Genomic DNA, 57671 nt, shown 5'->3' on the forward strand with positions numbered 1-57671 from the left:
ACGGGAATGTTTAGTCTTAATCATATTGCATTTTCGAAAAACTATATACTCGATGGTATTTATCCGTCCTTCCAAGCCTTACGTAATTTAGACAAGACCGAAATGTATATTGAAGATCAATCTGGAAATCTCGTAAAAAATCTAGGGGATTTTAGCGAATATACTGGTACTCCATGGAAATTCAGAAAAAATATCATGTCTTATGGGGATACAAAGTATGGCGGATATAAATGGGATATGAAAGACTCATCGGGACAATATGTACCTGATGGTGTTTATCAATATGTTATCAAAACAACATTAGATTATTCAAACGCAAAACCACAGATTGTTAAAATGCCAATTACGGTAGATTCCGTCGCTCCTACTGTTTCTGATATTAAGATAACACCAAAGAACGGAAAATATGAAATTTCCTTCAATGCGGAAGATAATGCAAGTGACTATAATTCTGCTATTGTTTATGTAAATGGTCAATATAATGAAGTGCCGCTTGAAAAAAAATCTCTAACTGTCAATACAGAGCCGAAAGGTATGGTCATTTTAGCTATTGATAATGCAGGAAATATATCTTGGACTACGTGGGGAGATCAAAGCTATAATAAACAAAATATGGCCATTCAAACAATCAGTATTACTCCGACTGCAGGTCTTAACCAAAACAAGCCAGCAAGGATTTCTGCGTGGGCTTATAACAGAGTAGACTGGACGATAAATGTTAAAGATGCAAATGGAAAGATAGTTGATACGTTTGAAGTGAAAAATGAACATTCACTGAAAACACAATGGCTTCCTAACGCGGAGCTTCCAAATGGAGATTACTTTATCTCAGCTGATGTAGTGTCAAAAGACGGCTTTAAAGTGACAACAACACCTAAAAAAGTAACGGTTCTCCAACAATAAACCGATTGCGGCCCAAGTGAGGATAATTCACTTGGGTTTTTTCATGCACGGTGCATGGTGCTATATCTATACGCAAAAGATGAATGATTAAATAAAAAGTCGCGGAGTAGTACTTTTGTTTTATGGAGGTATAGAACTAAAAAATAGTAACAAATACTTCTTATGTTTAATATTCGGAAAAATAAAAATGTGAGATGATAATGACAGATCATCGTTTACTAGTTTTATATAAAAAAATAGTTTTAGAGAAGAAAAACAATTATCAAAAGAGAAGGAGATGCGGTATGAAGAGTAAAAAATTTAGGAAGATCCTTACAGGAACACTAGCAGTTGGTATGTTATTATCTCAAGGCGCTCCATTTAATGTAATGGCGAAAAGCCCGAACGAGCTGAATCCAGTTGATCATGCAGAAGAGATCCTGGCGAGTCTGTCTGCGGAACAAAGAGAGGCTTTAGAGCAATTAGATGCAAGTCCAAACTTTACGATTTCTCCGGATATTGATTCGAATAGCCCGGAATTAGTAAAAGTCATCGTCGAATTCACTCAGGCGCCTGCGAAAATAGAGGTGATGAAACAAGAAGCAAAAGGCAAAAAACTATCAATTGCTGCTGCGAATGAGAAAGTAGAAAAAGCTCATGAAGATTTTAAACAGCATGTGCAATCATTGAAATCACAGAAAAGCATAAGCAACTATAAAGTGGAAGACATAAATATTACAAGAGAGTATAGAAATGCCATCAACGGTGTAGCGATGACGTTACCTGGTGTGGCCGTGCAAGATTTGCTGGAATCAGGTGTAGTTAATCGTATTTTTAAAGATTACGAGGTAAAAGTGGAACCACCGGTAGAAACAGAAGAAGGCATCGATCCGCAAATGGCAGACAGTATACCGCAAATTGGCGTGGACAAACTGCATGCCGAGAATATTACTGGTAAAGGGATTAAGGTCGGCGTTCTTGACACAGGTGTTGATTACAATCATCCTGACTTAAAAGAGGCTTATAAGGGCGGATATGATTTTATTGATGACGATGCTGATCCGATGGAAACCACCTACGAGGATTGGATCAATGCGGGCAAACCTGAATATCCTGGCTTAGTGTACTACACAAACCACGGGACACATGTCGCAGGAACGATTGCAGCCCAAAAGAAAAACGATGTGGATTATGCTGTAAAAGGGGTAGCACCTGAAGTAGATTTATATGCTTATAGAGTATTGGGACCTTGGGGAGGGGGAGATACAGCGGGAATCCTTGCTGGAATCGATCAAGCGATTGAAGATGGCATGGATGTCATCAATATGTCGCTAGGCGCCAGGACTAATGATCCCTTATATGCCACTTCTGTCGCGGTAAATAACGCGATGCTTACAGGCGTGGTGGCCGTTGTTGCCGCGGGCAACAACGGGCCGAACGAAAAAACTCTCGGTTCTCCAGGAACGGCTGCTCTCGGCATTTCAGTAGGAGCAAGCGATGTTTCGATGTCGATTCCGACATTTCATGGAAGCGCTTCCGGCGAAACATTTGAAAACATCCAGCTTCTAGGAAAAGATTTTTCTGATCAATTAGAAGATTTGCAAGGACAATCCTTACCAATTGTTTATGCAGGTCTTGGTAAAGCTGCTGACTTTGCTGGAAAAGATATCAATGGGAAACTTGCGTTGATTCAGCGCGGAGAAATTACGTTTGATGAAAAAATCAAAAATGCTAAAAACGCTGGGGCTAAAGCAGTGATTGTGTACAACGATGTTGACGGGCAAATACCTGCTTACTTAGGTGAAGCCGTCGGTTTAATCCCGTCTTTCCGTCTTTCAAAAGCGGATGGTGAGCGGTTAAAGGGGCTGGGCGAAGGTTCTTTCACATTTGAAACGTTAAGCAACACAAAAACGGAAGGCGATCATTTAGCAGATTTCAGTTCGCGTGGGCCGGTAAATGGAAATTATGATATTAAGCCGGATGTAGTCGCTCCTGGGGTGTCGATTTTCTCTACAGCACCGGAATATATCAATGATCCGCAGGATGGCATTAATTATGGCGATGCCTATGTACGCTTATCGGGCACGTCTATGGCTGCTCCTCATACAGCAGGTACAGCAGCATTGATTCTGCAGGAGCATCCGGAATACACTCCTTTCGATGTAAAATCGGCACTCATGAATACATCGGATGATTTACAAGGAGATTATTCTGTATACGAAGTAGGTGCAGGACGAATCGATGCTTATCAAGCGGTTCATACAGATACCTCCATTAAAGTATTGGACAAAACACAAAATGTAGAGAACGGAAATATTGTCGAAATTGACGAACAAACAGGTTCTATTATGTTCGGCAGACATTTTAAGCAAGATGATAAACCAATTGAAGCGAGCAAAAAAGTAGCTATTCAAAACAACGGTAAGGAAGAAAAATCTTTTAACCTAGAAGTGGAGTATCATGGCGAGCGTAAAGGCATCCAAGATGCAGTGAAGAACGGTGTGAAAGTGGCAGTGCCTTCATCGACTACAGTGGGAAGCGGCCAAGTACAGGAGCTCCAGCCAAAAATCACGATACCAACCAGCGCAGCGACAGGCAGATATGAAGGATATATTCATGTAACGAATGCGAACAATCCCGCTGAAACATATCAAATCCCATTCGCTGTCATGGTGACGGAAAAAGGATTTGAATATGCGAAAACGAGCAGTCCATCCGTGACGAATACGACGCCTTTCTGGCAATATTTATACCCGTTTGTTCATGTCAACATGAAGTTGAATAGCCCGATGAAAACCATTGATGTGCTTGTTAAGGATAGTGCAACAGGGAAAGCTGTAGGTTTTATAGGAACAGCGGACGCTAGCAGATTACTGATAGACGTAGACACGTTTCTTATGAATGCATTTATCGGTACTGTCTATCCATTTACCAATGATCCTTCCAAGCCAATTAGCGATCTTCCTGTAAAGCTTCCAGCAGGGGACTATATACTGGAATTGATTGCGCACGATGAGGAAGGGAATTCATATGTGGTAGGCAATCCGATGATCGTAGATAATACAGCACCGGAAGTGAAAATGGATAAAAAACCAGGTGTAATCGAGGTTAATGACTCCATGTTCACAGTAGAGGATGGACAAAAAGCGGTATGGCTGCATGGAACAGCCAAGGATGCGACAGTGGATCTATTGAAATCAAAAGGCTTAAATTATGATCAATCGTCCAACCAAATGGCTTACTATGCAAACACTGGAATGATAAGTGGGTACTTCCCGATCCAAGCAAATGGAGATGTAAAATTCGGTATTGAGGAAAGTGATATTGCAACGAAACCTCTAAATTTGACTTTGGCTACGTATGATATTGCAACCGCAATGGGTAAACAAAACTATGTTTTCGTAAAAGAAGGTACGGAATATACGACTTCTAGTTTTGATAAGAAAGACGTAAAAGTCGGCGATACAGTTACGATGACAATCAGTCTCAATAATGTGAAGCAGCTTGTATCCGGGGAATTCCAGGTCGACTTCAGAAAAGATTTTCTCAAGTTTGAGAATGTGAAGCTTAACAATGCGGCAGACGAGTACGCGAAGGAGAGAGGTTTGGAAGTATCAATGCAAGAACCTGTGGTGACAGAAGGAACTTACAGTAATACGGTGAAAGTTGGCGCATCTATGAAAGGGAATGCATTTAGTGGTATGGACGGAGATCTGCCTTTCCTTGATGTCACGTTCAAAGTAGTAGATGAATATTACGATATTGTTGTTGGTGCTTACCAGTTTAATGTAAAACAGGCGTCTTATATGAAAGCGGGACAAACAGTAGCTAATGTCATCCCTTATTTCGGTACGGAAAGCTTTAACGTGAATCCAACGCATACGAGAGCGTATGGTAATATCGGACCGGAAGCGTTTTTGAGAAATGACGGTTCTTTGTCGAAAGCGGATTATACAAAAATCGGTGCCCAAGTATATGCGATGTCTCCAAGCGGCAAAAAATATAAAGGAACGATTAATGAACGAGGATTATACGAGATCAAAGGCATCCCAGCTTCTACTGAAGCATACACAGTTGTTATTGATGTTCCAGGACATCTCAAAGCGATGAAAAAATTCATTCCGGGGTATTTTGTAGGAGATGAGCTGCGCGGGCAAAATGTTAGAATAAGTGCGAAAAATCTTGCGGGCGACGTAAATGGTGACAGCATGATTGATATTCTTGATATTCAAAGTATAGCAGAGGCCTATGGTACGAATGATCCATCGATCGTGCCGCAAGATATCAATCAAGATGGCGTGGTGGACGAAACAGATATTCGTTTTGTCGAGAAAAACTTCTTAACGAAGGGACCGGATGCACCTGCTAAAAAGCAGCCAAAAGAATCACTCGGCAATGGAAAGAAAGATTTGGCATACTTCCTGCGTCTTGTCGGTCTAGAGCCGAAGCAATAATAAGGGATTTTGGTCAAAAAGGGAGAAATGCGAAGCATTTCTCCCTTTTTAATAAAGTTTGAATTAGAAAGGTTCATTTAGAATTGAACCAGCCTTCTACCGATTTGCTATCGGCTAGTTTTTACAAAAGGAGTATGCTTTTTAGTACAACTCAGCCCTTTTCAACAGGTACTTGTATTTCAAATGTAGTTTCATTTGGTTTGTCTGTGATTGTAATATCAACATGCATGATTTGCAGTGCATCGCCTGTCATTCGGTATCCCATTTTATTTATATACTCTAATACTTTACTCAAACTTTCGCTTCGATTCCACAATAATTCTCCGTTATAACGGATACACGCAAACAACCCGGCGGGAACCGTCTTTAGGTACTGTTTTGGTATTTTTTCTTTCTTTTTTGCCACGACAAAAATAACTGATGGTTCTTCAAAACGTTTCGCTCTAAGATCCGCTTCCGAGATAATAATGCCCAGTCTGTTACTGGCCAGAATCGGAGTCTTCTCAGCGAGCATATTCTCTAACCTTATTACACCATAACTGAGTTCCAAATTATTATTTATTTTTTCATGTAAGGTGATTAACTTTCTTCTTCCTATTTCACGGAAAAGCACCGTCTGAAGTTCTTTTTCACTTGCTACGTGTTCCAAGTATTCGATTTTCCCCTAAATCAATCCGGATTTGATTTGGTTGAAGTAGCTCCTCCATATGATCCAACCGGAATGACCGGACAAGTAGCTGCCCGTATATTACTGGACCTGCTCAGCTATGTTTTAAAGGAAAAAGAGATAATCAGGAAGAAAGAATACAGCAAGGAAAAGGAAGAAATAATTTCTTAACAAACCAGATTGAAATAATTTCAGAAAAACGATAGTGTCTTAAAACTCCCATTTAAAAAGGGCTAGAATAGATCTTTGGTTTTATGTTGGTTTAGAACCAATAGCTATAAAAGTTACATCCTATGTTTAATTTTCAGAAAAATATAAATATACGATAATAAAAAGAGAATTGCAATTTACTATTTTTATTTGTGATTCGTTAAAATTATCGATTAGGAGGGGATGTAATGAGGAGCAGAAAAAATAAGGAAGATCCTTACAGGAATGCTGTGGGCATGTAAACAGTATGTGCAATCATTGAATCATAGAAAAATGTGGCCAAATACAAAGCAGAAGATTTAAACATCACAAGAGAGTATAAAACGCCATCGACGGTGTAGCGATAAACAGTGAATTCCCAGCATCAAGTCATTATCTCATTAGATGCTCTTATTCTATTAATCGGTTTTTTAGGAGGAAGTATGGTTAAAAATATGAACATGAAAAGGATTATAGCAACCTCTTTATCTACGATTTTGCTTGCATCAACCTTTCATAGTGTAAAAGCAATCGATAAAACAACAAATGAAAAGACACCACTTGAGCATTCTGCCATTGTAAACAGTATTGATGGTGCTGATGAACAAAAAATCACGCTTATCACAGGTGATGTCGTTACCATTAAAAAGCTTGAAGGCGGAAAGAGTGTTATTAACGTAGAGATTGTTGACCAAAATGGTGCAGGTGCTCAAATACTAGATATTGGTGAAGAGACGTATGTTATTCCAAATTCAGCTATGCCATACTTAGCGGCTGATAAGTTGGATATGGATTTGTTTAATGTAACGGAATTGATTAAAAATGGCTATGATGACAATAGCCTTTCTTCTTTACCCATAATCGTTGAGTACACGGAATCAAATGGTAAAGCTGTTCAACCAATAGTTGAGCCAAAAGGCGCTAAAACGGTTCGAGTGTTAGAGAGTATTAACGCTGCTGCCCTCTCTGCTTCCAAAAAGGAAGCGGATACATTCTGGGAAGATATTACACTTGAGGATACAGCAAAAAACAAATCAAACAATGCTTTGTTCGACAAGGGCATTGAAAAGATCTGGCTGGATGGCCGAGTGGAAGCCACATTAGATCAAAGTGTACCTCAGATTGGTGCGCCAACCGCTTGGGAATCAGGTTACACAGGTAAGGGCGTTAAGGTAGCCGTACTTGACACAGGAATCGACCCCAATCATCCTGATCTTGCGGATCAAATAGACGAGGCAAAAAGTTTTGTACCGGAAGAAACAGTTGATGATGCTAATGGTCACGGTACTCATGTCGCTTCAACAGTACTAGGAACAGGGGCTGCCTCTGAGGGCAAGAATAAAGGAGTTGCTCCTGAGGCCCGATTGCTCGTAGGTAAAGTATTAAATAACGAAGGAAGCGGATTGGAGTCTTGGATCATAGACGGTATGGAATGGGCTGCAGACAACGCTCAGATTGTAAGCATGAGTTTGGGAGGCGGGCCAAGTGACGGAACAGACCCGATGGCTCAAGCCGTAAATAGACTAAGTGAAGAAACAGGTGCACTATTTGTTATTGCTGCCGGTAACGCAAGTGCTGAAGGAGCCGTCGGTACACCAGGAACTGCTGATGCTGCTTTAACGATCGGTGCTGTGGATAAGACAGACAAGATTGCTTCCTTCACATCAAAAGGACCTCGTTATGGAGATAAGGGCATGAAACCTGACCTGTCTGCACCAGGTGTTGGGATTGTTGCTGCTCGCTCTGGACTAACATCAGGAAGTGGATCTTACAAGAGTTTGAATGGTACATCCATGGCAACCCCGCATGTAGCAGGAGCAGCTGCGATCCTTCTGCAGAAGAATCCTAATTGGAATGGTACACAGCTAAAAGAAGCGTTGATGAGTACATCCAAGAAATTAAATTATTCGCCTTATCATATTGGATCAGGTCGATTAGATGTACCAGCAGCGGCATTTAGTACAGTGAGAGCAACTGGTTCATTATCGTTTGGGTTCTTCAAATGGCCAAATGATAATGCGGAATCTGTACAAAAAACAGTCACTTACACAAACGACAGCGACTCTGCTGTAACTTTAGATCTACATGCTGACTTCAAGAATGGAAAAGGTAATGCTGCACCAAATGGAATGCTAACGGTTTCTGAGAGTCAAATTACCATTCCGGCTAACGGGGCTAAAGACGTAACCGTTACATTGAATCCACAACATGGAGACTTAGGTACGCGTTATGAAGGACATCTAACAGCAACCGATTCTGAAGGCAATCAAGTGGCTCACACTTCAATGGGCATGGTGAAAGAAGAAGAAAGTTATCCGCTAACGTTTAACGCTACGGACCGTAATGGAAATCCTGCTTTTACGAATGTCTTACTCCTTGACAAAAACATGGTCCCTGAATTTATTGCCGTAAACGGAACAACGGAAGTTCGCTTACCCTCTGACACGTATTCAGCCATGGCTTATATGGAAGTGGATTCTGAAACAGATCATAGTGGTATAGCATTAGTCGGTAATCCTGAAATCAAGCTAGACGGTCCTCAAACCGTGGAACTTGATGCTCGACAAGCAAAAGAAATTTCAGTAGAAGTACCGAAGAATACAGAACCAAGCTATCAGCGCATGCAATACTACCGTTCCTTTGATGGCAAACCATTCACTCATTCTAACACCATGCTTCCATGGATCGATAAAATGTATGCTGTCCCAACAATGGAAGTTAAAACAGGAGACTTCGAATATCTGACTCGCTGGCGTTTAACGAAACCATTGCTTGAGATTAACTTTAAAGGAGATATATTGGATGACGTTCCATTTGCAGGAAGCACAATGTTCGATGGAAATTATAACTTATCAACGGTTTATGCAGGAAAAGGGACTTTAGCAAATTATGAGCGTCTACAAGCAAAAGGAAAAGCGGTTGTTGTAGATCGCAACAGTGAAGTTACGCCTTCTGAGCAGGCCGCTGCTGCACATGAAGCGGGTGCAAAGCTGTTGATCATCGTAAACAATGAAGATAAGGAATTCAGTGCATTTGTAGGAAATCCGGATAAAACGGACATCCCTCTTGCAGTTGTTGGAATCAGTAAAGGTGAAGGAGATAAAGTGATCACAGCAGCACGTTCTGGCAACCTGAAACTGTTTGTTACAGGTGAAACAAATACACCATATGTATATGATTTGATGGATGTTCATCAAGACCAAATTCCAAAGAATTTAAAATATGCACCATCTAACAATGAACTAGTTAAGATCGACACGCGTTACAAATCAGACCGTGAAGCACCTGGAGGAGAGTTCCGTTATGATATGCGTCCGTATTCAAATGCTGTAGGGCAGTTACAAAAATTACAGTTGCCTTCTGTTCGAACAGAGTGGGTCTCAGCAGTAAAAGATACTAGATGGTATCACGTAGCAACGGTATTAGACAGTCCATGGGAGGTTCGCCAGCCTGCAGTTACGTATGAAAAAGGACAAAGACTTCAGGAAGAATGGTTCTCTCCAGTAGTGCGTCCGCGTTTGGGTCAAGGCTATTTCCCACCTACCCGCCAAAGGAACTATTTACACTTTAATATTCCTGCTTGGGCCGATTCAGGGAATGGCTCTACAGGTAGTCATGGATATAACGAATCCTTAAAAAATCAAACACTTAAATTGTACCAAGGAGATACCCTTCTTAGTGAAAGAAAAGGACAAGCTATGGACTTAAATACTCCATTCCCAGAAGAAAAAACACAATACAGGTTAGTAAGTGATGCAAAGCGTGATCCGAATCGCTGGAAAACATCAATAAGTACGCATACAGAATGGACATTCTGGTCTCAAAAAAGAGAAGAATTCGAAACTTTACTCCCATTCTATTCAATAGATTATAAGGTTGAGACCGATATGAACGGTAACGCACTTGCGGCACCATCGACTGCACTCGAGCTATCTGTTGCAAAACTTGATTGGGAGGGCTTTAGTAAATTAGAGTATGGTAAATTAGAGGATGCTACATTAGAGGTTTCCTTTAATGAAGGAGAGTCGTGGGATAAAGTAAACCTTGAGCGTACTGCGTATGATCGTTGGACAGCTAAAATTAATAATCCTAAAACAAACAAATATGTTTCCCTACGTGCAACCGCTTGGGATGACCAAGGAAACAAAATTTCTCAGGAAGTAATTAAGGCATACGGTTTGAGATAACATCGATAGATTAATAACATACCCCTCAGCTAGTGAGGGGTATGTTATTATATTTACAAGCGTGTTAAAAAGTCATAATATACTGCGAATTCAGTTGAAGTCTCATAATGAATTTGACCACTTTTAATAAAAATGTAAAATTTTCAATCCCTATTTTTTAGTAATGTACTCTCATTTAGATTTTCTAACTGATAGATATAAGCTACGTCCCCTCCATTTTGTTTTATTTCCCAATTTGATACATATAAAGCAGTTAGCTTTAGGACTATCGCTATACTTTATTCACAAGTTCGGGAGCTCCAAAAAACAGTGGGGTGCAAATTTAAGTTTCATTATTTAAGTGGAAAGGGTGTCAGGAAACTTGGAAAATAAAGGAGTTAAATTGTCTGTTCATGCTTGGGAAAATTCAGAAAGTGTGAAGTTTATCATTACGTTACTAAATAATACTGATACTGAAAAGATTTTTATCTTTAGAACCGGTCAACAATACGATATTCACGTGCTTAATCCAGAGGGAAAAGAAGTGTATCGATACTCTAAAGACAGATTTTTTCCACAAGCAATTGAATATGTGAATTTTGATCCTGGTGAAACCCGTAAATGGGAAGAAACTTGGGACTATAAATGTGATGGAAAACGTGTAGAGCCTGGTGAGTATATCGTGTTGGTAACCTTAGTTGGTAATGAGGAAGGTGTAAAAACACCTATAGCAAAGGGGAGGTTTACCCTCTCTTAAAGAAATATAATATAGCATTTAGAAATTAATACTCTATTTGGAATGGCTTCATAAGGAGGCTGACTCAAAAGAGTCATCGTTTAAACGACCTTTTGAGTCATCCTCTTTTTAATTTTCCTTTCTATCAAACAGAGAAAAGAGGGGAAGTGCAGCAAAAGTACATAACTAAAGAGCAGGAATAGAATCCGCCCCTCCCCCACAATACGAAAACGATTACTCAATATGGTGTCTGGCATCCACATAATACACTATACCTAGAATCTCATTCACTTATTGATACTAGATATTGTTTGTGGTGCCTGACACCTTTACTTGGCACCCCATCTACCTTGCACTTGGAGGTCGAAACTATGAAACTAAAAAATCACAATTTGTATTTATAAGTGTGCTGACTCTCCTTTACTTACTGACAGTTATTTTATCGAGGTATGATAGGTTTGCTTGGTTTACTTCAGAGAGCACAGCTTCGGCTGAAATAACAAATGCAACGACTTCTGATTTGTTATGGATCAAAAGGGGAGATTCAATACGAGGAAAATTGTCAAATACGCAGCACGGTTATGATCAAGAACATATCAACTATAGATCTTCCTTTTAGTCTCGAACTGATAGGGAAAAATGGCAGTACGCATGTAATAAGTAAAACGTTGCATCCTAATGAAACCTTTACAAGTAACCCAAAAGTCACGCATAATCTACTGAACGATTGTACTATAAAACAAGTAGAATATGATCTAACAGTCTAAACTCCTGCATCGATGAGACTATCATATGCACACCTATTTATTAGAAGTTTTGTGAAAATTCGACTTGCTTCTTGTTAATCAGCTAGTTTTTATTTAATGATTTTAAATAAACCTACTTCCTAAACTTATTGAACGAGTCACATCTTTTCAACAGGTACTTGTATTTCAAATGTAGTTTCATTTGGTTTGTCTGTGATTGTAATATCAACATGCATGATTTGCAGTGCATCGCCTGTCATTCGGTATCCCATTTTATTTATATACTCTAATACTTTACTCAAACTTTCGCTTCGATTCCACAATAATTCTCCGTTATAACGGATACACGCAAACAACCCGGCGGGAACCGTCTTTAGGTACTGTTTTGGTATTTTTTCTTTCTTTTTTGCCACGACAAAAATAACTGATGGTTCTTCAAAACGTTTCGCTCTAAGATCCGCTTCCGAGATAATAATGCCCAGTCTGTTACTGGCCAGAATCGGAGTTTTCTCATCGAGCATATTCTCCAACCTTATTACACCATAACCGAGTTCCAAATTATTATTTATTTTTTCATGTAAGGTGATTAACTTTCTTCTTCCTATTTCACGGAAAAGCACCGTCTGAAGTTCTTTTTCACTTGCTACGTGCTCCAAGTATTCGATTTTTCCCCGAATATTTTCCTCCAAAGCAATGAACTCATTTAGTTTTGACACAAGTTCTGAGTGCTTGGTTTTTAAAATATCTAAGGACTTACTAAAATTCCGTTCATTGAAATAATCTTTTATTTCGTCCGTACTCATCCCGAGTTGTCGTAACTCTTTAATGGTTCCTAAAATCTCATACTGAAAAATAGAATAGTAGCGATAACCGGAATGAGGATCAACATATTGTGGTTTGAATAAACCAATCCGATCATAGTGGCGTAAAGTTTCAGTCGTTATCCCTCGTAATTTTGCCATCTCACCAATGGTTAATTTTTCCTTCACCCTCAGTTGAATCACCTCCTTAAAAAATAGTATATAGCTATTGACCTTTGTGTAACAACAAAGTTTACAATGAGAGCACACAATTTTCTAAATCATCTAAGAATTTAATTTATTGACAGAGAGGGAGTTGATCTATGAATCAGAAAGCGCTTGCAAGAACACTTACTTTGTCACAGGTTGTCTTTTTAGGGATTGCATGGAATAACCCTATGGTGTTTTTTAATACCTATGGAATCGCTGCCGTAACCTCACAAGGTCTCATAACGGCTGCGTACATTATTGCTTTTCTCGCAATACTTTTTACAGCACTCAGCTATGGCAAGATGGCAAAAGCGTACCCGACCACAGGTTCAGCCTATACCTTTACACAAAAATCTATTAATCCTGAGGTTGGGTTCCTTGTCGGTTGGACAATAATGCTTGATTATATGTTAACACCGATGGTCACGTGCTTGATGTCTACTGTCTTTTTAAGTGCGGTATTTCCAGGAATCCCGCATTATGTGTGGATAATTGTGTTGACTGCTAGCATAGTGGCACCGAGTTTACTAGGTGTAGAAATATCAGCATTAGCTAGTAAAATTTTTGTTATTGCTCAAGTCATTTTTGTTTGCCTTTTCTGGATTTTAACCATCAAAAGTTTATCAGAAGGGGTAGGGACGGGTAGTCTTTTCTCCATTAAGCCATTGTATGACGCGGATGTTTCCTTGTCCGCCATCTTGGCAGGTGCTACCATTCTTTGTTTTAGTTTTCTTGGTTTTGACTCACTTACCACCTTGTCAGAGGAAACAATAAATCCGGAGAAAACGATCCCAAGAGCGATCATCATCATGCTATTGATAATCGGAGTCTTGTATATCGGCTCTTCCTATCTAGCACAATTGGTATATCCAGGTTTTTCATTTAAACATGTTGATTCTGCATCCCTTGAAATAGCTGTACTTGTCGGAGGAAATTTATTTAAATCCATTTTTATTACAGCGGTGATTATTGGTAATTTCTCGTCGGGAATCGCTTCAATAACAAGCGCTTCGCGTGTGTTATATGCGATGGGAAGAGATTCCGTTTTACCGAAAAATATATTCGGATATATTCATCCTAAATTTAAAACGCCGTCACATGGCATCATTGTGATTGGAGTAGTTTCTTTACTCGCTATTCAGTTAACTCTGGAACAAGTTATTAAGTTTATCAATTTTGGAGCGTTAATTGCCTTTACATCTGTAAATCTGTCTGTTATCGCCCATTATTATATAAGAAATCATAAGCGTTCTTTTATGGATTGCATGAGGTACCTATTATTACCACTCATTGGCGCAGCGTTTACGCTGTGGTTATGGTTGCATTTAGAAATGGAGGCGTTGATTCTCGGGGGCATCTGGATGGCATGCGGCTTGGCCTATCTTGTCTATATGACGAAAGGGTTCCGTAAACCACTTCCTGAGTTTCATTTTGATAAAGAAATGATTCCACAAAATGTCCAGGACATTGATCGAGAGGCTATCCCTCAACAGGCAAGGTAAAAATAACATATTGGAGGTTTGTCAAAATGTTTAATTTGAAAATGTTTATTAATGGAAAATGGATGGATTCCTTAAGTGGAGAAAAGAGTCATGTTGTGAATCCCGCAAACAGTAAAATCATGGTTGAGGTTTCGAAGGGAAGTAGAGAAGAAGCCCAAATGGCGATTAATGCAGCACGAACAGCTTTTGACTCCGGAATTTGGTCAGACTTACCGGCAGCTGAACGTGCATCCTATTTATTTAAAATAGCAGATAAGATTGAAGAAAAGGCAGCCGAGCTTAGTAAACTCGAAACAGAGAATACGGGAAAACCCCTTAAAGAATCAGAGTTTGATATTGCTGATACCGTTGATTGTTTTCGCTACTATGCCGGGTTAGTAACAAAGCCAAATGGTCAAGCTTATCCTGTTGCCGATCCCGTGCAGGCCATTGTTGTTCGCGAACCTGTCGGTGTATGCGGACTTATCGCTCCATGGAATTTTCCATTGTTGACGGGAGCTTGGAAAATAGCCCCTGCGCTTGCTGCAGGAAATACGCTTGTATTTAAACCAGCTGAAATCACTCCGGTCACCACTTACAAATTATTTGAGATCATGGAAGAAGTAGGGATACCAGCTGGTGTTGCAAATCTAGTTTTGGGAGGTGGTTCAACAGTAGGAAATGAAATATCGGAAAGCCAAAAGGTGGATCTGATTTCTTTTACAGGCAGTACAGCAACGGGGAGAAGCATCATGAATTCAGCAACAGGAAATATAAAAAACATTTCACTCGAACTAGGCGGAAAGTCACCTAACATCGTTTTTGCTGACGCCGACTTTGAAACTGCAGTGGATTATGCATTGAATGGGATTTTTACCAATGCTGGCCAAGTTTGTAATGCGGGATCCCGTTTACTGTTAGAAGAGAGTATTCATGATAAGTTCATTGCTAGATTAGTAGAAAGAGCGAAAAAGATTCAGGTTGGACCTGGGAATGATTCGTCTACAGAGATGGGTCCGCTTGTAAGTGAGGGGCATATGAATCAGGTGCTAGAATACATTCAAATTGGCTTGAACGAAGGAGCGAAATTAGCATGCGGCGGTAACCGTATCACAGATAGCGGGCTTGAAAATGGTTACTATGTAGAGCCAACGATTTTTATTGACACGAAACCTGATATGAGAATTGTTCAGGAAGAAATTTTTGGACCAGTTCTTGTCGTTCAAAAGTTTAAAGATGAGGCGGAAGCAATCCAGCTGGCAAATGATACTCCATACGGCCTGGCAGCAGGTGTTTTTTCACAAGATGGTGCCAAGGCTTTGAGGGTTATTAAAAAAGTAAGAGCTGGAATTACGTGGGTTAATGCGTATAACCTTGCCTATAATGAAGCACCGTGGGGAGGTTACAAGCAGAGCGGGATTGGCCGCGGGTTAGGAACCTTTGGTTTGGATACGTTTACTGAGGTAAAACAAATCAATATTAATTTAGATGTTAAGCCAACGGAATGGTTTAGCAATTAAATAGAGTAGAAGAACTGTTGTTAAATTCGCAATATTATTAAAAAACAAGGAGGAAATTCATTATGTTATGGGATTTTCATTTTAATCTGCCTACTTCTATAGAGTTTGGGAATGGAAAAGTAAAGAATATTGGGAAAAGGGCTAAAGAATTAGGTGGAAATAAAGCTCTTATTTTTACCGATAAAGGACTTGCACAAACAGGAATTTTGAACAAAATCACACAGTCATTAGATCAAGAAGGTGTCAATTATATTATTTATGATGAAGTATCACCTAATCCAAAAGATGTAGATTGCGAGAGTGCTTATCAAAAGTTTAAAGACGAGAACATCGATCTTCTAATTGGTCTCGGCGGCGGAAGTTCAATGGATACAGCTAAAGCAATTGGGACACTTTTAACACATGGAGGAGAGCTAAGAGAACGTTACGGCGTAAATTTACTAGAACGGGAAATCCCACCACTAATTTGTATTCCGACAACATCAGGTACCGGCAGTGAGGTTACAAGAGGTTCTGTCATTACCGATACCGTGACGAAACAGAAGGAGGCGATACTAGATTTGAAAATCGCTCCTAAACTGGCACTTGTCGATCCTGAATTAACGTTAACGCTGCCGAAATCGATTACTGCTGCTACAGGAATGGATGCACTCACACATGCAATCGAAGCATATACTTGCAAAGTTGCTCAACCACTTTCAGATGCTTTGGGACTATATGCCATTGAATTAATAGCTAAGTACCTTCCATTAGCAGTAGAAAATGGTCATGATTTAGAGGCTAGGAAAAATATGCTTTTGGGCAGTTTAGTTGCAGGTGTAGCCTTTGATAATACGGATCTTGGGGCTGTACATGCGATGGCTGAACCACTTGGAGGACTCTATGATACTCCGCATGGGGTGGCGAATTCTATTTTTCTTCCACATGTATTTGAATATAATATTCCTTCAAACCCAGTAAAGCATGCCATGGTAGCAATCAAGCTTGGGGCAAATCCTGAGGGAAAAACAATTGAAGAAACGGCGTACGAAGGTGTTGTGCTGTTAAAAAAGCTTGCAAATAAAATCGGCATTCCTAGCTTCCGGGATTTAGGCAATGTGAATCCCGAAGACTTCCCGTTCCTAGCAGAAGGAGCCTTTAGACATTTGTGTACACAGGCGAATTCAAGAGATTTGACAAAAGAGGACTATCAGAACTTATTTCAAAAGACTTATGAGATGAAAACCACAACTTTAATTGAAAATTAAATAGTGTAAAAAAGTATAGGAGAAAAATTCAAAATCCCCGGTTATAAAATGGTCTGCTGGCAGGGAATTTGAAAAAGCGGGGATAGAAGGAGGCAGCATGTATGTCAAATCGTGATGAAAAGCAGTTTTTAAATTTACCTTTTACAGGCATTTGTACGTTTGGAAAATACCCGATGTGTCCGGACCTGGATCAGCTTGACGCAGATGTAGCCGTCATCGGGGTGCCTAATGACATGGGGACACAATGGAAATCGGGTGCAAGAATGGGCCCTAGAGGAATTCGCGAAGGTTCTACGTTATATAGTTTCGGGCTGGAAGGTGCTTATGATATTGAAAACGATATGATGTACCTTGGACCTGACTGGAAAGTCGTCGACTGTGGTGATGTAGACATGGTACATGGGGATATTATGCAATGTCATGAGAACACAGAAGAAGCGATTCGAAAAATTATTTCCAAAGGTGCCATGCCAGTCGTATTGGGTGGTGATCATTCGATCACAGCAGCAGTTGGAAAAGGAATGGAAGACCTAGGTCCGTTTCATGTGATTCAAATTGATGCCCATTTAGATTGGGCGGATCATCGCTCGGGAATGCGGTATGGCCACGGAAATTGTATTCGCCGCTTATCTGAGTTGGACCATGTTAAGAGAATATTTCAGTTTGGTATTCGAGGGATCAGCAGTAGCAAAAAAGAAGACGTCGACGCAGCAAGAGAATATGGCAGTGTGATCTTGTCACCTCGTCAGATGAGAAAGATGGGACTTAAAGAAGTGCTCGACCAAATTCCCGCAGGAGAAAAATATTATGTAACGATTGACATTGATGGAATCGATCCATCAATCGCTCCTGGAACAGGTACACCGTCACCGGGCGGCCTGCTTTACGATGAGGTCAATGAATTGCTCGAAGGAATTGCGAAAAGAGGAGAAGTTATCGGTTTTGATTTGGTCGAAGTAGCTCCTCAATATGATCCAACAGGCATGACCGGACAAGTAGCAGCACGTATATTACTGGACTTGCTCAGCTATGTCTTAAAGGAAAAAGAGAAAAAAAGGAATAAAGATTTCGGCAAAGAAAAGGAAGAAATTCTTTCCTAGAAGGCATACAAACCCAGAATGAGACAATCGTGTCTTAAGACTTCCGATATTCAAAGGATTATTTTGGCGAAAAGATTTAAATAGATTGATAGAAATGGTCAGGCCTTAACTATTTGTTAAGCTTGGCTGTTTTTTTTCTGACAATCTTCTTTAGCCTGAGAGTTGACCTTTTCGTTTGTGATTCTTCTAATACACAAAGTGAAAGTGATGTAGGCATTTACTCAAATAATAAGGGCTAGAATAGTTTTTATGTTGGTAGAACCAAAGCAGCAAAGGTTACTTCTTATGGTTAATAAAAGATGCAATGGGCAAGAAAGGGGCTGGAATACTTCATGCGCTTGGTTGTCTTGATTCGAAACAATTTTACCCTTTCCTTTGTTGTAATATATTTCAATTGCTCTAAGAATTTCTAAATCCATTGATCTTATAAATGCTTCTTCCAGTAATAATTCGTATGTACAATTTCGATATACATTATTTGTAGCTGCTTGAATGTTATGATTTAGTGGTAAGAGAACGATTTTAAACAGCAATAGTGAAATTAGAATCATTCTTAGCATAGATAATAAATCAGTCATTTTTTTAAAATATATTTGTTATATTTGCATTAGAAAAGAATCTGTTTCGATCAATCATTTTTGAAGCAACTTAAAAAATGTTATTTAAAAGGAGGGTTTATTTGAAAACGGTATACGATTTTAATGTAAAAATGGCGGACGGTAATGAAAAATCATTGAGGGATTATGAGGGAAAAACTCTGCTCATAGTGAATACAGCCAGCAAGTGCGGGTTTACTCCCCAGTTTGAAGGACTACAGAAACTTTACGAAAAATATATGGATCGCGGTCTTGAAATCTTAGGTTTTCCTTGCGATCAATTTAAAAATCAGGAATTCGATAATATTGAGGAAACTCTACAGTTTTGCCAAAGCAATTACGGGGTTACATTTCCGATTTTTGCTAAAATTGATGTAAATGGAGGAAACGCACATCCTTTGTATACCTATTTAAAAGAACAAAAGAGCGGTATTTTGTATAAAAATATTAAATGGAATTTTACAAAATTTCTAGTGGACCGAAACGGACTCGTGGTTGAACGATATTCACCCACAACTGAACCTAGAAAAATTGAAGATGATGTAGTAAAAATTTTGCAAACTAAATTCTAAATTTGATTGTTCAAAATTATTAATTAAAAAAGTAGTTGACTTTCTATAAATACTCAAATATAGTAATAACTAATTCTTGCAACAATCGAATAGCAATACATCACTTTCTTATCCAGAGAGATCGAGGGATCAGGCCCTATGACGTCTCGGCAGCAGGTTCATGACAAATGAACACTGTGCCAATTCCTGCAAATGCCTTAGGCATTTGGAAGATGAGAACGGAGATGGTTTCATAATGAAGCCCTCTTTTTTTTCTTACGGATGAGAAAAAAAGAGGGCTTTTTTTCGTTCAAAAAAAGAAAGGTAGATGGCTGTGACTTATTGTCTGCATAGAATCAATTTAGTACGAGGGAGGACAATACATGATTGAGTTTAAACAAGCGGCTAAGACGTTCCGGCTCGGCAATCGGGAGGTGCAGGCGGTAAAGGAGGTATCGTTATCTATTGCTCAAGGAGAAATTTTTGGAATAATCGGCTTTAGCGGCGCGGGAAAAAGTACATTACTCCGTCTTGTCAATATGCTTGAACAGCCAACTGCAGGATCTGTTCAGGTACAGGGGGTGGATATCGCTACCCTTTCTCAAAAAGATCTGAGGAAGCTGCGCCGTCGTATCGGTATGATCTTTCAAAATTTTAACTTGTTTACATCCCGTACAGTGGCAGGAAATGTGGCTTACCCATTAAAGCTGGCAGGTACTCCGAAAAGGGAAATCAGTGAACGAGTAGAAGAACTTTTGCGGTTTGTCGGTCTAAGTGATAAAGCGAATGATTACCCAGAGCAGCTTTCCGGAGGTCAAAAACAACGCGTCGGAATTGCCCGTGCCCTTGCAACATCGCCCGATATTCTAATTTGTGATGAAGCAACGTCCGCCTTAGATCCGGATACAACAGGAGAAATTCTTCGTCTCTTAAAAAAAGTAAATAAAGAACTTGGTATCACTATTCTGCTAATTACGCATGAGATGCACGTCATCCAAGCAATCTGCGACCGGGTAGCAGTCATGGAGGAAGGGGCAGTCATCGAAACGGGATCCGTCTTTGATACATTCAGCAATCCACAGCACCCAACGACACAGCGGTTCATCCAATCTGTCCAGCAGGATCGGCCGTCTAATACGTTGTTAAAGGAATGGCGTGCAAAAGGAGGACAAAAGCTTTATCGGGTTATTTTTAAAGGAGAAGTAGCAAGTGACCCTATCCTCTCAAGTATCACGCAGAAGTTTGGCATTCATTTCAACATTGTGTACGGTTCAATTCGTGAACTTCAGGAGAAGTTCTTCGGAAATCTGTTAGTTTCATTTGAAGGGGAAGTACAAGCAATTGAATTAGTGATTGCTGAACTGAAAAGAACGGTAGAGATTGAGGAGGTTGAAATTCATGAGAGTTGATTGGAATACATTTTGGCCAAGGATTGTGGAATCGACAGGCGAAACCATTCTTATGGTCATTGCAACACTCATCTTTGGCTCTATCTTAGGGATTAGCATTGGTTTGCTGCTTTATGTCACAAGAAAAGGAAACATCTTAGAAAACCAGTTGTTATTCCAAATATTAAACATTCTTATCAACATTGTACGGCCAATCCCATTCATTATTTTCCTTGTCGCCATTAGCCCATTAACCCGTGCGATTATCGGTACGACAATTGGAACTTGGGCAGCTATTTTCCCAATGACGATTGCCGCCTCGTTCGGTATTGCAAGGATTGTGGAAAATAATTTATTGAGCATCGACCCAGGTGTTGTTGAAGCAGCTAAAGCAATGGGGGCCAGTCCCTTTCAAATCATCTTTACTGTGCTGATTCCAGAAGCTCTTGGCCCGCTTATCCTTGGTTTGACGTTCGTTACCATTAGTTTGATCGACTTCTCAGCGATGGCTGGTACTGTTGGCGGAGGAGGACTCGGTCATGTGGCAATGACATACGGATATCAGCGGTTTGACGGCAGCGTGATGCTCGTTACAGTAGTCATTTTAATCATTCTTGTGCAGTTCGCTCAATGGTTAGGAAATACCTTATCAAGAAAAATCATGCGTCGTTAATAAAGATTTCGCCAGTAAACAAATTTTATCGCAGATTAACGGGCAGTAAGACCCCCACTTCAAGGATTCGCGTATGCAAAGAAGAGTAAGTGGGGGATCAACTGCCCGTAAAGGCCCGATTGGTTCAACTAACCATCAGTGGGGGGATGAAGAAAAACCCCCACTGATGGAAGTTTCACTTTATATAAAAAAGGAGATCACCTCATGAAAAAAATCATCATCTTTTTATTAGCATTTACAGCAGTATGGGCACTAACTGCTTGCAGCAAGGATACATCAGGAAAAGGTTCTGATACGGTTAAAGTGAAAATCGGTGTTACGGGCACGGACGGTGAAGTATGGCCGATTCTAAAGGAAAAAGCAAAAGCTGAAGGCATTGAAATTGAACTTGTTGAGTTTTCTGACTACACGCTTCCAAACCAGGCATTAGCTGATGGGGATATTGACCTTAACTCCTTCCAGCATATCGCGTTCCTTAGCCAATTTACGAAAGAAAACAAAGTGGACTTAGCACCAATAGGGGCCACACTTATCGCGCCAATGGGAATCTACTCAGAAAAGCTAGATGACATTAACGATATTGAAGACGGAGCACGTATCGCCATTCCAGACGATCCATCCAACCAAGCACGTGCATTGAAGTTGCTTGAATCCGCAGGGCTTATCAAATTGGCTGATGATTTTGGGTTGTTTGGTGATCCGTCAAAAATTGTTAAAAATCCGAAAAAACTGGATATTTTCCCGATCGTTGCACAGCAAACACCGCGCGTGCTTCCTGACGTGGCTGCATCAGTCATTAATAACGGTGTTGCTGGTCAAGCTGGATTCGATCCAGTCAATGACCCAATTTTTCTTGAAGACGGTAATGATAAAAATGCTTTGCCATATGTAAATGTCTTTGCTGCTCGTGCTGAGGACGTTAATAACGAAACGTATCAACGTATTGTTGAGCTATACCATGATGAAGATGTGAAAAAAGCGATTGAAGCTGACACGAACGGTGGATCATCGGTCGTCAATATTTCAAAAAAAGAACTGCTTGAAGTATATAAAGGGTTATAAGGAGGAGCTATTAAATGAGTACAACATTATCTTGTATTGACTTAATTACAAAATCCATCGAGTTAAACAGAGACACCTATATTGAAACAAGCCAGGCTATCCATGCAAATCCCGAAATCGGTAACCAGGAATACTTTGCAAGCAAACTTCACATTTCACTTCTTATAAAGGAAGGTTTTGAAGTGACGACCGCTGTTGCAGGGCATGAAACATCCTTTTATGCAGTGAAGGACAGTGGGGTTCCAGGTCCAACGGTAGCATTTCTTGCTGAATACGATGCACTTCCAGGGTTAGGTCATGCGTGTGGTCATAACATTATCGGAACGACAAGCGTTGCCGCAGGGATAGCCCTTTCCGAAACACTTGCTGAAACAGGTGGGCGTGTCATCGTTTTAGGGACACCTGCTGAGGAAGGCGGTCCGAATGGCAGTGCAAAAGGCAGCTTCGTCAAACATGGGTTCTTGAAGGCTATTGATGCAGCCCTAATGATTCATCCATCAGGAAAAACGTCATTAACAAGTGAGACTCTTGCTGTTGATCCCCTAGATTTTCATTTTTACGGAAAGGCAGCGCATGCTTCAGGTTCACCAGAAAAAGGTATCAATGCACTCGACGCGGTCATTCAGTTGTTCAATGGTATTAATGCCTTACGACAGCAGCTTCCTTCCGATGTCCGGATTCACGGGATTATCACCCATGGAGGTGATGCCCCGAACATCATTCCCGATTATGCATCAGCACGCTTCTTTATCCGTGCTGAAACGTGGAAGCGCACGGAAGAAGTATCAGCAAAAGTACAGGCAATTGCTGAAGGAGCTGCACTTGCAACTGGAGCGAAAGTCAAAATTGAGCGTTTCCAAAATGAAGTGAAAGATTTTGTCTTAAATTCAGTTTTGGATGCAATATTACATGAAGAATTAGAAGCAGTTGGCGAAACAGTACAAACCGAGAAAGGGAGGGGGAAAGGTTCTACTGATGCAGGGAATATTAGTTATGTAGTCCCTACAGCCCACCCTCATATCAAAATAGGGCCAGATGATCTCATCGCCCATTCAATCGAATTTAGAGAAGCAGCAAAATCTTCTCTTGGTAATGAAGCATTAATTAAAGGGGCAAAAGTACTCGCAAATGCTGGTTATCGCCTATTAACGGACACTGATCTATTAAATCGTGTAAAAGAGGATTTTGAAAGGGCGTTGTCAATAAAACAATAAATGGATATGAAAATCCCGAAATTCCTATTGAGGAAATTCGGGATTTTTTATTCTAAATTATGTCTTGTCGTATGTTGTTGTCTACCAATATTTACTTGGGTTATTGGTTTAATAAAATCAACACTGGACAACATATAAAAAACACATTAAAAAATTCCCTTTTGTTTGAAATTAATTAAGATTTACAGGAGTGAGAAATGTGGCTAGAGCTAGAGGTACAATCATTCATATCTTATTGCTGCTGCTTGTTGCATCAGTTTTTATATGGTCAGTTATTCGGCCAGCTGGATACTTAATATGGACAATGGAAGTACTTCCTGCAGTTGTAGTAATAATCATTGCAATTGTTACCTATAATAAGTTTCGTCTTACCACGCTATCCTATGTCATTATTGCTATACTTTCGATTACGATGTTCATTGGCGGTCATTATACCTACTCAAAGGTTCCTCTCTTCAATTGGATAAAAGACTATTTTGATCTAAATCGCAATCACTATGACAGGTTTGGGCATTTCTTGAAGGGGTTATTTGCTATTGTGATTAGAGAAATTTTAATAAGGAAATCACCATTAGTAAAAGGCCCATGGTTAGTTGCAGTTACATTAAGCTTTTCACTTTCCATTGGAGCTTTATATGAAATTACTGAATGGCTGGCTTCAAAAGTAACGCAAGGCAAAAAAGCTTCTACAGAATTTTTAGGGACACAGGGTGATGTTTGGGATTCACAGTGGGATATGTCATTAACATTGATTGGTTCTATAATCGCACTCATCATCTTTTCAAAACTCCATAACAAGCTGATAGCCAACTTGAAAAATAGAAAACTCATTGAAAAAAATACTCCAAAATGAAAATCTGAAAAAGAGCTATACCCTTTTGTTGTAATCAAAAAAGGGTGTAGCTCTTTTTTAAGCCCTTTAATTTCCTCATTATTATAAACTCAACCCCAATGTAGGTCCACTGCGTAGCATTTCAGATAAATTACAAAAACCTTCTCTCATTACATTTGCTTGTTGATCAAAGCTACGCGCATAAACTTTAAAATTATGAAACATAATACAAAACTAGTTCATTTACTTGTTTCCTTTTTTTTCATACATTTCAATTTACTGTTTTTTTTCATCTATTCGGTCACGATTACTTCTTTATCGTGACCGGTTTGGTGCTGATGCCGCAAGCGCCTGCCATTTTAAGAGTGCGGTCCTCTAAAATTTTTCCATAAGGTTAAGAAACACTGCTGATTTTTAATAGAAGGCCATGTTAAAGCTCAATGTTGATACTGCTATTTTGTTATTGATTGGAGCGAAAGGCACGAGACTCCTCGAAATGGCTAACGCATTTTCTTCATGCTTATTCAGCGTTCTGCGGGAGAAGCGAGTCAAAGGGATACCAGGCAGGAGTGTTAGCGACGAGGAGTCTCCCCGACCGCCCGCGATCGCTAAGTGCCTGCAGCGGAAATCAACAGGGAAGTTTAACATAGTTTAAGAAAAACACGATATAACAAGGCTGCAAACCACTTTTTCAAGATGGCTTTGCGTCCTTTTCGGTCTGTTGATGTGGCACTTTTTGAATTCATTTTGAAATAAATGAATTGGAAATTAATACAAAGCTGATTTACAAAACCTTAATATTGGATTAATGCGGGATTAATAGAGTCGAATTATGATTAAAACGTAACAAACAGTAATGAGTGTTAAAAAAACCACATAAATTGGAGGTACTTTTAATGAATTCCACATTTAAGAAAAAGGGTTACAAGTCTATTCAAGCTATGATGTTAGGTATTAGTGTATTAGGATTAACTGCTTGTGGATCTAATAAAGAGGAAGCTGCTCCAGCTGTAATTGATACAAAATCATTAACCCTCGAAGAAATCGAAACAAAAGCAAAAGAAGAGGGAGAAATTAATAGTGTTGGTATGCCTAATTCATGGGCTAACTGGGGTGAAACGTGGACAGAAGTAACTGATAAATATACTTTGAAACACAGTGATACAGATTTATCCAGTGCTGAAGAGATTGCGAAAATGGAATCTGAAAAAGAAAATGCAACTGCTGATATTGGTGATGTAGGGATTGCCTTTGGTCCAATCGCTGAACAAAAAGAATTGACGATTCCTTATAAAACTTCCTATTGGGACGAGGTACCTGAATGGGCAAAAGATGACAACGGAGATTGGGTTGTTGGTTACCAAGGAACGATTGCATTCTTAACGAATAAAGAGCTAGTAAAAAATCCGCCAAAATCTTGGGATGATATCTTAAATGGAGATTACAAAGTAACAGTTGGAGATGTTCAACGTGGTGCACAAAACCAAATGGCCGTTCTTGCTGCTGCGATGGCTTACGGCGGTGATGAAACAAATCTTCAGCCAGGAATTGACTTTTTTGCGAAGCTTGCTAAGCAAGGTCGTCTAAGCTTAACAGATGCTAAACCAGCTAACATCGAAAAAGGAGAGGTGGAAGTTGCCTTAGTATGGGACTTCAATGCTCTTGGTTACGCTGAACAAATCAATCGTGATCAATTTGATGTGAGCATTCCAAGTGAGGGTTCAGTAGTAAGTGGTTACGCAACAATTATTAACAAATATGCTAAACATCCTCATGCAGCGATGGCGACTAGAGAATATATCTTAAGTGATGAAGGACAAATTAACTTAGCTAAAGGATTTGCTCGTCCAATTCGTGATGTAGAGCTTCCAAAAGAAGTAGCTGAGAAATTGGTTCCAGAAGAACAGTACAAAAATGCAAAACCGATCGAAGACCCTAAAGCTTGGGAAGAAACAGTTAAAACATTGCCACAAGTTTGGCAAGAAGAGGTGTTAGTAAATGTCAAATAATAAAGTAATCGCGATTGTTGTGGATGGTATGAGATACGATAAAGCATGTGAGGCTTTAGGATTTATTCAACATCTAGTTGAAACGAATCAGGCATCACTTTACAAGGTGAAGTCGGAGCTCCCTAGTCTTTCCCGCCCATTATATGAAGTGCTGTTAACGGGTACGCCTGCATCAATGAATGGCATTACGTCCAATCAAGCGGTTCGGCTATCTGCCGAGAAAAGTCTCTTTCATCTTACGAAAGAGAATGGTTTAAGAAACGCAACGGCATCGTATTTCTGGGTAAGCGAACTTTATAATCGAGCGCCGTTCCATTTCATTGAAGACCGTGACCAAGAGGATCCATCCAAGCCAATTCAAAATGGGAAATTTTATTGGGATGATGACTATCCAGACAGTCATTTGTTAATGGATGCAGAAGCTTTGCGCAGAAAGCATGACCCGCACTTTTTATATATCCACCCAATGGGTGTAGATGTAAAAGGAGAAGCGTTTGGGTCGGAATCGAAAGAATATCGTGAACAAATCTTAAAAATGGGAAGCTTATTGGCTCAGCTTCTGCCAATTTGGATCAAAGAAGGCTATCATATTTTAATAACATCTGATCATGGTATGAGTGAAACTGGTAACCATGGTGGCATTACTGATGGTGAGCGTGATGTACCGCTCTTTATCATCAGTCCAAAAGTAGAGCCAGGCGTGTACAGTGAAGAAATTCCACAATTAGCTTTTGCACCACTTGTTTGTGAGCTATTAAATATTGCGCCGTCTAATAAAATGATTTCATATCAATTACCAGGTCTAAAACAAAGTATCTCTATTAAATAAGGCTTTCCCCCCCTTAAGAAGATTTTATTGGAATTGGTTTAACGAATGTCAACGTTAAACCAATTCCAAACATGTTAGAAAATAGAGGAGCGAGAAGTCTTGCGAAAAATAAAAAAACAAAAAATTTATCTATTAGCTCTTTTATTGCCATTTATTATTTTTGTTATAGGTTTTGAAATAGGACCATTAGTGGCAATGATTAAAAATAGTTTCTATGCTGATGATGGAATTACAGTAACAATTAATCAATATATCACCATATTTAAAAGTAAATTTTACTTATCAGGCATTAAAAATAGCCTTATCATTTCCTTAGTTTCTGCTGTAATCTCAGTGACTGTAGCGGTCATTGCAGCTTATTCTTTTACAAAGTTTTCATCAAAAATACAAAATCGACTATTGATGATTGCCAATATGACTTCAAATTTTGAAGGGATTCCGCTTTCATTTTCATATATTATTTTACTTGGAAACAATGGATTGTTTACGTTACTTTTTGCTCAGCTCGGTTGGGATTTGTTTGCCGATTTTAATTTATATTCCTGGACAGGACTCATTCTCGTATATGTTTATTTTCAAATTCCGCTTGCTGTTATGCTAATCTACCCTTCTTATCAAGGAATTAAGAAACAATGGAAAGAAGCCTCCTCATTATTAGGAGGATCAAAAGCATCATTCTGGTTCCGAATCGGGATTCCAGTTCTTTTACCTAGTATTGTAGGGACATTCACTATTTTGTTTGCTAATGCGATGGGAGCATACGCTACAGCCTACGCATTGGTTGGCAGCAACTATAATTTGATGTCATTGCAAATTGCTTCACTAGTAGCTAGTGACGTTACATTAAAGCCGCAATTAGGCAGTGCGTTGGGAGTTCTTCTAGCATCCACCATGATTCTGGCGATGTGGTTCAACGAGCGAATGATGCGTCGCATTAGGAGGGATTTACGATGAAATCTTCATTGACTTTTCATAAAGTGGTTGTTGGAATTCTAGTTTTATATTTATTAATTCCGCTTATAGGAACATTTTTATTCTCGATTGCTGGTAAATGGGATCATACCATTTTACCTGAGAATTATACAATGAAATGGTATATTGAATTATTTCAGGATGAAAGGTTCTATGACGCCTTTAAACGAACACTGTTCTTAATTGTCATGTCCGTTGGCCTAAGTGTTGTCATCATGCTTCCTACAATCTTTATCATCTCAGTCTATTTCAGTAAATGGGAAAGATTACTTCAGGCAGCAGCGATGCTTCCATATGGAATTCCTCCAATTGTTGGAGCTGTTGGATTAATTAAATTATATTCAGGTGGACCCATTCCGATTGCCGGTACACCATGGATATTAATTGGTGCATATTTCATTACAATTCTGCCATTTATGTATCAAGGTATTCGGAACAGTCTTCACACGGTTAATGCGGTGCAGCTTGTGGATGCAGCTGAATTATTAGGTGCTACAAAATTCCAAGCATTTCGTACAGTAGTGTTTCCAAATATTATTTCTGGTATTTTAGTGTCTACTTTATTATCAGTCGCTCTCTTATTCAGTGAGTTTGCTTTGGCCAATTTGCTTGTCGGTGGTCGTTTTGAAACTCTGCAAATCTATCTTGCTGACAAACTAAACAGCAGTGGTCATTTAACAAGCGCAATTGTTATTACTTATTATTCTGTAATTTTACTATTAACGGGAACAGTATTAAAGCTGACATTTAGAAAGGATAAAGGTCCAATCATGTCAGATAAGAAGCGAATTCTATCATTTTTTAAAAAAATCTTCCGTCAAAAAAATACAGCATTAGAAGGTGAAAACTAATGAGCTATGTAACGATTGATCAAGTAACGAAAAGCTATGATAATCAAGTAGTTTTAGAAAACATTTCATTAACATTAAAAAAAGGAGAATTTGCTACACTCCTTGGACAAAGCGGTTGCGGAAAGAGTACATTATTACGCTCTATTGCTGGACTTGAAGGTGTAAATGTTGGAAGCATCTTAATTGATGGAAAAGATATTACTAATTTATCACCGCGTCAGCGTGAAGTTGGCATGGTGTTTCAGTCTTATGCCCTTTTCCCCAATATGAACGTTTTTGATAATATCGCCTACGGTCTTAAAATGAAGAAGGTAAAGAATATTAAATCAAGAGTTAATAAGATGATTGAACTGGTTGATTTAATTGGCAAAGAAGAATCTTACCCTCATCAATTATCCGGCGGACAACAACAAAGGGTTGCTCTTGCCCGTGCACTTGTCATGGAGCCGAAAGTGCTGCTATTGGATGAGCCTTTAAGCGCATTAGATGCCAAAATTAGAAAAAGCTTGCAAAAAGAATTGAAGAGAATACAGAAAGAATTAGATATTACAACGATTTTTGTTACTCATGATCAAGAAGAGGCAATGACGATGTCTGATCGAATTTTTGTCATGAATAAAGGAAAGGTTGTACAATCTGGTGCCCCATCTGAAATTTATACCACTCCAGCCAATACATTTGTTGCAAAATTTATCGGAAATTACAATGTGTATAGTATGGAAGTGTTCCATAAACTTGTTCGAAGCTCAGAATTAAAAGGGGATGAAGTCGCTATTCGTCCCGAGGTTTTACAATTGGTTTCTCCTGGAGAAGATTGCCCAGATTTACAAGAGAACTGGGGAATCAAAGGGGTCATTAAAGATGTTACGATGACTGGGAATGTATTAAGATATGAAGTAGAAGCAGATGATTCATATTTCCATGTAGACTATCTTCACCACCGAGGATTGATGTTTGAGCAAGGATCACGCGTTCAAATTATCGTACCGAAAAAAGAATGCATAGTTCTATAATTAAATAAAATTATGGGAGTAGAAAAATGACTGTTTTACCAGAGGAAAGAAAGAATGAAATTTTAAAAGAACTGAATAAAATGGGTAAAGTAAAAGTTATGGAATTAGTTGCCCAATTTCATGTTTCAGAGGAAACGATTCGACGTGACTTGATGATATTAGAGGAAAAAGCACTTTTAAAGAGGGTTTATGGTGGAGCAATAAAATCTGTTTTTCAATTTGAGGAGCCACCATTTACACAGCGCACCACTGTGAATCAAGAAGCGAAAGTGAAAATTGGAAAAAAAGCAGTAGAGCTTATTTCAAACGGTGATGTGATTATCATTGATGCAGGAACAACAATGCTCGAATTTGCGAAGTGTATTGAAAATAAAAAAGATATCACAATTATCACTAATTCCCTGCCAGTTTCTTCCGTGTTAACAGAATCATTAAATCAAAATGAGTTCACAGGACAAGTTTTATTACTTGGTGGACAAATTGATCCGAAGCAGCAATCTATTAGCGGCAGTTTAACCGAACAGCTGTTAAATCAATTTAATCTTGATAAAGCCTTCATTTCTGCAGGTGGAGTTTCTATTAAAAATGGTGTAAGTAATTATCATTTGCATGAATCATTAGTTTCAAGGAAGATGGTCGAGGTATCAAAGCAAGTGATCATGCTAACGGATTACTCTAAAATGGGTGTAGATACATTTTGTAAGATTTGTCCTCTAGAAAAGGTCGATGTGATTGTTAGTGACCAACCATTTCCAGAGGAATGGAGATCTCATTCCAAATTAGAGGAAATCGATTGGATTGAAGCATAATCGATCCAAATTGGGACCAAAAGAGTCAGAAGAGAGAGTTCAGCCTGAAAAGGTAACGAATTATACTTTGTCTACCTCCTGAGAAGAGAGTGTTCTCTTTTTTCATTAGAAAGTAAAAGAATAAATAGATTGAAAGATAAAGGAGCTAAATACCATGGGGTTCATTGCAATTGATTTAGATGGAACATTATTAAACCACCAGAATGAGATAAGTGAAGAAAATATTAAAGCCATTAAATATGCCCAAGAAAATGGGATTGAAGTAGTCATTTCAACAGGAAGGGCTCACTTTGATGTTCAATCAATTAGTGAGAAAGCTGGAATCTCTACATCTGTAATCGGTACAAATGGGTCAACTATTCATTCAAAGGATGGAAAGAAAGTTTCTTCTATTACAATAGAAAAAGACCGTGTTGAGGATATTGTAAAATGGCTGGACGAAAGGAATTATTATTACGAAGTGTTTACAGATAAAGCCATTTATACGATTAAAAAGGGAAGAGAACAATTCCAAAATGAGATTAATCGTTTTAAAAGCTTAGATTTAGATGAAGATATGAAAGAATTAGTTGAAGTTGCGGAAAGACAATTTGATCAGTTTGGATACGTTTTAGTTGACAATTATCATGATATTCTGAATCAAGAAGAAGAATTTTTAAATATTTTAGCATGTTCTTTTGATAAAAAGAAATTAGAGGAAGCATGGAACCAATTCAAAGAGTTTAATGAGTTGATGGTTGTTTCATCTGCTGATCACAACATTGAAATGACTAATAATAATGCTTCAAAAGGATCGGCCCTTGAAAAATTAGCATTCTTAATGAATGGCTCCTTAGATCAAGCTATGGCAATAGGGGATAGCAATAATGATGTATCGATGCTTCAAAAAGTTCGCTACAGTGTGGCGATGGGAAATGCAAATGATGACATAAAAGCTATTTGTACAATGACAACCCTAAGTAATGATAAAAATGGCGTAGCACATGCCATCTATAAATATATGGAAAACTTAGCGGTTTCAAAATAAGGATGCATTTTAGGACTTTTAACAAATCTTCCTAGTATTCTATCGATTAAATACAAAGAGAAGAAAAAGAAAGTCAACGTCGAGGGTGAACAATAGTATGGCTTGGATATATATAATAATAGCAGGGCTTTTGGAAATTGTCTGGGTGATTGGTCTTAAATACTCACACGGATTTACAAAATTGATACCTAGTATCGTAACAATACTTATTATACTCTTTAGTTTCTATTTACTTTCAAAAGCCTTACATTTCATACCATTAGGAACAGGTTACGCAATTTTTACTGGTATAGGGACGGTTGGAACAGTTCTAGTTGGAATACTATTTTGGGAAGAATCCATTAATCCACAGAAGTTATTTTTTGTAACTCTAATATTATTTGGAATAATTGGGTTAAAAATTATTCCAGAAGAACCTAAAGAATTAATAGATATGATACGAAACAAGTTACACAAGGTTTGGGGATGATTGAATGTCATGGATTTTTCTTCTGATTGCAGGCATTACCGAAGTTGGCAGTGTTATAAGTCTGAAAGAAGCAGACGGATTTAAAAAATTACTCCCCTCTATATCTTGTATTATTTGTGGAAGTTTAAGTTTCTATTTCCTTTCCTTGTCATTAATTTCTCTTCCTGTAGGAACTGCCTATGCAATATGGACCGGAATCGGCACTGTTGGAAGTGTTTTAGCAGGAATGATCTTCTTTAAAGAACCAAGAAGTTTAATAAGAATCTTTCTGATTATGTGTATTGTTACAGGTGTTATTGGTATAAAAATGACAGCCTGATACAAATACATGAACAAGCGTTTCCAGGAAAACAATCATGGGGTTACTCTTGGGCCATGATTGTTTTTCCTCGACTTTTGGGACAGCCCTGTCATCCTAAAACCTCAACATCCCTCAATAATTTGCTAACTGCCACATCAATACTAGAATGATTCTCCGTATTCAGCCATTTTTCCGGAATGGTGAAATAGGAGCAGTTGTTACTTTTTAAATAAGAATAAATAATTTGCGCTTCATCGATTTCATCTTTGCTCACACCCGTGGATGGAATGGGAACATGATTGTTGAAGTACGTGATAATATTTGTTTTTATTTTTTCAATTAGCTGTTCTTTGTCTTCGGTATCGAGTGAAAATTTCTGATGATAAAGGACGTTGGTCCGCTTAATGAGAAAAAGTTTAATCGTAGTTTCATTTAATTTTTCTATGATTACGAGATTATGATTTTCTTCTGTGAATTCAATCATCATTTCTTTATTTAAAAGAGCGGATACGGTTTGAATATGATCTCGATATTTAGAGGCAGCTTCAAATTCGAATTTTTCAGAAGCGGTTACCATCATTTGCTTCATATCTTCGAGAATCCTCTTATCATTGCCTTGAAGAAAAGCGATAAATTTGTCTATGATTTCATTGTATTGCTGTACGGCAGGCCCCCCAAGACACATGCCAAGACACAAGCCTAATGAATAATTCAAGCAAGCCGTATTCTTTATTGTAGGATTACTGCAGCATAATTTAAAACATTCCTTTATCCCTTGGATCGCTTTTTCAACACGACTTTTGCTTGTAAATGGACCAAAATAAAGATTGCCGTCATGTTCAATAGGGTTATGAGCAATCTCAATCTGACGAAACTTTTTGTCCATTTTGATGACAATATAAGTAAAGGACTGTGGATTTTTTATGATTCTATTATATAGTGGCTTATGCTTCTTAATTAATTGACATTCCCGTAGAAGAGCCTCGAATTCTGTATCTGTTAGGATATAGTCAAAATCCTTCAAATGCTTTTTAAGCTTATTCACCTTTGGAGAATGATTTTTCGAGTTTTGGAAATACGATTGAACGCGATTCTTTAATTTTTTTGCCTTTCCCACATAAATGATTTGACCATGGGAATCTTTCATAATATAAACACCTGGCGATAAAGGCAGGTTCTTTACTTTTTCGGTTAATAAAATATATTTTCATCCCTCTACTGGATAATATGTATCTAGTATTTTATCACGAGATTGAAAGAGCAGTTGTTTTTTTAGTGTGAAAAATGTTTGTCCATTTTAATGAGGAAGTTTCAACGTTGTATATTTACTTGTTCCTTGGCTTGAAGTAGACAAGCACTTATCCTTTGAAAAACAAGTGGACAAATGCTTGTAGACAAAAATAAAAAGCACTCTTTATTACAAAAAATGCACTAAACCACTTAAAACGGTTCAATTTCTACATTGTTCAATGAACTTGCCAGATAGTTAAATAGTCTCTATTCGTAGAAGAAGAAAATGTTTTGGTTGTTTCTAGCTTATTCTATTCACCTTCGTATCCCACAGTGTTAATGTTCACTTTCGTTTTTGCATACTTCGAATAAAAAATTACTCCTTCGCCTTCAATCCATTCTGCGTTGTTAACCCCTAATACTTCTAAATTGTCATCGTTAGTTCCCCTCGTTACAATGCTTACCGTGTCTTTATTTAATTTTTTTATAACCATTGGAAATGCGGTATTACGATAAAAGTTGTAAAAATGATGGGTTTCACCTAACGTGGCATCTCTATGTTCTATTACCAAAGTTATATCTCCAGTTGGAGATTTAATATAATCATAGGAAAAAACTGTGACAAAATAAGTTAAAAATATTTTCCCTAATAAAATGAAAGCTACAACAGATCCAGCAAATATCCAGTATCCTTTTATTTTTTGAATCCAAGCTAATAAATATAGAGAAATGATTGTAATGAGAGTAGGAAAAATAATACCTGTCTTTTTTAGAAAGGTAAAATAATAATCATTATTGGCTAAAACAATAATTAGCAAATCGAAAACTAAAACGAATATAACTAACAGTTTTATTAGTCTTTTAATCACTCTCAAAATTTTTCCCCTCCGTTTTTTTTCGCTTTTTATTATCTAGAATACCAATGTACATAGAATTCCTAGGAATTAGAATAGGTCGATTTCAAATTGAAATAAAACGCATTTATTCCATTATATGTTATTAAGCTGATGCGTCAATCATTGCTACTCCCAAAAAACTTTACGAAAACAGCGAAGGAAAAAGTTGTTTGCTCATATCCAAAATTTAAAGGTTCAGGCTTCACCCAATCGATTGGGGAGAGCCTAACCCTAAAAATTTAGAATAATCTTAAATTCCTTTTGTATTTATAAAATGGTAATAGATACAATTAATATCCCTATGAAAAAGAAGGTTTTTTCCACAAGGTACAGAATGATATAAGATAAAAAATATTTTGTCGGAGGTACCTTTATGGCTGCAACTCAAAGCATTTTAGAATGGACATTAGTTTCAGAATGTCCTATACCAAATGACATCAATGAAATACTAGTAGAAGGAGAAGAAGCAATTGCTGCATATAAAACATTTCGTGATAGTGCTATTTTTACAAACAAGAGATTAATTGTAAGAGATGCACAAGGTTTATCAGGAAAAAAGGTTGAGATTTATTCTTTGCCTTATTCATCAATTAATATGTGGTCTACTGAGAATGCGGGTAGTTTTTTTGATGTCAATGCAGAGGTTGAATTATGGACGAGAGCAGGCCATATTAAAGTAAATATTAAAAAGGGTGTTGATGTTCGTAAGTTTGACAAATTAATTGCAAATGCTATTTTATAATGCAAGAAAAAATAACATTCTTAGTAACTTAATTAACATGAATATTGACTAGAAAAGTCATTCATGCTTTTTGTCAGCATCAATATTATTTTGATTTACAATAGGATGAAACCTAATATTGTAATAATGAAAAAATCCGTACGCACATTCATCAACCTGTGCTTACGGATTTTTTATTTTTCAACCTCTCACGATTGTATGGTATGTTCACTTCGTAAATGGAAAGCAGGCATGCCTTTTATCGCAGATTAACGGGCAGTAAGACCACCACTACAAGGTTGTGAGAGAATCAACTGCCGGTAAAGGCCCCTATAATGAACACAGACTAAAAGCGCCACATTGTGTGGCAACGTCTGCGTGACCCACTTTGTGTGGGCCGCAACTAACCATCAGTGGGGGATGAACGCAGACTAAAGACACGACGTCCTGTCGTACGGTCTGCACTAGCACATCCTTTGCGTTGGAAAACCCCCGCTGATGGAAGTTTCACTTTATTCATTTTTCATAGTACTTTTGACAATACCCTGTCCTTTTCCGCATCCTAAGCTGAACCCGTTATGATTTTAGGAACCTTTTTTAAATGAATTTTAAACTTTCCACTAACCTATCTTTAACCTTCAAGGCTTAGGATAGATGATAGGAATGGATAATACCGTACAGGCCAAGAAAATTTATATAGGAAGTAGTGGAAAGAATGAAAACCAAAAAGAAGTTTAGATTTTGGAAGATTACTAGAAATATTTTATTGATGATAGCTGCAGTCCTCCTTGTTTGGATCGCTTTCCATCATGTTATGAGTAAATATGAACAAAAAAAGTACCTAGCACCAGGGCAATTAGTTGATGTAGATAATAAGAAAATGCATGTCTATACAAAAGGTGAAGGTGAGCATACGATTGTCTTATTACCGGGACTGGGTACGGCAGCACCTGTGTTGGATTTCGAGCCTCTAATGAATGAAATGGCAAAAAATAATAAGGTTATCGTTGTAGAGCCTTTTGGATATGGTTGGAGTGACTTAACTGATAAGGAAAGAACCGTTGAAAACATAGTAGAAGAAATAAGAACGGTTTTGAAGAAATCAAACATTGAAGGGCCATACATATTAATGCCTCATTCTGTATCAGGCATATACAGCATGTATTATGCTAATAAATACCCAAATGAAATTGAAGCCATTATAGGGAATGATCTCACCTTGCCCCAGGCGGTAGAGTATTTTAATGAATCTACTCCAACCCTGCCCAAATATATGAGCATGCTTGCACCAACTGGTATGGCAAGATTGGTATCATATATCAACCCAAGCGATGTCTTGCCTATAGCGGATAAAGGAACTTATTCTGATGAGAATATAAAGATGACGAAACGCATTTCTGCATGGAAAGGCCTGAATAAAAATGTAGTGAATGAAGCAATTGAAATGGAAAAAAACATAATGAAAACGAAAGACATGTCATTTTCTCCAGACTTGCCTGTCATGATCTTTGCTAGGGAAAGGAAAGATAAAGTAAGTGAAGAGGGCAAAACTAATATAACTTTTAATCAATCGCAATTAAGTAATGTAACGACAAATAAACTCGTCCCTTTAGAAGGGCATCATTATCTACATTGGACGCAGTATAAGGAAATGTCCAATTACGTAAATGAATTCATAGAAACTTTTGAGAAGGATTAATAGAATGTACTATTGGATTTTTTGGAAAAAAACCTTAATCGCATCGTGTAAAAACAATAATTAAATTGTTTTCGAATTGGCCTGATTGCGTTGTTATGGAGCTTCAATATATAAACGAATATATAAATAATATCCACCCAAAAATGGGCGGATACTTGATCCAAACGCTTAATAATAATGGATTTCTATTCCTTTTTTATAGAACTCATGAGCTAAACGAACATTGGACACTGCTAATTGTGCATACGTAACTTTTTGGTCAGGGTTGAAGTTGTTTTTGTTAGCAGATAATAAATTTAATGAGTGTGCTAAGGCAACAAATCCAATGTTTTCAGGTTGTACATCTTTTGCATCTGCAAACTTAAGTTGATAGATGCCTTGATTTTTTGCTGCTTGGTCGAGTTGCAATGCACGAATATACCAAACTGCTAATTCTTCTCTTGTAAGGTGTTCATCTGGATTGAAAGTGTCTTTTTCTTTATCAAGAATACCTAGCGTTACTGCACGTTCGATCACTTGATATAAAGGATGCTCAGGAGGAATGTTTTTAAATGATTGACTTTTATTCTTTTGACCTGGGAAGCCGTCATGGATTCGAGTGAGTGACTTCGTAATCATTTCAATGGCGGCACCTTTTGTAATTGATGCATCTGGATTGAATGTTTTCACATCCTCAATATCTAATATCCCAGCATTGATTAGATAATTTAGCTCTTCCTTTGCCGAAGGATGTGAAATGACTTGACGATTCTTCTTATTAACCACACTATTCCATTCGCCTTTGTTTGCATCTAAGAAGCTATACGGATTCTTGTTGAATACTGGTGTATACACAAGACGATAGTGATCCTTATTTTGACCCGATCCTTCTTTAACATATTGAAGATTTAAACTTAGTTGTTCAAAAAATTTAGCTTCAGCTTTCTCTTTTGGGACGACCTTGTCTGTAGACGGCCAATTTTTAATATCTGAACGATTAACATTCAGACTGTTTAAAGAACCATCAGCATACACACTAACAAAAATGTGATCACCATTTACAAGAATATCATTTTCTACTCTTGGAAAGATAAAATGATAAATCCCTCTTTCATCTTCAAAATTAGCTTCTCCTAACGGCATTGCATAGTTGTGAAGATAAGACGGTGAATACTGTTTTAAATACTTCACTGCTTGCTCAAGAGCCTCTTTACTAGAAATCGTATGACTACCTTTTTTGTTCTCAAGTACATCACGCTTGAGATCATTGTACTGAATGATATCGCCTGTATGTTTATCTAATTCCAAATTTGTCCCGCTTCCACCATTACGGTATTCGTACATATACTGAATGTTAATGATTTCTTGGCCATTGTGATTTTTTTCTTCATTAATTGATTCAATCCTTAACTTAATATCATTGGAATCAACCTTGAGCAATGTTTCGGCCAATGCCTTCGCTTCTTCTAGAGAAAAATTGGTTTGCTTTGGTCCGAGCGGTTGAGCAGAAATGAGCTCAATCTTTTTTTCTTTTGGAAGCTCGGCAGAAAAACCATTTGCGGTTTGCCATTCACCAGAAAGGGCATGTACACTTAGTACGTCACTTGTTGGGTGATAAACGAGATTCACATGTCTGTCACCTGTTCGATAATCAAAATCTATTTTATACTGTAAATCAATAGAGACATCTTCTTTAATCTTCGAAATAATCTTGTTTTCAGGCAAAGCCTTTGTTACATCATCAAATGATTGAGATCCAATATCTTTTGTACTACGATAAAAATTACTGACCACTCCATTGCCAAGCACTGTTATATGAATCTGTTGGTCTGAAATAGGGACTTTATTTTTGGTACGTTCGAAAGAAAATGAATAGCTGATGGGTTCTGTAAGTGTTTGAGTACTTGGGAAGTAGTCGTAGAGGCCAAAATCTAGCAGTTGATATTCACTGCTTTGAGGAAATTTTTTCAGGAACGCTTCAGCCACTTCTTTCGCTTTTTCTTTTGTTACTTTTGCTGGAAATAGAGCATCTACAGCATTAGCTGGTTGATAATTAAAATTTTCAATCTCTAATTGTTCTCCAACAAAACTAACATATCCATATTCTTGTTTCCCGTTTACTTTTTTGTGAAAGCTTAAGTCATATCGAATCGTATCATCACCAGGAAAATGATGGCCGCTCCCCATATGGAAGTCACTATCATTTAAATAATTAAATTGAGGGAGAAATTCCCTAAATTTCTTTATAAGCTCATTTTTTGTAACAACCTTTTCTGCTTGTGCAATTTGAATTTGTACGTTATTTTGATGATCCTTTACTAGTGATGTTGCGCTTACTCCTGGGGCTAGAATTCCAATGGACAGTCCAGTAGACAATGTTAAAATTCCGAGTTTCCTCAAGCTTCTCAAAAATAACCCTCCTAATATATAGTTTCAATTCCAATTATATACTATATTGTAAATAATGTAGTATTAAAACTTGAATTTTGTTTTAAAACGGATAAATTGATTTTAATAGGGTTTAACTTTTATATTCTATTAGTTGGGTACATTTCTAGAACAACTATGGCTATTTTCTTTATTTTTAGAAGAAGTATTTGTATATTATGATAAAACCTAGTTGTTGCAATGGATTTATTTATGCAAATGTAACTTATGCACCTTATTTGGAAGCTGAAGAGGGATGGCGGCAAGATAATAGTATTTATTTTCAACAATTAATGTATGACGGAATCGGGGATGAATGGGATGTCCATTAAAGAAATAGCAGAAATAATAATATTTCAATTTTCAATACGTTCCAATAAAGATCGTCCTTTTATAGTTGGAATAGATGGATTAAGCGGGGCAGGAAAAATAACATTAGTAAAAGAAATTGAACAAAAATTAAATAAGAATAACCTTGATACAGTCGTTTTTCATATTGATGATCACATTGTTGAAAGAAATAAACGATACGAAACAGGGTACGAAGAATGGTATGAATTCTATTACTTACAGTGGGATGTTATCAAGATGACAACTGATTATTTTGAACGACTACATAATCGTTGTCATAATATATCGTTACCTTTTTATGATAAATTTACTGATTCAACTTCAACGAAACAAATGACAGTAGCTGCTGATAGCATTGTTCTTATCGAAGGTGTATTTCTGCAAAGAAAAGAATGGAGAAGGTTCTACGATTTTACTATTTTTATAGATTGCCCTCGTGAATTGAGGTATGAGAGAGTTTTAAAGCGTGATTCGTATATAGGGGATCTTCAAGAAAGACTGAATAAATATGAACGAAGATACTGGCCGGAAGAACAACATTACTTGGATACAGAAAAACCAATTAGTAATGCAGATTTAGTATATGACGTATAACTCTGAATAAATTTATTTGAAAAAGACCATCATGGATCAAGATTGATCCATGATGGTTTTTTTACCTACATTTGCGAGAGGAGTAACCTACTCCTTAGTTGGAACCTTTCAACCCCCTTCAATACAGGTGGTTTCCGAGCTTCCGATTGATTCATTTAACTCCTTTAGTAACTCCGTGAGTATTTCCGGATGAATGGAGTCTTGCAATAAAATCGTCGTAATAGGAACATTGTGTTTTTCAAACACTTTTCTTGTTTTTTCCCAAGCTTCCACAATTGATACGGGAGACATGTTTGGTTGAATGACCATGCTAATTCCTCCAGTTGACATTTGTACAGATAATATAATATTAACACTCTTTTTCTATCACCTTAAATAAAAACTCTGCATCATCTCCTACTCCTAAGAGGAGGAATGAATTCATTTTGGATCATCCTCTCCCCATCTTGGTTTTTCTTTAGCAATTCCTACATCCTAAATAAACTTCTTTCATTAATGTTATTCTTTATTTTAATTTTTTTCCCACTCCTTAGATGTCTTTTTCTGTAAAGATATATTGTTATCATAAGTAAAATAAGGGACAAAATGGAATTTATTCAACTCTAGTAAAAAACGGTAAAAAGTTTACCTTTGCTCAATTTTTGGCAAAAATCTTATAAAAAATTTAACGATTTTACATTCTAAAAGGATATTCACCTTTAATAATCGATATAGGGTGACTATATACCTATGTGTTTTACCGAAATTCTATATGATTTTGTAGAATGCTAAAAAAACAGTTAACCCGGATTATTACTTTCTCTCTAGGTTCATCCTGTGAATATATTCCTATACTGAAAAATCAGAAATTTAACAACTCTTTAACCGTGGCTTAACTCTTTTTCTCTATCATTAGACATGCGTGACTTAGAAAAAAGGGTATTGTCTATCAGACATACTCGTACTAGTTCCGCTTATATTAATCTATGAAATTAGATGAATTTAACAGCTTTTATCCACCGAAAGATGAAATTACAAAAAGACTAGTTATAAATAATATTTAAAAAGGAATGAGACAAAATGAACTTATCACCAATGAATCGAAAAGAATTTCTAAAAATGTCAGGTAGCGTAGCAGGGTTATTCTTCCTAAGCCAATTTCCGTTGAAAGTCGGCGCTTCTTCTTTGGAAAATAAAGATTTTTCATTTGCAGTAATTGCGGATACTCATATTGATCCTTACTCACCACACAGAAGTGAATATATTAAAAAGGTTTTTTCAAGCTTTCAATCCAAAGATAATCCTTCCTTCGTTCTTCATTTAGGGGATTTGGTGGAGGCTGGTCTCCCAGAAGAGTATCAAGAATTTCATCGCATCATTCCCGAGAATTATCGAAACCGATTATATGCCGTTAAGGGAAATCATGAGGTAAGATGGGACGAATGGGCTGGGGAACTTTTTCATGACGTAGTCGGCAAATCACAATATTCCTTTGATTTTGGCGGAATTCATTTTATTGCTTTAGATCCTACCCAGCTGCTTCAGGAACCAGGATTTTTTACAAAAGACCAGCTAAATTGGCTTGAAAAAGACCTAAAGTCTATCGAGCGAAATACCCCAGTCGTAATGTACTTGCATTATCCAATTGGAGATAATAATTATTATATATCCAATGAAGCAGCTCTTTTTGAAATGATAGAGTCCTATAATGTTCGGATGATTTTAACTGGACATGTTCACAAAGAACAAATGTGGATGCAAAATGGCTGTCATATTTTCAGTCTTCCTGCTGCAAAGGATGCACCTGTATTTTTCTGGATAGAAAAAAAGACGGTTGATCATCGGTCTGTATTGTCCGTTTTCCATGCAGACATTAACGGAGAGGGGATTCAAAATCGAACGCTATTGACTGAGATTCAGCTTACTGGAGCAAAACTTGCAGAACATGAAAAGCCAAAGTCTATATTATTTCAACAAAAACAGAAATCTCTTGAAGGTGAATTAAAGGTCATTTTGGATCCGCGAACAAAAGCAAAAGAGGTTCTGTATCAATTCTGGCCTGACCATAAATATGCCGGGAAGGATGATGGCAGCTGGGAAAGCCTAAATCAATCAAGCAATTCCTCACTTCGCTTTGAAAAAAACATAGATATGAATTCCATGCCAATTGGGAAATACCGATTACAGATCAGAGTTAAGAATGAACAGGCCGAATGGTGGGATGCATTTAAGACGATACAAATAGAAGATCCCCATGGTACATCGAGGCTGGAATGGACAGAAGACCTGCAAGAACCGATCCAAGCTAATTTAACGAATATACCTTCTTCCAATCTATTTATTGCAGCAACAACAGCCGGAAGCGTTAAAGCCATCGATCAGAAAAAAGGAAAAGAAAACTGGTCGATAAGATTAAAGGATCCGATTTATTCACAGCCAGCATTAAATAAAGAAGAAACCCATATCTACGTTGGTACATCAGGTCAAATGGTTTATGGTATTCATACTAGTAATGGGGAAACAGCATGGAAAAGTAAGACGCCAAGCCCTGTTCTAGGAAACATTTATTATGATAACGGGGAATTGGTCATTCCATCTGGACGTCATATCGTATTAATGGACACACAAACTGGAAAAATTAAATGGTCAACTGAAGTTAGCGGCATGACCGCTGGGATGCCAACCGCCGATGATAAAGCCATCTATTTCGGAGCGGGAGATGGCAAGGCTTATGCATTGGATCGATCCAATGGACGAGTAATATGGGAAGCTACCATTCTGATAAGAGAAACACCATACAAAACGTTAATTTATAGCCCCTGGGCAACGAAAGCGACAATCGTTCCATCCAAGGAAGGGACAATCGATCTTGTTTATGTATCGAATGTTTCAAACACATATGCTCTTAATCGCCATACTGGAAAAATTGAGTGGACACTAAAAGGTGGTTTTCTCTATTCTGCTCCACTCATCTTAAATGAAAACACTATGGCTGTTTTAGCAGATGAATGGGGAAAAGTTAGTGCGATTGATCCTTATTCTGGAAAACTGCTTTGGCAAAAAACAACAAAACAAAGAATATTTAATGCTTCCCCTGTTAACGTTGAGGGAGAAAAAGTCTATATTTCAGGTGTAAATGGCTTACTTACGGGCCTGGATTTAAAAAATGGGAGCATCGTTGATGAGTATCATTTTTCTACTGACTATGTTTACTCAACACCAATTGTTCAAAACGGACACATCATCCAAGCTGGGCAAGATGGGGTTGTACAGGCTATAAGAATATAAAGCTTCGATACTACCATAAATTCTGGAAGGGGTGGTTCTTGCGAATTTACGGTTATTTCATATTGAGTATTACAAAGAATTACAATGCTAGGTATAACAAATATTTTGATAAAGGAGATGCATAACACTTGAAGAAACAGCAGTTTAAACTTCCAATAGTCACAGGTATTTTATCGGCAATCATGTTGGGGGGATCCGTTCTTCCAACTGAATTAGTACATGCCCAAAATGTCAAACCGCTCCCTCAATTCATAGATTTAGCTTCCCAACAAGCACTAACCCCCTTTTTACTTACAAAGGGTTACGAACAAGTATGGATTATGAACGAACAAGTCGATCAGGATTTCCTCGATTATCCAAGTACAAACGTCATTAGCGAAACTGGTGCTAATGCAGGGAGATATCTTTACCGTACCCACCAACTGGACAATCATGCTGCTATCAGTGTTACTGATCTAACTGGTAAAGAAGAGACCAAAATACTTGCTCAGCTCGAAGATTGGAAGAACCTTGATGAATTGGTTTGGACCCCTTGGGGGAATTTACTCACCGCAGAAAGCCCAAAAATCGCAAACCACTCAGATGCTTATAATTCTAAATCTTCAAGCGGATTGGTATATGAAATTAACTCCTCAAACGGCGAGATAACCCCAATTCCAGCATTGGGATCTTTCACTCACAAAGGTATCCAGCTTGATGAAAACGGAAATGTCTATTTGACTGATTATAATGAAAATGGAAATATTTATCGATTTGTGCCTGATCAGGTAGGTGATCTATCCAGTGGGCAACTTTACGTCTTGCGTATTACTAAAGATTTTGGGGATTATACCGGAAGTGCCGAGTGGATCCCAATTGACCAGAATAATACTCGTATGCAAGCTAAACAGGCAGGAGCAGCTATTTATCAGCTGCCATCCGACCTTGTGATAAAGGACAATGCGCTCTATGTCTCAGTTGAAGGCGAAGATCGAGTCCTTTCCATCTCCCTCTCAGAAACACTTGTTGTGCGTAACTTTGTACGGGCAGGAGACAATGCGAAGAAAAAAGAATTTCAAAATCCAAGCTATTTGGCTTTCGATAGTGAAGGAACCCTTTTCATAGCCGAGAAAAATGGACAAGCCGATATATGGGCTGCATCAACTGATCAAAGGAAAAAGGATGGATTGGCCAAGAAGGTTGAACGTTTTGCTACTCTCTCTGATGCAAAAGCTGTTCCTTCTGGCTTGTATTTTGACCCTATTGGGCGTTTTGCTCCTTCCGAAGGTCAGAACCTTTTTATAAATGTTAAAAATGCCAATGACGGTAATGATAAAACCTTTGTGATCCGAAAGAAGCCAAATTCAAAGTTGAACCTGGAGCCTGACCGTTGGATCGAGGCTGGAACGCCGGATCGCGGAGTGAAAGATCCAATTATTTCAGCACATCGTGGAGCACCTTGGCTAGCACCAGAAAATACACTTGATTCCTATCGTTACGCTTATGCATATGGTGCTGATATGGTTGAAGTTGATGTTCGAGAAACGAAAGATGGCAGATACGTAGCATTCCATGATTCGACAGTCGATGCAAAAACGGACGGTACAGGTCCCCTTTCCGAATTGACCTTTGAAGAGGTACGGGCACTAAATGTAGCTGACAACGACCAATGGCGCGGAAGCGAATATGATCCCGCTCAAATGGCTTCTTTGGAAGAAATTTTGGAGCTTGCTGAACAAGTTGGCGGAGGCATTGAGTTCGACATCAAAAGCATCACTGATCCCGCAAAATTAGCTAATTTAGTAGCACAATATGATGGAGTTTTAGAACGCTCAATCTTTAATTCAAGCGATATTAGAATTAAACATGCACAGCCAATGGCAAAGCTAATCTATAACCGAAACCAATACGAGACACCGGGAATGCTCTACCTGCAAGGTGCTTATTATTCAGTTTTTGGATCTAGACAGGACGAATATACTCCGGAAAGTATTGTCGCTATTCATGATGCAGGAGGAATCATCTTGCCGCATTCCTATGATTTTGGAGCAGATAAAGAAGGTGCAACATTCTTAGAAGGGCGCGCGATGGGGACTGATGGTGCTCAAACAAATCAGCCAGATATTATATTAGATGTACTAGATACCCCTATACCTTCATCAATCACCGTTAACACTGATGGCAATACAGTCACGGCCAATCTTGTAAATTCTTTAAATGGCATGGGGATTCCCGACAAATTGCTCACTGTAGACAATGGAGTAGAAACCATTCAACTAACTACGAAACGTGGTGGATCTATAACCTTACCGGACGGCTGGGAAGGTGCCCGAATCGTGTTTGCTGGTGATGCTACCGTACAATCTAGCTCGTCGGATGGATCGAAAACGGAATAAACTCATTACACCCTAATTTTATTTAGGGGTTTCTTGAAGGGTTTACTGATGGGTATAATGACTAAATTTAAAAAATTAATGAAATTACTAATGGTATTATTGGGGGCGTTTCTACATTAAGTAGAGACGCTTTTTTACTAACGGATAAGTGTAACGTGTATAGCTTTTTTTAAAAGCTTCTAGTAGATAATTTTTCAGGAAACGTGCCGACTTATGAAGCAAAAAGGGTACTTAAGAATAAAGATTAAGGACTTTTTTTGGCTAATTGGAAAGTATAAGTTTATTAGTGTACTAAAGTAAATTTGAAGTTTCTATAACATCTCTACTAAAAAACGCATAAAACAAAGGCATTCACCGAAAGTACTTGGAAAACGCCAAGTTTTTCTAATAAAAAAGGATGAAATTAGAAATTAAAACCAAAATAATAAGGACATTTTTACATTATTAAAAAAGGAGCAGATTAAATGAAAAAACAGTTACTGAAGTTAGTGTTATGTTTTATGACTTTTACTTTGATTTTTTCACCATTATCAACAAATGCACAAGAAAATGTACCCCAAGGACAGTGTATTAGCCCGGCTGCATGTAAGCTGAAGGGTGACTCAAGGAAGCTTTGGACGGACCATGTAATGTGGACAAGGCTTTATATTGTTGGTGCTTTGGCAGGTCTGGACGATAAAGAAAAGGTATTAGCAAGATTATTACAAAATCAGGAGGATTTAGGGAATGCTATCAAGAGTTATTATGGGGAAGAAGCAGGAAACAAACTGGCTGAGCTGTTAAAGAACCATATCCTTATCGCCGGAAAAGTAGTCGAAGCTGCAAAAAGCGGTAACAAAGCTAATTTTGAAAAATTTAATAAAGAGTGGTATAAAAATGCTGATGATTTAGCAGATTTCCTTAGCAAAGCCAATCCAAATTGGTCAAAAGCAGATTTAAAGAATTTGTTGGAAACGCATTTAGTATTATTAACAGAGGATGTTACAGCAAGACTAGTAAAGGATTGGGATGCGAGTATTGCTGCTTTAGACAAAGGGATAGATCATATCATCAAGATTGCTGATACACTATCAAAAGGGATCGTTAAACAATTTCCTAACAAATTTTAAAGCAGTGCCCAGTTATGATCACTTACTAAAGCAATAAATGAACACCGTTCTATTTTCGAACGGTGTTTTGTGTGTTTGAACCCCTATGATAAATAAACTTTAATGATAACTTCGAATTTGGACCAAAGAAACGAATGAAAAGTGTAAATGTGTTTCCTTATTGAGGTGGAAAGAAGCCACCAACCATACATTTTCTAGGAAACTTAAAAAAAGTTACTTAATAATTAGTCTAATCTCATTGAAACATTAAATTTTTATCTTTCAGATGGTTTCTTTAGAATGAACATCAAAATGATAATAATGGTAAAGGCTGTTAGAGCTAAGAAAGGAATGGTAATAAAGCCAAACCAATTAATGTATTGTGCACTGCAAGGAACACCATTAACACAAGGCTTTATTTCGGCAAAACCAGGCACCTTTTGTACGAGATAATGATAAAATGAAATACACCAGCCAATAAGCGCCATTGGTAACACGAACTTTTTAACTGAAAAATCATTTTGGAATGTTCCAATCCCAAGTATTAGAGCTAAGGGATACATAAGAATTCGTTGATACCAGCAAAGCTCACATGGAATAAAACCCCGGATTTCACTAAAATAAAGACTTCCAAGTGTCGCTATTATTGAAACGATCCAAGCGATATATAAATATATTTGATTCCGATTTATCATTTGTCTTTACCTTTTAATGCTTCGTCTATAAGACTTTTTATCTTTTCATAATCAAACGGATCTTCGAGCATTGTACCGTTTACCATGATACTCGGAGTCAACTCAACCTTAAACTCTTCCACTAGCTTTGAGTCTTTATTTACTTCGTCAATCACTGATTGATCCTGCATATCTTTTTCTAACTGTTCTAAATTAATGCCAGGAATGGAACTTGCAATTTCATTAATTAGATCCATTGTTAGCCACACGTCATCGTGGTTTGCATTTGTTGGTTGCGCTTTAAAAAGCTCCTTATTAAATGTCCAATAGCTTTCCGGACTTTGTTTATAGACTGCTTCTGCAGCTAAAGAGCCCAATTTTGATTCGTCACCATGAAAAAGTACGTGAACGAAGGAAATTTTGACGTCACCTTTATCAACATAGTCCTCCATTATCTGTGGAAAAAACGTCTCACTCCATGATTTACATGCAGGGCATTTAAAATCTGCAAATTCTACAACCGTTACAGGAGCATCTGGATCTCCTAGTGTTGGCTGTCCTTCGATAGATGGCTGTTTATCATAGCTTATATCTTTATCTGTTTCCGAGCTTTTATTATTTAAAATGACAGCTGCAGACAGAGCTGCAAAAATAAGTACGGTAATAATCATTACTAATTTAAACGAAGAATTCTTTTTGTTCGTCATTTTCTCTTCTCCCTCAATTTATAATACCTTTTTAATCGACGATTAACGGGCTGGCTAACAAAAGCGCCACATCCTCGAAAAAGAAAAACACTTTTTCTTTGTACAGTTATTTCATTTCTTATTTTCCGGTTATTTTACAGATTAATTTTATCAAAATTAAATGTTTATTCAAAAGAATATTTGAATATTTTTTGACAATTTAAAGGATGTGGCATAAGCTAATATTATATATAATCAAATAATCTTTTGAATGAGGTGTGGAAATGAGTCAAAAGAATATAAATATAAACACGCATGACACATGCGAGACATTTTGTTTTGATGAAGAAAAGGTCAATCGAGTTCAAAAGAGGATAGAGGAAATAAGTGGAGTAGAGTTATTATTTAAAGCCTTGTCTGATTCTACTCGAATAAAAATTGCTTATGCTCTAACAATAGAGGAAGAATTATGTGTTTGTGACGTAGCGAATATAATCGGGTCTTCAACAGCAACGGCAAGCCATCATTTACGTTTATTACGTGATATGGGCTTAGCCAAGCATCGAAAGGAAGGAAAGCTTGTCTTTTATTCCCTAGCAGATGATCATGTTCATCAATTAGTATCGATCGCATTAATTCATTCTAAAGAAGGTGTCAGCAGTGGAGAAGGCAGTAGAAAATAATAAAGAAACATATCGATTACAAGGCCTTTCCTGTACCAACTGTGCAGCAAAATTCGAAAAGAATATTCGTGAGATTCAAACAGTGAATGATGTTCAACTAAATTTTGGCGCATCAAAATTAACTGTCATTGGGGAAGCAACGATTGAACAACTAGAAGAAGCTGGAGCTTTTGATGGTATTAAAGTGCTGCCTGAGAATCAAAGAGTAAAAGAAGTAAAAATCCCTTTCTGGAAGAAAGCTGAAAATAAAAATACAATTGTTTCACTTATTTTCCTAATCTTTGGATACACCTCCATGTATTCATTAGGAGAGGCACATCTGGCAACCATCTTTATCTTTGCCTTATCCATTTTAATTGGTGGTTTTGACCTTTTTAAAGAGGGTTTAAAAAACCTTACAAAACTTCAATTTGATATGAAAACACTTATGACAATCGCAATAATTGGAGCTGCAGTTATTGGCGAGTGGAGTGAAGGGGCCGTTGTTGTTTTCTTATTCGCAGTAAGCGAGGCCTTAGAAAGATATTCAATGGATAAAGCGCGTGAATCTATTCGCTCTCTAATGGATATCGCTCCAAAAACTGCATTCATTAGACGCAGGAATCAAGAAATGGAATTGGATGTTGAAGATATTAAATTAGGTGATATCTTAATTATTAAACCTGGTGAAAAGCTGGCAATGGATGGAGAAGTAATAAAAGGGCAATCTTCTATCAATCAAGCAGCCATTACAGGCGAATCCATCCCTGTTTTAAAAAAAATTGGTGATGAAGTATTTGCAGGGACATTAAATGAAGAAGGTTCATTAGAAGTAAAGGTTACAAAACTAGTTAAAGATACGACTATTTCAAAAATAATCCATTTAGTTGAAGAGGCACAGGCAGAACGTGCTCCTTCCCAAACATTTGTTGATAAATTCGCGAAATACTATACTCCTGTAATTATTATGATCGCTTTATTAATAGCCGTTGTTCCGCCATTATTTATGGGTGGAGATTGGTCTGAATGGATTTATCGTGGCCTTGCTGTTTTAGTTGTTGGTTGTCCTTGTGCATTGGTCATTTCTACTCCTGTAGCTATTGTAACAGCGATTGGAAACGCTGCAAAAAAAGGTGTATTAATCAAAGGTGGAATTCATTTAGAAGAGGCTGGGCGCTTAAAAGTTATTGCTTTTGATAAAACCGGGACATTAACAAAAGGAACCCCAGAAGTAACAGATATTAAAGTATTAAAAGGACAGGATGCGAACGATTTATTAGGAATCGCTATGGCTATTGAGAAATTCTCACAGCATCCTTTAGCTTCAGCTATTATTCGAAAAGCTGAGGAAAAAGGGATTTACCTAAATGATTATAAAGCGGAGGATTTCCAATCGATTACTGGTAAAGGGGCAAGAGCACTTGTAAACAATGAATTATATTATATTGGTAGTCCAAAGCTTTTTGAAGAAATGAGTAATCTTCCTTCTTCTGTTGAAGAGGAAATAAAAGCGTTGCAAGTTCAAGGAAAAACCGTCATGATAGTTGGCACAAACCAGGATATTATCGGGATGATTGCTGTTGCCGACCAAGTGCGAGATAGCAGTTCCAAAGTCATTCGAAAATTGCTTGAAATCGGAATACAAAAAACCATTATGTTGACTGGAGACAATCAAGCAACAGGTCAAGCAATTGCAAAGCAGGTAGGATTAAGTGATGTAAAGGCTGATTTATTGCCACAAGATAAATTAGAAACCATAAAATCATTAAGAGAACAATATGGAAAAGTTGCCATGGTTGGAGATGGTGTTAATGATGCACCAGCATTAGCAACTGCAACAGTAGGGATCGCAATGGGTGGTGCTGGGACTGATACGGCGATTGAAACAGCTGACATTGCCTTAATGGCGGATGATTTAAATAAACTGCCATATACAATCGAGTTAAGCCGCAGAGCATTAAGAATTATTAAGGAAAATATGACATTTGCTCTTGGACTCAAATTATTGGCATTAATCTTAATTATCCCAGGATGGTTAACATTATGGATGGCTATCTTTGCAGACATGGGAGCAACACTCATCGTGGTGTTTAATTCATTGCGATTGTTGAGGGTTAAAGAATAAAAAACATGGATGAATAGGAAATAACCATAAAACTTATATAGTAATTAACAGTATATTTAACAAACGAAAACGCTTGGAGTTGAAAATCCAAGCGTTTTTAAATATATATATGTCTTATCAAATAAAATACTTTTTGTTTAAATTAATTTTTTATTTAACAATGCTTTGTTTTTTATCTTTGAATTTAAACACTATAAATAAAAGTATATGAATTATCATAACGGTAGGGATATAAATGATATTGATAATTTCTAAGTTTAATGCGTCATAACTTGGCTGCAAACCACCATCCAACTTAGAAAATTCTTCTGCATTTAAATATTTGAAGTATAAAAAAGTACCAATGCTAATAAAAGTCAAAAAACTGATAAGTAACAATGAGTATTTATTGAATTTCATTTTTTTACCTTCCCATTCGATTTAGTTCACTTTTACCATTTTTATTATGTCTAGTATTTATTTTAACATAAAATTACATATTTTCCTTTTTTCTTTCGAAATTAATTAAAGGATTAACACTGTTATTTGGTATACTATTTCCCCTGCGATTTAAGATGTTTCTACACAAAAATAGAAGGTTTCACTTTATACTCAACATATGAATGAACAACCATTCATTTCGTGTTATGATAGCAAAAAAAGCATTGGGGTGCTGAGATGTTGTTTCATAAAAAGTTGGAGCGAGGTAATGTAGGAGACATTCATTTTGCGAACGGTTCGATCCAGTTTCAGTCGGTGAAACTAAATGTATATAGCTATGCAACAGATGGGATTGTTATTGATGCAGGCTCGAAATCATTTGCGAAACAGTTTCAAGCGTTTTTTGACGAGCAACAGATAGATGCACTGTATTGTACACATATTCATGAAGACCATACGGGTTGTGCGGCTTGGCTTCAGGATCAGCGCAAAGTACCAGTCTATATACACAAAAATTCGATTGCAGAGGCACTTAAAAAGGGAAAGTATCCATTATATAGACAGCTATTTTGGGGCATACGACCACCCTTTAACCCTTTACCAGTGCCAGAAACGTTTCATTCGCGTACGTTTAACTGGCAGAGTATTTTCACTCCAGGACATTCGGCTGATCATATTGCCTATTTGAATACGTCGACCGGCCAGCTATTCTCTGGTGATTTGTTCGTTCAGGTGAAAACAAAGGTCATAATGGATAGCGAATCCATTCCGCAAATAATCGAATCAATTGAGCATATCTTAACGTATGATTTTAAAGAAGTATTTTGTAATCACGCAGGATATATCAAGGACGGAAAAGAAAAGCTTCAGGAAAAGCTTGATTATTTGTATCATGTTACTGACGAAGTGAAGAAATTATATCAACAAGGTATGTCAGTACAGGAAATTCAGCAGCACTTTTTCCCGCGCAAGTACCAAATTACAACGTTTTCGTTAGGTCAATGGGACTCAAAGCATATAGTGACGTCAATTTTAGGATAGTAGAATAGTGTTTGACTTAGCTCTTGGGCTTGTTTTGTTCTGGATTGTCAATGCGGGCGAAGCGGAAGTCGCTGGAGTAACATTGAAAGAATTGAAAAACTCCCCACGCTATGATGAACATGTACTGAAAAGTCCGATAGCCAAAGGACCCTATCAAGTTAATACGATCACATATGGCAGTGAAAATAGTTACCGAAAAGAGTTTAACCAGAATGATTCTCTCTTTACAAAAACGGTGGTTGGTTATTTTCAGGATAGTTGAAGAAAGTTTAAAGAATTTAAAGTATTACGCCTGAAACATCCCCTTTCAATACTTCTTTTTCATTCTGGTTTTTGCATAAAAAGGTTGCAATAAAAGCTGTTCTATTATTTTCTTGCCTTTCGTATTTTTCAATTTTAAATTCACAAATTATTGTATCTCCAGTAAACACAGGTCTTAAAAACTCAAAATGCGTACTACGAGCCAGTACGTTATTATCTCCAGCTATTTTTGTTGGCAGAGTTGCCGTTAATAACCCTTGAATTACAAGTCTTCCCTGTTCATCTGGGATTATATGATGAATCCCTTCATCACCTGAAATCTCAGTAAATAATTCAACATCCCTTACTGTAAAAGTCCGTTCAAACGTAATTATATCTCCTGCTTTTAATGGCATTTAATTCTCCTCCTGAATGTTTTATACTGTATGATTAATAACAATGTGAATATTACATCAATATCAAACTTTCAAGGTAATATATTCCATGTAAATTAAAAAAATCCTTGTTTCACTAAACTGACCGTTAGTTGAAGAAGGATCAATAATATTGGTACTCAAAACGGCACTGAAATTGACAGTGGTTTTGGCCCGCTTTTTTAATTGTACAATACTTATTTTCCATTATAAAAATGATGTCCATTGCTATGTCAAAGTTAAAGAAATTACGCCAGAAACCTTGATAAATAAAAAAAAGACGTATGCCAATTCATACGTCAATTCTTGTGTCATTTATTAAGAAAGCACCCGAAAACGGAACCCTTTACATATACTGCCGGCTATAATTCCGGTTAATATACTAACAGTTAATACTTTTTTCATAAATATCTCCCCTTCTATCGCATTACTTTCTATATATATGGTAAAATTGATTTGTTATAAGAATGTTCTGACAAATAGAGTGGTATATAATGAAGAAAAAGTTATTAAACATCCTTGTCATACTAGCTATGTTTTTTGTATTTGTAGTTCCAAATGTAAGTGCAAGTGATCTAAATGTCGAACCGAGTTCATTAGATTCTTTTAAAGATGAGATCAGTAAGACTTCAGAAATATCAGATGAAAAACAGAAAAAGTTTTTTACTAATAAGATTAGAAACCTGCTAGAGGAAAATAACGGAAAATCATTAGGAAAAGAAAAAGCTAGCAGATAAGATTGATTTTTCAGGAGTAAAATTATTAAAATATGAAAATAATGATACATTTTCATACGTGGTCTCTATGCCTGTTATTTTAGAAAATAGTCACGAGTTTAGCAACGTTACGTTTGTTTTCGATAACAAAAAGAAATTTTTAAGTACATTAGAGCTTTATTTAACTGAAAACAAAGAAGGTTTTTTCAATATTACACAATATATGGACGGTGAAGAAAAAGTTAACTTGGACACGGACTTTCAATTTGAAACAGTGGAGGAGTTTAAAAACAATCAACCAGAGATCACGTTATTCGCTTTTGATATTGATTTCTTGGCAAGTTGTTTGGGAATTTCTGTTGGACTAGCTACTATAATCGCAAGTACTTGTGCTGTTGCTTGTTATTTTACAGATTAGGATGTGGAGCCTGCTTGGCTTTTGTAGCAGGATTTAATATAGGGGGAGGTATTGCGTGTTTCGCAGATGCGTGGAGATAAAAAACTAATTATATATTTTACTATTTATTTTGGAGTCACCGTCGTTGGAGTTTTACTTAAAAACATATGGTTATTACTAACCTCCATTTTATGTGTATTCTTTTTATTAATAAGACAAATAAAGGTTTATCGAAATCATAGAAAAAATTGACTGTAGATTTTAAGAATTAAAGACCTATTTGAACATTTACTAGATTAGAGAAGGTTGTCCAAAAGATTCAGAAGGGCCTGATTCTATTGGAGCCTTTTTTAAGTTTCTCTGAAAAGGTAAACAATAATTATCCTGTCTTTGTACACTAGAGGACTATATAACATAATCTTAGATAATTATTAACATAACTATTTGCATTGCTAGAACTTCCCTGAATAAACACTGCACGAAGGAAATGCGAATGCATTTTCGAGGAGCTCGAGCCTTCCACTCCAATCAACAACCAAATAGTATTATCAACACTGAACTTTAACACAACCAATATATAAGCTATAAGAGGTTTTGTTTTAAATATCTCGAATTCGAGATATTTATCTTGATTTCTCTTCAATTGAGTAGTAAAGTGATATTAAGGTTAACGATGGGGAGGGAAATGAAATGCGCAATAATACGTTGGGGTCATTAATCTGGTTGCGTTTAATGCGTTTTACGAACCATAGTAACCAGCTTTCGAATGAATTTTTAAAGCGCTTAGAATTAACTACAGCACAATTTGATGTGCTCGTGCAAATTCATGTATATCAGCCACTTACGCAGATAGAGTTAGCTGAAAAAGTAACAGTCACGCAAGGTGGCATTTCTCGTATGCTCGCACGGCTTGAGAAAGAAGACTATATTGTACGCAAGCAAGATTGGAAAACGAAAACAATTAGCTTAACGGAAAAAGGTGAAGCGATATTAGAAGAGGCTTTGCCAGCTCAACTAGCATTTCAAACGTCGTTTTTTGACGAAATATTAACCGAAGAAGAAACGAAAACATTGTACACGCTGATAACTCGTGTACATAAACATAGCCTAAAAAAAGAATTACCGCTTGAGTAATTTTTTTTACATTATCACTTGATTAATCAAGTTAAAAATAGGGAGGATTCATAATGTATAAAATTTCTGGACATCACCATATATCAATGTTTACAAAAAACGCTCAAATGAATAATCAATTTTATCAAAATGTGTTGGGCTTGCGGCGCGTTAAAAAGACTGTCAACCAAGATAACCCGTCTATGTATCACTTATTTTACGGAGATTTAACGGGAAGTGCAGGGACGGAGCTATCCTTTTTTGAAATGCCGATGGCGGGAAGAACGATTCGTGGCACAAATGCCATTACTCAAATTGGTTTACTAGTTCCATCATTTGAAAGTCTGGAATATTGGAAAAAGCGTTTTGAACAATTCGATGTTAAGCATGGAGAAATCACTACGTATACTGGCCAAGCTGCACTTCCATTTGAGGATACGGAAGGGCTACGTCTTGTTTTACTTAATAATAATGGCGAAGAGACACCCACATACTGGTCGGCATGGGAAGATTCCAGCGTTGATCTGGAGCAGCGTATTTTAGGGATGGGGACTGTGGAGATCACTGTACGTTATTTGAATCGAACGGCAAGAACTTTAAGGGATATGCTTGGCTATGTTGAAGTGGCTCGTTCAGATAAAGAGGCTATCTATCAGTCTGTTGCCGGTCAAGCATTTGGTGAAATTGTAGTGAAGGAGCAGGTGGGGCCGAGTGAAAAGCCAGGTCGGGGCAGCATTCATCATTTGGCGATTCGTGTGAAGAACGAGGAAGAGCTCAAGTATTGGGACGAAGTGGTGAAAGAATATGGTTTCCAATCAACTGGAGTTGTCGATCGTTTTTATTTCAAAAGCATATATTTCCGTGATTCGAATGGGATTTTATTTGAAATGGCGACAGATGGACCTGGATTTACGGTTGATTCAACGGTTGAAGCATTAGGAAAAAAATTAGATTTACCACCATTTTTAGAAGATAAACGTGCAGAAATTGAAGCAGGATTAAAACCAATTGATTAAAAGGGGTGGATGACAATGGAACAATATCGCATTGATCCAAATAAAGGACTTGAATTCGGTTTATATTCGATTGGTGATCATATACTAAATCCATTTACAGGAAGTCGTATTAGCGCTGAACAGCGTATTCATGAATTAGTCGAAGCGAGTAAGCTAGCAGATGAGGCAGGACTAGACGTATTTGCCGTCGGTGAAAGTCATCAAACACATTTTACAACCCAAGCACATACGGTCATTTTAGGGGCAATTGCACAAGCGACGAAAAATATTAAAATTGCCAGCTCGGCAACGGTGTTAAGTACGTCAGACCCCGTTCGTGTGTATGAAGATTTTGCGACATTAGATTTAATTTCAAGAGGTCGAGCTGAAATTGTTGCGGGGCGTGGCTCAAGAATTGGGGCATATAGCTTGCTTGGCTATGATGTCCGTGATTATGAGGAATTATTTGAAGAAAAAATGGAACTTTTAATGAAGTTAAATAACGAGAATAGAATAACGTGGGAAGGAAAATTTCGTGCGCCACTAGAAAATGCATATATTCTTCCACAGCCCCAAAATGGTTATATGCCGATTTGGCGTGCTGTAGGTGGCCCACCGGCAAGTGCCATTAAAGCAGGTGATGCAGGTGTACCAATGATGCTGACGACGCTTGGTGGTCCAGCCATTAATTTTAAAATTTCTGTAGATGCGTATCGTGAGGCATTAGAGCGAAGTGGCTTTGACTCA

At 37.5% G+C, this 57671-nt stretch carries 51 protein-coding genes and 1 riboswitch (2 of these 52 running past the window's edge); of the genes, 41 read left to right on the top strand and 10 right to left on the bottom strand.

The genetic code is table 11. From position 1 onward, the window contains the following. Positions 1-903, top strand: the final stretch of a protein-coding gene (locus tag KHA94_RS09465; protein ID WP_213101871.1) for a S8 family serine peptidase. 2631 nt of this gene lie to the left of the window's left edge; the window shows 903 of its 3534 coding nt (coding positions 2632-3534); the start codon falls outside the window, past its left edge; the stop codon is at positions 901-903. A 284-nt stretch (positions 904-1187) separates the two neighbouring features. Beyond that, a complete protein-coding gene (locus tag KHA94_RS09470) occupies positions 1188-5336 on the top strand; it encodes a S8 family serine peptidase (RefSeq protein ID WP_213101872.1) in 4149 nt (1382 codons plus the stop codon). A gap of 151 nt (positions 5337-5487) precedes the next feature. Here the strand turns inward: KHA94_RS09470 and KHA94_RS09475 are convergent, their stop codons facing one another. Next, on the bottom strand, positions 5488-5985 hold the full coding sequence (locus KHA94_RS09475) for a hypothetical protein (protein ID WP_213101873.1): 498 nt from the start codon (positions 5983-5985) through the stop codon (positions 5488-5490). Between KHA94_RS09475 and KHA94_RS09480 the strand changes: the two genes are divergently transcribed. From KHA94_RS09480 to KHA94_RS09490, 3 genes are all read left to right on the top strand, one after another. After that, positions 5977-6174 carry an arginase family protein gene (locus KHA94_RS09480; protein ID WP_338030736.1) on the top strand — a complete coding sequence of 66 codons (198 nt, stop codon included), beginning with the start codon at positions 5977-5979 and terminating at the stop codon, positions 6172-6174. The genes KHA94_RS09475 and KHA94_RS09480 overlap by 9 nt on opposite strands. A 461-nt stretch (positions 6175-6635) precedes the next feature. Then, positions 6636-10379, top strand: a complete 3744-nt coding sequence (locus tag KHA94_RS09485) for a S8 family peptidase (RefSeq protein WP_213101874.1) — start codon at positions 6636-6638, stop codon at positions 10377-10379. Positions 10380-10740: 361 nt separating this feature from the next. After that, on the top strand, positions 10741-11115 hold the full coding sequence (locus tag KHA94_RS09490) for a BsuPI-related putative proteinase inhibitor (protein ID WP_213101875.1): 375 nt from the start codon (positions 10741-10743) through the stop codon (positions 11113-11115). Positions 11116-11998: 883 nt separating this feature from the next. On the opposite strand, the gene KHA94_RS09495 is transcribed toward KHA94_RS09490, so the two are convergent. Continuing rightward, the gene (locus KHA94_RS09495) at positions 11999-12829 is read right to left on the bottom strand and encodes a MerR family transcriptional regulator (RefSeq protein ID WP_213101876.1); all 831 of its coding nucleotides are present in this window, start codon (positions 12827-12829) and stop codon (positions 11999-12001) included. A 134-nt stretch (positions 12830-12963) separates the two neighbouring features. Here KHA94_RS09495 and KHA94_RS09500 point away from each other — a divergent pair, with 134 nt between their 5' ends. The 20 genes from KHA94_RS09500 (at position 12964) to KHA94_RS09595 (ending at position 32812) form a co-directional block, all read left to right on the top strand. Further along, entirely contained in the window at positions 12964-14352 is a 1389-nt protein-coding gene (locus KHA94_RS09500; protein ID WP_213101877.1) for an APC family permease, read from the top strand. 26 nt (positions 14353-14378) lie between these two features. Then, positions 14379-15851, top strand: a complete 1473-nt coding sequence (locus KHA94_RS09505) for an aldehyde dehydrogenase family protein (RefSeq protein ID WP_213101878.1) — start codon at positions 14379-14381, stop codon at positions 15849-15851. Between the two features lie 62 nt (positions 15852-15913). Further along, positions 15914-17098: an iron-containing alcohol dehydrogenase gene (locus KHA94_RS09510; RefSeq protein ID WP_213101879.1), complete on the top strand. Its 1185-nt coding sequence runs from the start codon at positions 15914-15916 to the stop codon at positions 17096-17098. Positions 17099-17199: 101 nt separating this feature from the next. Next, complete coding sequence (gene speB / locus KHA94_RS09515) at positions 17200-18198, top strand: agmatinase (protein ID WP_213101880.1); 999 nt, start codon at positions 17200-17202, stop codon at positions 18196-18198. Positions 18199-18877: 679 nt separating this feature from the next. Further along, complete coding sequence (locus tag KHA94_RS09520; RefSeq protein ID WP_275950875.1) at positions 18878-19366, top strand: glutathione peroxidase; 489 nt, start codon at positions 18878-18880, stop codon at positions 19364-19366. Between the two features lie 105 nt (positions 19367-19471). After that, positions 19472-19585, top strand: a riboswitch (SAM riboswitch). Positions 19586-19728: 143 nt separating this feature from the next. Then, positions 19729-20754: a methionine ABC transporter ATP-binding protein gene (locus KHA94_RS09525; RefSeq protein WP_213101882.1), complete on the top strand. Its 1026-nt coding sequence runs from the start codon at positions 19729-19731 to the stop codon at positions 20752-20754. Then, positions 20744-21406 carry a methionine ABC transporter permease gene (locus KHA94_RS09530; protein ID WP_213101883.1) on the top strand — a complete coding sequence of 221 codons (663 nt, stop codon included), beginning with the start codon at positions 20744-20746 and terminating at the stop codon, positions 21404-21406. Before KHA94_RS09525 ends, KHA94_RS09530 begins: the two co-directional genes overlap by 11 nt. Before the next feature lie 73 nt (positions 21407-21479). After that, a complete protein-coding gene (locus KHA94_RS26260; protein ID WP_275950876.1) occupies positions 21480-21614 on the top strand; it encodes a hypothetical protein in 135 nt (44 codons plus the stop codon). Then, a complete protein-coding gene (locus tag KHA94_RS09540; protein WP_213101884.1) occupies positions 21611-22468 on the top strand; it encodes a MetQ/NlpA family ABC transporter substrate-binding protein in 858 nt (285 codons plus the stop codon). Before KHA94_RS26260 ends, KHA94_RS09540 begins: the two co-directional genes overlap by 4 nt. Before the next feature lie 14 nt (positions 22469-22482). Next, complete coding sequence (locus KHA94_RS09545; protein WP_213101885.1) at positions 22483-23682, top strand: M20 family metallopeptidase; 1200 nt, start codon at positions 22483-22485, stop codon at positions 23680-23682. Between the two features lie 199 nt (positions 23683-23881). Then, positions 23882-24535, top strand: a complete 654-nt coding sequence (locus KHA94_RS09550) for a DUF2238 domain-containing protein (protein WP_420828154.1) — start codon at positions 23882-23884, stop codon at positions 24533-24535. Between the two features lie 875 nt (positions 24536-25410). Next, positions 25411-26523: an ABC transporter substrate-binding protein gene (locus tag KHA94_RS09555; protein ID WP_213101886.1), complete on the top strand. Its 1113-nt coding sequence runs from the start codon at positions 25411-25413 to the stop codon at positions 26521-26523. Beyond that, on the top strand, positions 26513-27352 hold the full coding sequence (locus KHA94_RS09560) for an alkaline phosphatase family protein (RefSeq protein ID WP_213101887.1): 840 nt from the start codon (positions 26513-26515) through the stop codon (positions 27350-27352). The genes KHA94_RS09555 and KHA94_RS09560 overlap by 11 nt, the downstream gene beginning before the upstream one ends. Before the next feature lie 99 nt (positions 27353-27451). Continuing rightward, a complete protein-coding gene (locus KHA94_RS09565; RefSeq protein WP_213101888.1) occupies positions 27452-28306 on the top strand; it encodes an ABC transporter permease in 855 nt (284 codons plus the stop codon). Further along, complete coding sequence (locus KHA94_RS09570) at positions 28303-29175, top strand: ABC transporter permease (protein WP_213101889.1); 873 nt, start codon at positions 28303-28305, stop codon at positions 29173-29175. Before KHA94_RS09565 ends, KHA94_RS09570 begins: the two co-directional genes overlap by 4 nt. After that, the gene (locus KHA94_RS09575; RefSeq protein ID WP_213101890.1) at positions 29175-30188 is read left to right on the top strand and encodes an ABC transporter ATP-binding protein; all 1014 of its coding nucleotides are present in this window, start codon (positions 29175-29177) and stop codon (positions 30186-30188) included. Before KHA94_RS09570 ends, KHA94_RS09575 begins: the two co-directional genes overlap by 1 nt. Before the next feature lie 26 nt (positions 30189-30214). Continuing rightward, complete coding sequence (locus KHA94_RS09580; RefSeq protein WP_213101891.1) at positions 30215-30997, top strand: DeoR/GlpR family DNA-binding transcription regulator; 783 nt, start codon at positions 30215-30217, stop codon at positions 30995-30997. A 154-nt stretch (positions 30998-31151) separates the two neighbouring features. Next, on the top strand, positions 31152-32024 hold the full coding sequence (locus KHA94_RS09585) for a Cof-type HAD-IIB family hydrolase (RefSeq protein WP_213101892.1): 873 nt from the start codon (positions 31152-31154) through the stop codon (positions 32022-32024). A gap of 97 nt (positions 32025-32121) precedes the next feature. Further along, entirely contained in the window at positions 32122-32493 is a 372-nt protein-coding gene (locus KHA94_RS09590; RefSeq protein ID WP_213101893.1) for a DMT family transporter, read from the top strand. A 4-nt stretch (positions 32494-32497) separates the two neighbouring features. Further along, on the top strand, positions 32498-32812 hold the full coding sequence (locus tag KHA94_RS09595) for a DMT family transporter (RefSeq protein WP_213101894.1): 315 nt from the start codon (positions 32498-32500) through the stop codon (positions 32810-32812). A gap of 91 nt (positions 32813-32903) precedes the next feature. Here the strand turns inward: KHA94_RS09595 and KHA94_RS09600 are convergent, their stop codons facing one another. Then, positions 32904-33995 carry a GIY-YIG nuclease family protein gene (locus tag KHA94_RS09600; RefSeq protein WP_213102265.1) on the bottom strand — a complete coding sequence of 364 codons (1092 nt, stop codon included), beginning with the start codon at positions 33993-33995 and terminating at the stop codon, positions 32904-32906. Between the two features lie 340 nt (positions 33996-34335). Further along, entirely contained in the window at positions 34336-34899 is a 564-nt protein-coding gene (locus KHA94_RS09605) for a hypothetical protein (RefSeq protein WP_213102298.1), read from the bottom strand. A gap of 394 nt (positions 34900-35293) precedes the next feature. On the opposite strand from KHA94_RS09605, the gene KHA94_RS09610 reads away from it, so the two are divergent. Together KHA94_RS09610 and KHA94_RS09615 are read left to right on the top strand one after the other, a co-directional pair. Continuing rightward, positions 35294-35662 carry a PH domain-containing protein gene (locus KHA94_RS09610; protein ID WP_213101895.1) on the top strand — a complete coding sequence of 123 codons (369 nt, stop codon included), beginning with the start codon at positions 35294-35296 and terminating at the stop codon, positions 35660-35662. Positions 35663-36356: 694 nt separating this feature from the next. After that, positions 36357-37340 carry an alpha/beta fold hydrolase gene (locus KHA94_RS09615; protein ID WP_249365415.1) on the top strand — a complete coding sequence of 328 codons (984 nt, stop codon included), beginning with the start codon at positions 36357-36359 and terminating at the stop codon, positions 37338-37340. 168 nt (positions 37341-37508) lie between these two features. Here KHA94_RS09615 and KHA94_RS09620 read toward each other — a convergent pair whose 3' ends face one another. Continuing rightward, positions 37509-39728 carry an S-layer homology domain-containing protein gene (locus tag KHA94_RS09620; RefSeq protein WP_213101896.1) on the bottom strand — a complete coding sequence of 740 codons (2220 nt, stop codon included), beginning with the start codon at positions 39726-39728 and terminating at the stop codon, positions 37509-37511. Between the two features lie 197 nt (positions 39729-39925). Here KHA94_RS09620 and KHA94_RS09625 point away from each other — a divergent pair, with 197 nt between their 5' ends. Together KHA94_RS09625 and KHA94_RS09630 are read left to right on the top strand one after the other, a co-directional pair. Continuing rightward, the gene (locus KHA94_RS09625) at positions 39926-40078 is read left to right on the top strand and encodes a hypothetical protein (RefSeq protein ID WP_213101897.1); all 153 of its coding nucleotides are present in this window, start codon (positions 39926-39928) and stop codon (positions 40076-40078) included. After that, the gene (locus tag KHA94_RS09630) at positions 40068-40691 is read left to right on the top strand and encodes a kinase (RefSeq protein ID WP_213101898.1); all 624 of its coding nucleotides are present in this window, start codon (positions 40068-40070) and stop codon (positions 40689-40691) included. Before KHA94_RS09625 ends, KHA94_RS09630 begins: the two co-directional genes overlap by 11 nt. A 108-nt stretch (positions 40692-40799) precedes the next feature. Here the strand turns inward: KHA94_RS09630 and KHA94_RS09635 are convergent, their stop codons facing one another. Next, positions 40800-41000, bottom strand: a complete 201-nt coding sequence (locus KHA94_RS09635; protein WP_213101899.1) for a hypothetical protein — start codon at positions 40998-41000, stop codon at positions 40800-40802. 750 nt (positions 41001-41750) lie between these two features. On the opposite strand from KHA94_RS09635, the gene KHA94_RS09640 reads away from it, so the two are divergent. From KHA94_RS09640 to KHA94_RS09650, 3 genes are all read left to right on the top strand, one after another. Beyond that, on the top strand, positions 41751-43958 hold the full coding sequence (locus KHA94_RS09640) for an outer membrane protein assembly factor BamB family protein (protein ID WP_213101900.1): 2208 nt from the start codon (positions 41751-41753) through the stop codon (positions 43956-43958). A gap of 128 nt (positions 43959-44086) precedes the next feature. Next, positions 44087-46333: a glycerophosphodiester phosphodiesterase family protein gene (locus KHA94_RS09645; protein ID WP_213101901.1), complete on the top strand. Its 2247-nt coding sequence runs from the start codon at positions 44087-44089 to the stop codon at positions 46331-46333. A 464-nt stretch (positions 46334-46797) separates the two neighbouring features. Further along, positions 46798-47442 carry a glycosyltransferase gene (locus KHA94_RS09650; RefSeq protein ID WP_213101902.1) on the top strand — a complete coding sequence of 215 codons (645 nt, stop codon included), beginning with the start codon at positions 46798-46800 and terminating at the stop codon, positions 47440-47442. 254 nt (positions 47443-47696) lie between these two features. Here KHA94_RS09650 and KHA94_RS09655 read toward each other — a convergent pair whose 3' ends face one another. Further along, the gene (locus KHA94_RS09655) at positions 47697-48116 is read right to left on the bottom strand and encodes a disulfide oxidoreductase (protein ID WP_213101903.1); all 420 of its coding nucleotides are present in this window, start codon (positions 48114-48116) and stop codon (positions 47697-47699) included. After that, the gene (locus KHA94_RS09660; protein ID WP_213101904.1) at positions 48113-48802 is read right to left on the bottom strand and encodes a DsbA family protein; all 690 of its coding nucleotides are present in this window, start codon (positions 48800-48802) and stop codon (positions 48113-48115) included. The genes KHA94_RS09655 and KHA94_RS09660 overlap by 4 nt, the downstream gene beginning before the upstream one ends. 263 nt (positions 48803-49065) lie before the next feature. On the opposite strand from KHA94_RS09660, the gene KHA94_RS09665 reads away from it, so the two are divergent. After that, a complete protein-coding gene (locus KHA94_RS09665) occupies positions 49066-49464 on the top strand; it encodes an ArsR/SmtB family transcription factor (RefSeq protein ID WP_249365416.1) in 399 nt (132 codons plus the stop codon). Beyond that, positions 49442-51568 carry a heavy metal translocating P-type ATPase gene (locus tag KHA94_RS09670; protein ID WP_213101905.1) on the top strand — a complete coding sequence of 709 codons (2127 nt, stop codon included), beginning with the start codon at positions 49442-49444 and terminating at the stop codon, positions 51566-51568. Before KHA94_RS09665 ends, KHA94_RS09670 begins: the two co-directional genes overlap by 23 nt. Positions 51569-51718: 150 nt before the next feature. Here the strand turns inward: KHA94_RS09670 and KHA94_RS09675 are convergent, their stop codons facing one another. Then, on the bottom strand, positions 51719-51967 hold the full coding sequence (locus KHA94_RS09675) for a hypothetical protein (protein WP_213101906.1): 249 nt from the start codon (positions 51965-51967) through the stop codon (positions 51719-51721). A 258-nt stretch (positions 51968-52225) separates the two neighbouring features. Between KHA94_RS09675 and KHA94_RS09680 the strand changes: the two genes are divergently transcribed. Both KHA94_RS09680 and KHA94_RS09685 read left to right on the top strand, forming a co-directional pair. Further along, positions 52226-53029, top strand: a complete 804-nt coding sequence (locus KHA94_RS09680; RefSeq protein ID WP_213101907.1) for an MBL fold metallo-hydrolase — start codon at positions 52226-52228, stop codon at positions 53027-53029. Positions 53030-53036: 7 nt separating this feature from the next. Further along, positions 53037-53291, top strand: coding sequence for a hypothetical protein (locus KHA94_RS09685; RefSeq protein WP_213101908.1), 255 nt, complete (start codon positions 53037-53039; stop codon positions 53289-53291). Between the two features lie 16 nt (positions 53292-53307). Here the strand turns inward: KHA94_RS09685 and KHA94_RS09690 are convergent, their stop codons facing one another. Then, positions 53308-53685, bottom strand: a complete 378-nt coding sequence (locus KHA94_RS09690) for a hotdog family protein (RefSeq protein ID WP_213101909.1) — start codon at positions 53683-53685, stop codon at positions 53308-53310. Positions 53686-54197: 512 nt separating this feature from the next. Here KHA94_RS09690 and KHA94_RS09695 point away from each other — a divergent pair. From KHA94_RS09695 to KHA94_RS09715, 5 genes are all read left to right on the top strand, one after another. Next, positions 54198-54440, top strand: coding sequence for a hypothetical protein (locus KHA94_RS09695; protein WP_213101910.1), 243 nt, complete (start codon positions 54198-54200; stop codon positions 54438-54440). A 67-nt stretch (positions 54441-54507) separates the two neighbouring features. Next, positions 54508-54837: a hypothetical protein gene (locus KHA94_RS09700; protein ID WP_213101912.1), complete on the top strand. Its 330-nt coding sequence runs from the start codon at positions 54508-54510 to the stop codon at positions 54835-54837. 669 nt (positions 54838-55506) lie between these two features. Beyond that, positions 55507-55950, top strand: coding sequence for a MarR family winged helix-turn-helix transcriptional regulator (locus KHA94_RS09705; RefSeq protein WP_213101913.1), 444 nt, complete (start codon positions 55507-55509; stop codon positions 55948-55950). 53 nt (positions 55951-56003) lie between these two features. Continuing rightward, a complete protein-coding gene (locus KHA94_RS09710) occupies positions 56004-56945 on the top strand; it encodes a ring-cleaving dioxygenase (protein WP_213101914.1) in 942 nt (313 codons plus the stop codon). Between the two features lie 15 nt (positions 56946-56960). Continuing rightward, positions 56961-57671, top strand: the 5' portion of a protein-coding gene (locus KHA94_RS09715; RefSeq protein WP_213101915.1) for an LLM class flavin-dependent oxidoreductase. It continues 348 nt past the right edge of the window; the window shows 711 of its 1059 coding nt (coding positions 1-711); the start codon lies at positions 56961-56963; its stop codon lies beyond the right edge, outside the window.

This window comes from Cytobacillus citreus (genome assembly GCF_018343665.1).
Taxonomy (GTDB): Bacteria; Bacillota; Bacilli; order Bacillales; family Cytobacillaceae; genus Cytobacillus; species Cytobacillus citreus.

Coding starts and splice junctions, on each gene's coding strand:
- KHA94_RS09470 (WP_213101872.1), top strand. CDS start 1,188: ATGAAGAGTAAAAAATTTAGGAAGATCCTTACAGGAACACTAGCAGTT.
- KHA94_RS09485 (WP_213101874.1), top strand. CDS start 6,636: ATGGTTAAAAATATGAACATGAAAAGGATTATAGCAACCTCTTTATCT.
- KHA94_RS09500 (WP_213101877.1), top strand. CDS start 12,964: ATGAATCAGAAAGCGCTTGCAAGAACACTTACTTTGTCACAGGTTGTC.
- KHA94_RS09505 (WP_213101878.1), top strand. CDS start 14,379: ATGTTTAATTTGAAAATGTTTATTAATGGAAAATGGATGGATTCCTTA.
- KHA94_RS09510 (WP_213101879.1), top strand. CDS start 15,914: ATGTTATGGGATTTTCATTTTAATCTGCCTACTTCTATAGAGTTTGGG.
- speB (WP_213101880.1), top strand. CDS start 17,200: ATGTCAAATCGTGATGAAAAGCAGTTTTTAAATTTACCTTTTACAGGC.
- KHA94_RS09525 (WP_213101882.1), top strand. CDS start 19,729: ATGATTGAGTTTAAACAAGCGGCTAAGACGTTCCGGCTCGGCAATCGG.
- KHA94_RS09530 (WP_213101883.1), top strand. CDS start 20,744: ATGAGAGTTGATTGGAATACATTTTGGCCAAGGATTGTGGAATCGACA.
- KHA94_RS26260 (WP_275950876.1), top strand. CDS start 21,480: ATGCAAAGAAGAGTAAGTGGGGGATCAACTGCCCGTAAAGGCCCGATT.
- KHA94_RS09540 (WP_213101884.1), top strand. CDS start 21,611: ATGAAAAAAATCATCATCTTTTTATTAGCATTTACAGCAGTATGGGCA.
- KHA94_RS09545 (WP_213101885.1), top strand. CDS start 22,483: ATGAGTACAACATTATCTTGTATTGACTTAATTACAAAATCCATCGAG.
- KHA94_RS09555 (WP_213101886.1), top strand. CDS start 25,411: ATGAATTCCACATTTAAGAAAAAGGGTTACAAGTCTATTCAAGCTATG.
- KHA94_RS09560 (WP_213101887.1), top strand. CDS start 26,513: ATGTCAAATAATAAAGTAATCGCGATTGTTGTGGATGGTATGAGATAC.
- KHA94_RS09570 (WP_213101889.1), top strand. CDS start 28,303: ATGAAATCTTCATTGACTTTTCATAAAGTGGTTGTTGGAATTCTAGTT.
- KHA94_RS09575 (WP_213101890.1), top strand. CDS start 29,175: ATGAGCTATGTAACGATTGATCAAGTAACGAAAAGCTATGATAATCAA.
- KHA94_RS09580 (WP_213101891.1), top strand. CDS start 30,215: ATGACTGTTTTACCAGAGGAAAGAAAGAATGAAATTTTAAAAGAACTG.
- KHA94_RS09585 (WP_213101892.1), top strand. CDS start 31,152: ATGGGGTTCATTGCAATTGATTTAGATGGAACATTATTAAACCACCAG.
- KHA94_RS09590 (WP_213101893.1), top strand. CDS start 32,122: ATGGCTTGGATATATATAATAATAGCAGGGCTTTTGGAAATTGTCTGG.
- KHA94_RS09595 (WP_213101894.1), top strand. CDS start 32,498: ATGTCATGGATTTTTCTTCTGATTGCAGGCATTACCGAAGTTGGCAGT.
- KHA94_RS09610 (WP_213101895.1), top strand. CDS start 35,294: ATGGCTGCAACTCAAAGCATTTTAGAATGGACATTAGTTTCAGAATGT.
- KHA94_RS09615 (WP_249365415.1), top strand. CDS start 36,357: ATGAAAACCAAAAAGAAGTTTAGATTTTGGAAGATTACTAGAAATATT.
- KHA94_RS09625 (WP_213101897.1), top strand. CDS start 39,926: ATGATAAAACCTAGTTGTTGCAATGGATTTATTTATGCAAATGTAACT.
- KHA94_RS09630 (WP_213101898.1), top strand. CDS start 40,068: ATGTCCATTAAAGAAATAGCAGAAATAATAATATTTCAATTTTCAATA.
- KHA94_RS09635 (WP_213101899.1), bottom strand. CDS start 41,000: ATGGTCATTCAACCAAACATGTCTCCCGTATCAATTGTGGAAGCTTGG.
- KHA94_RS09640 (WP_213101900.1), top strand. CDS start 41,751: ATGAACTTATCACCAATGAATCGAAAAGAATTTCTAAAAATGTCAGGT.
- KHA94_RS09650 (WP_213101902.1), top strand. CDS start 46,798: ATGAAAAAACAGTTACTGAAGTTAGTGTTATGTTTTATGACTTTTACT.
- KHA94_RS09655 (WP_213101903.1), bottom strand. CDS start 48,116: ATGATAAATCGGAATCAAATATATTTATATATCGCTTGGATCGTTTCA.
- KHA94_RS09660 (WP_213101904.1), bottom strand. CDS start 48,802: ATGACGAACAAAAAGAATTCTTCGTTTAAATTAGTAATGATTATTACC.
- KHA94_RS09665 (WP_249365416.1), top strand. CDS start 49,066: ATGAGTCAAAAGAATATAAATATAAACACGCATGACACATGCGAGACA.
- KHA94_RS09675 (WP_213101906.1), bottom strand. CDS start 51,967: ATGAAATTCAATAAATACTCATTGTTACTTATCAGTTTTTTGACTTTT.
- KHA94_RS09680 (WP_213101907.1), top strand. CDS start 52,226: ATGTTGTTTCATAAAAAGTTGGAGCGAGGTAATGTAGGAGACATTCAT.
- KHA94_RS09690 (WP_213101909.1), bottom strand. CDS start 53,685: ATGCCATTAAAAGCAGGAGATATAATTACGTTTGAACGGACTTTTACA.
- KHA94_RS09695 (WP_213101910.1), top strand. CDS start 54,198: ATGAAGAAAAAGTTATTAAACATCCTTGTCATACTAGCTATGTTTTTT.
- KHA94_RS09700 (WP_213101912.1), top strand. CDS start 54,508: ATGCCTGTTATTTTAGAAAATAGTCACGAGTTTAGCAACGTTACGTTT.
- KHA94_RS09705 (WP_213101913.1), top strand. CDS start 55,507: ATGCGCAATAATACGTTGGGGTCATTAATCTGGTTGCGTTTAATGCGT.
- KHA94_RS09710 (WP_213101914.1), top strand. CDS start 56,004: ATGTATAAAATTTCTGGACATCACCATATATCAATGTTTACAAAAAAC.